The sequence below is a fragment of the Streptomyces sp. Act143 genome, from assembly GCF_003143935.1.
Taxonomy (GTDB): Bacteria; Actinomycetota; Actinomycetes; order Streptomycetales; family Streptomycetaceae; genus Streptomyces.
Genome location: NZ_QFRX01000001.1, coordinates 2479623 through 2537293 on the forward strand (window position 1 = coordinate 2479623; position 57671 = coordinate 2537293).

The following is a 57671-nucleotide window of genomic DNA, read 5'->3' on the forward strand; positions in this document are numbered from 1 at the left end:
ACTGACGGTGATCCTCATCGACGCCCGCAACGGTGTCGTCGAACAGACCCGTCGGCACGCGGCGCTCGCGGCCCTGCTGCGCGTCCCGCACGTCGTCCTCGCCGTCAACAAGATGGACCTCGTCGGCTACCAGGAGTCCGTGTTCGCCGCGATCGCCGAGGAGTTCACGGCGTACGCGACCGAGCTGGGCGTCCCCGAGGTCACCGCGATCCCGATCTCGGCGCTCGCCGGTGACAACGTGGTGGAGCCGTCCGCGAACATGGACTGGTACGGCGGCCCGACCGTCCTGGAGCACCTGGAGACGGTCCCGGTCATCCACGACCTGAGCCACTGCCACGCGCGCCTGCCCGTGCAGTACGTGATCCGTCCGCAGACCGCCGAGCACCCGGACTACCGCGGGTACGCCGGTCAGATCGCCGCCGGTTCCTTCCGCGTCGGCGAGCAGATCACCGTGCTGCCGTCGGGCCGCTCCACGAAGATCGCCGCCATCGACCTGCTCGGCGAGCCGGTCGACGTCGCCTGGACGACCCAGTCGGTGACCCTCCTGCTGGAGGACGACATCGACATCTCGCGCGGCGACCTGATCGTGCCCAGCAAGGACGCGCCGCCGACCACGCAGGACATCGAGGCGACCGTGTGCCATGTCGCCGACGCCCCGCTGACCGTCGGCCACCGCGTGCTGCTCAAGCACGGCACCCGCACGGTGAAGGCGATCGTCAAGGACATCCCGTCCCGTCTCACGCTCGACGACCTGTCCCTGCACCCGCACCCGGGACAGCTCGTCGCCAACGACATCGGCCGCGTGAAGATCCGCACCGCGGAGCCGCTGCCGGTGGACTCCTACGCCGACTCCCGGCGCACGGGCTCGTTCATCCTGATCGACCCCAGCGACGGCACCACGCTCACCGCGGGCATGGTCGGCGAGTCCTTCGCGTCCCCCGAGCCCGTCAAGGACGAGGCCGAGGACGACGGGTGGGACTTCTGACATGAATGCCTCCGACTACTTCTCCACGTTCGCGAAGGAGGGCGGCCGCGTGGGCAGCGGTGCGCTCGGCAGCGGGCAGGGCGGAGTCGCGCGATGTGTGCGCTGACGTACGCGCACCGCATGCGCGCCCGCACCCCCCACCGCCGTAGACGCAGACCTGCCGACCTCCCGGCCACGACCTGAGACCGTGACCGCCGGGCCTCCGAGAGGAACACCTCCCGTGCCTGCTCCAGCTGCACTTCGCCGCACCTTCGCGGTTTTGGCCGCGCTCCCGTTGCTGACCCTCGCCGCGTGCGGCTACGGCTCCCAGGCCAAGGACGACGACACCGTCAAGGTCGCCGCCGGGGCGAAGAAGGTCGACGGACTCGACTCCGTCCGGATCGGCTACTTCGGCAACCTCACGCACGGCACCGCGCTCGTCGCGCGTGAGCAGGGCCTCTTCCAGAAGGAACTCGGCGCGACCGAGGCGAAGTACGCGACCTTCAACGCCGGACCCTCCGAGATCGAGGCGCTCAACTCCGGCTCGATCGACATCGGCTGGATCGGCCCGTCCCCGGCGATCAACGGCTACACCAAGTCCGGCGGCAAGAACCTGAAGATCATCGGGGGTTCGGCGTCCGGCGGCGTGAAGCTCGTCGTCGACCCGGACAAGATCAAGTCCTTGAAGGACGTCAAGGGCAAGAAGATCGCCACCCCGCAGCTCGGCAACACCCAGGACGTGGCGTTCCTCAACTGGATCGCGGAGCAGGGCTGGAAGGTCGACGCGCAGAGCGGCAAGGGCGACGTCACCGTCGTCCGCACCGACAACAAGATCACCCCGGACGCCTACAAGTCCGGTTCCGTCGACGGCGCGTGGGTGCCGGAGCCGACCGCGTCGAAGCTGGTCGCCGAGGGCGGCAAGGTGCTCCTCGACGAGGCGTCCCTGTGGCCCGACAAGAAGTTCGTGATCACGAACATCATCGTCCGGCAGGGCTTCCTCAAGGACCACCCGAAGGCCGTCGAGGCGGTCCTGAGGGCCTCCGTCGAGGCCAACAAGTGGATCAACGCCAACCCGGACGAGGCGAAGGCCGCGGCGAACAAGCAGCTCGGCATCGACTCCGGCAAGGAGCTCCCGGCCGAGGTCCTGGACCCGGCGTGGAAGTCGATCCAGTTCACCGACGACCCGCTGGCCGCCACCCTCGGCACCGAGGCGGAGCACGCGGTCAAGGCCGGGCTGCTGGAACAGCCGGACCTGAAGGGGATCTACGACCTCACGCTCCTCAACAAGGTCCTCGAAGCCGACGGTGAGAGCACGGTCGACGCCGCCGGCCTCGGCACCAGCTGACCCCTATCCCGACGAGTCCCAGGAGGTGACGACCATGGCCACGACCACGACGCTCGCCAAGGCCGACGAGGCGGTCGACCACGCGGCACGGATCGAGCACGTCTCGAAGTCCTTCGCGACGCCCGCCGGGCAGCAGCTCGTCCTGGACGACATCAGCCTCGATGTCGCTCCGGGCGAGTTCGTCACCCTCCTGGGGGCCTCGGGCTGCGGCAAGTCCACGCTGCTGAACCTGGTGGCGGGGCTGGACAGGCCGAGCGCGGGCTCCATCACCACCGACGGCCGGCCGGCGCTGATGTTCCAGGAGCACGCCCTCTTCCCGTGGCTGACCGCGGGCAAGAACATCGAACTCGCCCTGAAGCTGAGGGGAGTTCCCAAGCCGGAGCGGCGCGACCGGGCCGAGGAGCTGCTCGAACTGGTCCGGCTGAAGGGCGCGCACGGCAAGCGCGTCCACGAACTGTCGGGCGGCATGCGGCAACGCGCGGCACTGGCCCGGGCGCTCGCCCAGGAGAGCAACCTGCTGCTGATGGACGAGCCGTTCTCGGCCCTCGACGCCATCACCCGCGATGTGCTGCACGACGAGCTCACCCGCATCTGGCAGGAGACCGGGCTGTCCGTCCTGTTCGTCACGCACAACGTGCGCGAGGCGGTACGGCTCGCGCAGCGGGTGATCCTGCTGTCCTCCCGTCCGGGCCGGATCGCGCGCGAGTGGACGGTCGACATCCCGCAGCCGCGCCGCATCGAGGACGCGCCGGTCGCCGAACTGTCCCTTGAGATCACCGATGTACTGCGTGGGGAGATCCGCCGCCATGGCCAGCACTGACACGACACCGGTCCAGGACGCCGGGAGCGTCGAGGCCGGCCTCGACGCGCTGGAGACCACGGCCACCGGCCGCCCGACCCTGCGGCAGACCTTCGTCAACAAGATCTTCCCGCCGATCGTCGCGATCGCCGTGGTGCTGGCGGCCTGGGCGCTGCTCTACCCGATCGTCGACAACCCCGCCAAGCTGCCCTCCCCGTCGGCCGTGGGCAGCGCGTTCAAGGACGCCTGGCTCCAGGGCGAGCTGCTCGGTTACATCTGGACCTCCGTCTCGCGCGGTCTGCTCGGCTTCCTGATGGCGCTGGCCATCGGCACCCCGCTGGGGCTGCTGGTGGCGCGGGTGAAGTTCGTGCGCGCGGCGATCGGTCCGATCCTGTCCGGCCTGCAGTCGCTGCCGTCGGTGGCGTGGGTGCCGCCGGCCGTGATCTGGCTGGGCCTGAACAACTCGATGATGTACGCGGTGATCCTGCTCGGCGCGGTCCCCTCCATCGCCAACGGCCTGGTGTCCGGCGTCGACCAGATCCCGCCGCTGTTCCTGCGGGCGGGCCGCACGATGGGCGCGACCGGCCTGAAGGGCACCTGGCACGTCACCCTGCCCGCCGCCCTGCCCGGCTATGTGGCGGGCATGAAGCAGGGCTGGGCGTTCTCCTGGCGTTCGCTGATGGCCGCGGAGATCATCGCCCAGTTCCCCGACCTCGGTGTGGGCCTCGGCCAGTTGCTGGAGAACGCCCGCACCGCGAGCGACATGGCGCTGGTGTTCGAGGCGATCCTGCTCATCCTGTTCGTCGGCATCGCGATCGACCTGCTGATCTTCAGTCCGCTGGAGCGGTGGGTGCTGCGCAGCCGCGGCCTGCTGGTGAAAGGGTAGGTAAGTCCTGTGCTGGGAAAGCCCGTTCTTCTCGTCATCGCCCACGGCAGCCGCGACCCGCGGCACGCCGCGACGGTGCACGCCCTTGTCCGCCGGGTGCGCTCGCTGCGCCCGGACGTGCGGGTGGAGACGGGTTTCCTGGACTTCAACATCCCGTCCGTGCAAGGGGTGTTGGAGTCGCTGGCGGCGGAGGGCGTCCGTGAGGTCGTGGCCCTGCCCCTTCTCCTGACCCGCGCGTTCCACGCGAAGGCGGACATCCCGGCGGTGCTCAGGGACGCGCCGTCGCGGTTGCGCATCCGCCAGGCCGAGGTGCTCGGCCCGTCGCCGCTGCTGCTGTCCGCGCTGGAACGCCGGTTGTACGAGGCCGGGTTGACGCCCGCCGACAAGTCCTCGACCGGGGTCGTGCTGGCCTCGGCGGGGTCCACCGACCCGGAGGCGATCGCAGTGATCGCAGAAATCGCGCGGGAGTGGCGGCACACCGGTTGGTGCGCCGTGCGGCCTGCGTTCGCCTCCGCCGCCTTGCCCCGTACCGAGGACGCGGTACGGGAGCTGCGGGCGCTGGGCTGCTCCCGGGTGGCCGTGGCGCCGTACGTCCTGGCCCCCGGCTTCCTGCCGGACCGCATCGCGCGGGGCGCGGCGGACGCGGACGTCCTGGCGGACGTGCTGGGGGCGGCGCCGGAGGTGGCGCGGCTGCTGGTGGACCGGTACGAGGCGGCGCGCAGGCCGGTGCCGGCCGCGCTGGGTGCCTAGGGCCCGTGTTTGGCGGTCGCGTCGTCGCCCGAAGGGCGGGGCGGGCGGGACTTTCACCGCAGGTCCTAGCGGCAGAGCTCGTCTCCGAGGGTTGTGCGCGCGTACCGTACGACCCTGCCGTTCCGTGTCCGGCTGAGCAGCCCCGCGTCGTAGAGCACCGTCAGGTGCTGGCTGACCGCGCCCGGGGTGACGTCGAGGCGGTGGGCCAGTTCGGTGGTCGAGGCCGGCTCCGCGAGGAGCAGCAGCAGGCGGGCGCGGGGACGGCCGAGGAGGCGGACCAGGGCGGCGTCGGTGACCGGGGGCGGTTCCGCGGAGAGGGTGGCGCTGCCGCGGGCCGGATAGATGATCGTGGGCGGCCGGGTGGGGTCGATGAGCGGCTGGGCGCCGCGGGCGAACAACGACGGCAGCAGCACCAGCCCCCGGCCGGCGATGCTCATGTCCGTCCAGGGCGCCTGGATCATGAAGTCGTCGGTGGACAGCCGGAGTTGGCCGTCGACCCAGCTGAGCCGCCGGTCGAGTCCCGCGAACAGCGCCCCGGCGCCCTGCTCGGCGAGGACCCGGGCCTGGTGGGCGAGGTCGGCCTCCATGATGCTCTGCACGCGGGGCCACCAGTCGGGGGCCAGACAGGCGTGCCAGTAGGCGTCGAGGGCGGCCGTGATCCGGTCGAGGAAGCGGCCCGGCTCGGCCAGTCCGCGGGCGACGACCGGCGGCAGCGCGCTCTCGGTGCGGTAGGCGGCGCGGAAGTCGGCGTCGAGGAGGTCCGGCGGGGTGGCGCGGAGCCGGTCGAGTTCGTCGGCGAAGACCGGGCGGGCGCGCTCGGGGCGCGGGGTGAGACAGTCCGGCACCCACAGCCAGGGGGTGGTGAGCGCGCTGAGCAGCTCATGGTCGAGGGCGGCCAGGCGCGGGCGGATGCGGCGCAGCCACGGCCGGTGGTGGGGGTAGCGGGCCGGGTCGTGCAGACAGCGCAGCGAGAACACCGCCTCCTGGAGCGGGGAGTAGGCGAAGGAGGTGGTGGCGAGGTCGTCGACGGCGAAGCGGAACTCAATCATTGAGCCTCACGCTAAATCATTGTCGGCGCGCTGCCGCCGCCGGGTGAGATGTCCGCATGACCACGACACCCGTCTCCGCGCCCGCCGACCCCGAGCTACGCCCCTCCCGGCTCCCCACCGACCCCACCCTGCGCCGCGCCGCCCTTCTGACCGCCGCGAACTCCCTCGGCAACGGCCTCTACTTCCCGCTCGGCGTCCTGTACTTCACCCGCATCGTCGGCCTCGACGCGACCTCGGTGGGCCTCGGCATGACGGGCGCGGGGCTGGTCGGTGTGGCGGCCGGGGTGCCGGCCGGGCGGGCCGCGGACCGGTGGGGCGCCCGGCGGGTCGGTGCGCTGCTGTGGGCCGGGACGGGCGTGGCGACGGCCGCGTACGTCTTCGTGCACTCCTACGCCGGCTTCCTCGTCGCGGTGGTCTGTGCCACCGGTCTGCAGATGGCGAGCCGGGGCGTGCAGGGCGCGATCTACGCCGATGTGCTGCCGGCCGCGACCCGGGTGGAGGCGCGGGCGTATCTGCGGATGGTGACGAACGTGTTCATGGGCGTGGGCGGGGCGTTCGGGGCGATCGCCCTCCAACTCGACACGCGAGGCGCCTATGTGACGGTCATTCTGATCAACGCGGTGTCCTTCGCGGGGCCCGCGCTGCTGCTCCCCCGGCTGCCGCTGGCCCCGCACGCCCTGGAGCGGACGGCTCCGGCGGCCGACGCCCCGGCGGCCGACCGCTGGCGTGCGGTGCGCGACCTGCCGTTCCTCGCGGTCACCGTGCTGAACGCGGTCCTCGTCGTGCAGTACACGCTGGCGGAGGTCGGGCTGCCGCTGTGGATCGTGGAGCGGACCGAGGCGCCGCGCTGGACGGCGGCCCTGCTGATGATCCTCAACTGTGTGCTGGTGGCGCTGCTCCAGGTGCGGGTGGCCCGCAGCGCCTCCCAAGTCCCCAGCGCGGTGCAGGCGATGGGCTGGTCGGGGCTGCTGCTCGCGGCGGCGTGCGCGGTGTACGCGGTGTCGGCGGGCCTGTCGCCGGTGTGGGCGGTGCTGGCGCTGACGGTCGGCGCGGTCGTGCAGGTCCTCGCCGAGGTGCTGTCGGCGGCGGGCGGCTGGACCCTCGGCTACGAGCTGGCCGACGCCCGCGCCCACGGTGTCTACCAGGGCGTGTTCGGCGCGGGCATGTCGGCGGGCATGATGGCGGGCCCCGCCCTGGTCACGGTCACCGCGGTCCAGCACGGCACGGCGGGCTGGGCGGCACTCGGCGTCCTGTTCGCACTGGCGGGCCTCGCGGTCGGCCCGGCGGTGCGGTGGGCGCTGCGGAACGGGGAGTGGCGGGGCGACCAGGGCTAGTCGAAGGCGAGGCCGCCGGTGCGGGTGCGCTTGAGTTCGAAGAAGTCCGGCTCCGTTGCCAGTACCCGGAAACTGTCGAAGAGTTGGGCGGCCCGCGCACCCCGCGGAATCGCCCGCAGTACCGGCCCGAACCACACCGTTCCGTCGACGTGGACGGTGGGCGTGCCCACATAGCCGCCGGAGTCGGGCTCGATGCCGGTCTCGTGGCTGCGGCGGACGGCCTCGTCGTACGCGGGGTCGTGCGCGGCGGCGGCGAGGTCCGCCGCGAGCCCGAGCTCGGCGAGGGACTCGGCGACGACGGCGTCGAAGTCCTCCTGCTTCTGTTCGTGGATACGGGTGCCGAAGGCCGTGTAGAGGTCGCGGAGCACCTTCTCCCCGTGCCGCTCCGCGGCGGCCACGGCGACACGCACCGGGCCGATCGACTTGTCGACCAGCTCCCGGTACCAGTCGGGGAGTTCGTTGCCGATGTTGTGCAGGTAGAGGCTCATCGCGTGGAAGCGGAGGTCGAGGGGGCGCTCCCGCTCGACCTCCAGCAGCCAGCGGGAGGTGATCCAGGCGAAGGGGCAGGCGGGGTCGAACCAGAAGTCGACGCGGGTGGGTTCCGTGTTGGTCATGCGTCGACCGTAGTGGCTGATTGGCCCAGTGCATTGGGCCAATCAAGCACTGTTTGAGTGGTCCATTTCTTCTTCCGCCAGCCGTACCAGCTCCCCCACCGGCATCGACCCCGGCGCCCGGCGCTCCCGTGCGAAGGCGTTGGCGAGCCGCTGGAGCAGGTCGTTGAGCGGGGTCGGGACGCCGTGCAGACGCCCCAGCAGCGCGATCTCGCCGTTGAGGTAGTCGGCCTCGATGGTGCCGGTGCCGCGGTGCAGGGACTGCCAGGAGGAGCCGCCGCCGCGCGGGACGCCGTCGAGCGGGACGAGGGTGACCTTGTCACCGCGGGCCGCCCGTTGCTCCTCGGCGCCGACGTAGGCGATACCGGCGGCGTCCAGCACGGCCACGCCCTCGGCACGGACGCGCGCGGCGAGGCGTTCCGCGTCCGCCCCGGAGACGGGGCCGCTCACGGCCTCCAGCGCGTTGCCGAGGTTGGCGAGCAGCTTGGCGTACTGCCAGCGCGTCACATCGGGGACGACCGGCGCCTCGAAGTGGGACTTCTCCAGGTCGGCGGCGATGCGACGGACGGTCTCGTCGGTGCCGTGGGGACAGCGGCCGAGGTGGAGGACGCCGGTGAGCGGGGTGCCGGCCGCGCTGACGACTCCGGGTTCGACGAGCGTGCAGGGCAGCCACACGCACACGCCGTACACCGTCCGGAACGTCCGCAGGGCCAGCCGCCGGCTCTCCACGCCGTTCTGTGCGCAGACCAGCGGCAGCCGCTCGGCCGCCGTGCCCCCGCCGGCCACCGGGGCCGGGCCCCAGGCGTGCAACGCGGCCACGCTGTCCTGGGTCTTCACGGCGAGGACGAGCACGTCGTCGGCGCGCAGTGCGCCGAGTTCGGCCGGTCCGTCGACGACGGGCAGCCGGTGGACGAAGTCACCGTCGGGCACCCGGAGCCGCAGCCCGTTCTCCCGCAGCGACGTGCCGTGCGCGCCCCGCGCCACGAGCACGACCTCGCGCCCGGACTCCGCGAGCCGCCCGCCGATGACGCCGCCTACCGCCCCTGCCCCGATGATGATGTAGCGCATGGAGCGAGCCTCGCACAGTTGACCTTGCCCCTGGGTGAAGGATCAGGGTTGCCCGCATGGACGACCACAGGCTTCCCCGCACGGACGACTACCTGAAACAGACGGTCTTCAGTGACCCGGGCGACCTCGACGTCAGCATGCTTCCCACGGACGTCGGCCAACTGGCTTCCCTGGTACGCGGGTTGATCATCCACCGGCTGGAAGGCCCCCGTTTCGATCACGCCATCCCGCGCGAACGGCTGCACGAGGACGCCGAGTCGCGGTACGCCACCGAGATCCTGCGCCTGCTGCGTGAGCGCCGGGACGCGCCGCTCACTGAGGAACGGGCCCCTCATGAACGGTTCGTCGGCACGTGCCGCGACTTCTCCCTGCTGCTCTGCTCACTGCTGCGCGCCACAGGGACGCCCGCCCGCATCCGCGGCGGCTTCGCGGCCTACTTCGTCGAAGGCTTCCTCGAGGACCACTGGGTCACCGAGTACCGCCTGCCGGACGGGAGTTGGCGCCTGGTGGACCCGCAGGTGCTGCACCCGTCGTACGACGTGCCGTTCGACCCGCTGGACGTGCCGCGGGACCGCTTCCTGGTGGCGGCGGAGGTCTGGCGGGGCTGCCGGGAGGGGCGGATCGACCCCGCGCGGTGCGGTTTCCACTCGGTCGACGGGCTCCGGGGGCTGTGGCTGGTCCGCGCGCGGCTCCTCCAGGACCTGGCCTCGCTCTCCGGGGTCGAACCGCTCCCCTGGGACGGCTGGGGTCCCCGCCAGATCCTGGAGGACGCGCAACTCACCGCCGAGGACCTCGCGTTCACGGACGCGGCGGCACGCGACGGCGGGCCGGTGGCGGTGCCGGACGCGATCACCTCGTACACCACCTGCACCGGGGTACGGCAGGTCACTCTGCGGCGGTCATCTCCACCAGCTTGACCACGGTGTTCCAGTTGCGGCTCGTGGCGATCAGGCCCTTGTTCACGCGTGGCCTGGCGAGCTGTTCGGCCAGCTTGGAGCGGCCCAGACCGTCCGGGGCGTACAGGTACAGGGCGCGGTCGCCGAGGCGGAACTCCTCGGGGAGGAAGGCCTGTCCGTCGATGGTGGCGAAGCGATCCGCGTCGACGGGGGCGGAGAAGTAGGTGACGTGGAGCTGCTTGGCCTCCAGTTCGGCCGCCGGGAACGGGCAGCCGTCGGCGATCGCGGCGAGGTAGGCGTGGTCACGGACGATGACGTCGACGGAGAAGCCGAAGTGCTTCTCGACGGCGGCGGTGAGTTCGGCCGCGAGGGATTCCTCGTCGCCGTGGGCGGCGGTGAAGACGGCCTGGCCGCTCTGGAGGTAGGTGCGCACCCCTGAGTGTCCGAGGCCCTCCATCAGGGTGCGCAGTTCGGCCATCGGGACCTTCTTGGCGCCGCCCACATTGATCCCGCGCAGCAGCGCCGCATACGTCGTCGTCATCCGCTCACCCTAGAGCGGGGGTCTGACATCGCCGCCGTGCCGCGTCGCACCGCGTCGCACCGCCGTTAGATGTAAGGGTCACCCTCCTCCCCAGTGGGGAGACGGCGACCAGCCGAGGGGAGGAGTCGCGTCCTCGCACTTCACCGGGCAGCACGACGTGATGGCCTTATCCGGCCCATACCTTCGAAGCGAAAGGTGGCGGCAGGGGGCCGCGACCGCGGTCGAGGGGGCAAGCCCGTCATGGGGAACGGAGAAACAAGGGTGCGGGGCCTGGCGGCCCGGGCCGGCGGCTGGAGCGCCCGGCACCGCTGGGCCGCGGTCGGCATCTGGGTGCTGTTCGTGGTCCTGGCCATGGGACTCGGTTCGGCGGCGGGCCGGGTCGACGTCGACGAGAGCGAGGGTCTGAAGGGCGAGACGCACACCGCCGCGCGGATCGTCAAGGACGCCGGCATCGAGGAGCCCGCCGGTGAGACGGTCCTGGTACAGGCGAAGGACGGCGGGCTGAAGGCGACGGACGCCGAGTTCCGCGCCGCGGTCGCCGCGGTCGTGCAGGCGGTCGACGCGACCGGCAAGGTCACCGACGTCACCTCGCCCTACGACACGAACACCGTCTCCAAGGACGGCCGCAGCGCGCTCGTGCAGTTCGACATGAAGGGCGACGCGGAGACGGCCGGCGAGCGGGTGGAGCCGGTGCTGGACGCGGTGGCGAAGGTCCAGAAGGACCATGGCGACGTGCGGATCGAGGAGATCGGCAGCGCCAGCATGCAGAAGACGTTCGACGACGCGTTCGGCGACGACTTCCAGAAGGCCGAGTACTCCGCCGTGCCCGTCGCCCTCGGCATCCTGCTGATCGCGTTCGGCGCGCTGGTCGCGGCGCTGCTGCCGGTGGCGCTGGCGCTCACCGCGATCATGGCGACGATGGGCCTGATGGGCGTCATCAGCCATGTCATGCCGATGGGTGACGTCGCCAACTCCGTGATGCTGCTGGTCGGTCTGGCCGTCGGCGTCGACTACTGCCTGTTCTATCTGCGCCGGGAACGCGAGGAGCGCGCCGCCGGCCGGGACGCCCAGACCGCGCTGCGGATCGCCGCCGCCACCAGTGGCCGCGCGATCATCGTCTCCGGTGTCACGGTCTGCGTGGCGATGGCGGGCATGCTCTTCACCGGCATCGCGGACTTCGAGGCGATGGGTCTGGCCTCGCTGATCGTCGTGGCGGTCGCCATGGTCGGCTCCATCACCGTGCTGCCCGCGCTGCTGTCCCTGCTGGGCGAGCGGGTCGAGAAGGGCCGTATCCCGTTCCTGCGGCGCCGCAAGCGCAACGGCAACGGCGAGAGCCGGCTGTGGACAGCCGTCCTGCGCGGGGTGCTGAGGCGGCCGATGGTCTCCGTCGTCGTGGCGGCCGGCGCGCTGCTCGCGATCGCGGCGCCCGCGCTCGGCATGAAGACCCAGAACCTCACGCTGGACCAGGAGTTCGGCGACTCGCTGCCCATCGTGCAGACCTACGACCGGGTCAACGCGGCCTTCCCGGGCGGCTCCGAGCCGGCCGAGGTCATCGTCAAGGCGGACAACATCAACTCCGCGGACGTGCAGAACGCGCTGGCCGACTTCAAGGAGCAGGCGGTCGCCTCGGGTGCCTCGCGCGGCCCGGTGGAGATCAAGCTGCACCAGAAGCAGAACCTCGCCTTCGTGTACGTCCCGCTGGTCGGTGGCTCCGACCTCGACAAGGCGGGCGCGAGCCTGGAGAAGCTGCGGGACGAGGTACGGCCCGCCACGCTCGGCAAGGTGGACGGCCTCCAGGCACCGATCAGCGGTCAGGTCGCCGGTTCGAAGGACTTCAACGACCAGCTGACCGGAGCGGTCGTCCCGGTCTTCGCCTTCGTCGTGGTCTTCGCCTTCCTGCTGATGCTGCTGTCCTTCCGCTCCCTGACGATCGCGATCACCTCGATCGTGCTGAACCTGCTGTCGGTGGGTGCGGCGTACGGCATCCTCGTCGCGGTCTTCCAGCACGGCTGGGGCGCGTCCCTGGTGGGCGCGGAGGGCGTCGGCGCGATCATCTCCTGGCTGCCGCTGTTCCTCTTCGTGATCCTGTTCGGCCTGTCGATGGACTACCACGTGTTCGTGGTCTCGCGCATCCGTGAGGCCCGCCTGAAGGGCCGTACGACGAAGGACGCGATCCAGCACGGTGTGGTCACCACGGCCGGGGTCGTCACCAGCGCCGCGGTCATCATGGTCGCCGTCTTCGCGATCTTCGGGACGCTGTCGATGCAGTCCATGAAGCAGATGGGCGTGGGCCTGGCGACGGCGGTGCTGGTCGACGCGACGATCATCCGGGGCGTGCTGCTCCCGGCGGTCATGGCGCTGCTCGGCGAGCGCAACTGGTACCTGCCGAAGTGGCTGGACCGGCTGCCGGACCTCACGCACGACGAGGCGGCGGAGGTCGTCGCCCACGAGGTGGAGGAGCCGGTCCGGGTGTGACACCCGCAGGGACTGCCCGAGTGTGACACCCGCAGCGACTGTCCGGGGGTGACACCCGAGGCACGACGCAGGGCCCGTTGGTCACCGGGGAGCCAACGGGCCCTGTGCGTTGCGCGGTCACCGGGGCCGGTAGGCGGTGGCCAGCACGGAGACGGTGACCCGGTCGGGCAGGGAGCCGGCGGCGTCCAGGTCCGCACGGTCCAGGTGGCGCGCGCTCGGCGTCATCGCCACCAGGTCCAGGACCTCCGGCCCGGTCAAGGGCGCGGCGTATTCCACCGTTTCGGTGACGGCGGCCTCGAAGAACGGGGACAGCGCCCGGTGCAGGCGCTGTTCCTTGGCCGGGTCGACCGTGACCGTCGAAGGCCACCGGCCGCGCAGCTCGGCCAGGTGCCGCCCGGTGGGCCGGACCACGATCAGGCGGCCGGTCGGGCGCAGCACCCGGTGGAACTCCGCCGGATTGCGCGGGGCGAACACGTCCAGCACGACATCGGCCACCCCGTCGGCCAGCGGGAGGGGACGGAAGACGTCCCAGGCCGCCGCGGCGGCCCGGTCGTGGGCGCGGGCCGCCGAGCGCAGCGCACGCACCGAGGTGTCCAGGCCCAGACCGCGGGCGCCGGGCAGCCGGTCGAGGACGCCGGCCAGGTGGTACCCCGTGCCGCATCCCACGTCCACCACCGTGGCCGGCCCGGACACGGCGTCGGCCGCCAGCCGGGCCCCGGCGCGGCGGACGGGCGCGTAGGCGCCGGTGGCCAGGAACCGGGCCCGGGCCCGGACCATGGCCGCGTCGTCGCCGCTGGTGGCGCGGGTGCCGGTCAGCAGGGCGGCGTAGCCGTGGCGGGCGATGTCGAAGCTGTGGCCCGTCGGGCAGCGCAGTGCACTGCGGTCGGGGTGCAGACGGCCGGTGCGGCACCTCGGACAGCGCAGGAGGTCGAGGGCGGTGGCGAGGGCGGCGGGGAGCGGCACGGTCCTGGCGGGCACGCTACGGCCGCGTCGCCGGGCGAGCGGGCAGTTCGGCCTCGATGAGGTCGGCCGCCCGCTGCGTGCCGCCTTCCCGGGCCATCTCGGCCTGGATGTCCTTCAGCCGCGCGGCGACTTCCGGATCGTCCACGAGGGCCGTGGCCGTGGCGCGCAGCGCCGCCGCGGTGGCGTCCGCCGTGTCGAGGCGGCGGGCCACGCCCAGCGCCTGGAGCATGTCCGCGTTGCCGAACTGGTCCACGGCCTGCGGCACGGCGATCATCGGCGTGCCGGTCGCGAGGCCCTCCTGGCTGCCGCCCGCGCCGGCGTGGGTGACGAACAGGTCGGCCTGCCGCAGCACCGCCAACTGCGGGACCCACGAGGACACTTCGACGTTCGCGGGAATGTCCCCCAGCTCGGCCGGGTCCACGCTCGCGCCGATCTGGAGCACCAGATGCCAGCCGGGCAGATCACCGAAGGCCTGCACGCACTCCCGGTAGAAGCCGGGCTGCTTGGTGAAGGCCGACCCGAGCGACACGAGCACGACCTTGTCCGCGCCGGCGGGCCGCCGCCACTCCCCCTCGGCGCCGCGGTCGCCCTGGCAGGCGCCCACGAAGGAGTACACGCGCTCGTCGACGCGGTCGGCGTGGGGTTGCAGGGCCCTGGGGATCAGGACGATGGACCGGTCGGGCCGGCCGGCGAACGGGTCGGGGTGCAGGGTGATCCCGTTCTCCTCCAGCCAGCCCTGGAAGCGGGCGTAGTACGCCTGCCCCCGCGCGGTCTTCTTCGGCTCGGCCCACATCGGCTCGGCGACCTCCTCCTCGTAGCCCTCCCAGGCGACGAGGTTCGGCGAGAGCGAGATCGCGGGCACGCCCCAGCGGTGGGCGAGCACGCGGGCGGGGTAGGAGGTGATGTCGTGCAGGACGAGGTCCGGCTCGTCCCCGTCGTACGCCTCGATCAGCTGCGGCAGTGCCTGGATCGCGTCGGCGAGGAAGGGTTCGACGTTGTCGAGCAGGGTGCTCCCCCATGCCTCCGGGTCGGCGCCGGGTCCGGGCAGGGTGGAGTGCCACGGTTTGGGCTCGGCGCCGGTGGCGGCGACCTTGTCCGCGAACACCGGCGGGATCGCGTACGTCACCCGGTGGCCGCGTGCGACGAGCTCGCGGATGACTTCCAGGCTCGGGTTCACGTGGCCGTGGGCGGCGACGGAGAACATGGCGATGTGTGCGGGAGTGGTCATACCATCGAGGCTAGACGAGACGATTCGTCTCGTACAACTCATTAAGATCGGCGTGCCTCGAGCAACGAGGCGTACAGGCTCCCGCCGCCCCCGGAGAAGCCCTGCTGTGAGAGGTGGGGGCGGGCAGCCGAAGGCTGGTGATCGACAGCCGAATTGCGTCAGCGCTGGTAGCGGGCGAGGACCAGATTGCCGTCCTTCTCCAGGCGTTCGCGCAGTTCTCCGAGGCCGATCGCGCCGCTGTAGTACTCCTGGAACGCCGGGGTCGCGACCTTGTCCTTCCACTCCGGGTAGCCCCGTACGGACTGGGCGGGTGCCGAGCGCAGGTGGGCGGCGAGGGCCGTGCCGGTGGCCCAGCCGTTCTCCGCGGTGTGCAGGGCCGGGTCCTTCAGGGCCGCCGTGCCGGTGGGCAGCATCCAGTCGCCGAGCGCGAGGCGCACCATGTTCTTCGGCCGGAGCAGGAAGTCGACGAACTCGACGGCCTCCTTCTTGTGCGGGCTGTCCTCGGCGACGGACAGCGTCTGCGGGCTGACGCCCTGACTGAGCCCGTCGGCGCCGGCCGGGGCGGGCAGCACCTGCCACTCGAAGCCCTTCGGTGCCTGCTGCGCGATCTGCTGACGGTAGGAGAAGCCGAGCGGGACCATCGCGTACTTGCCGCCGAAGAAGCCGGGCAGGATGTCGGAGCCGCCGCTGCCGAGGGTGGTGGGCGAGGCGCTGCGGTCGGTGTTCGCCTGGTCGTGGATCGTGCGCGGCACGATCGCGTCGCCGTTCTCGAAGCGGATGGTCACCTTGCCGTCGGCGCCGCGGTGGAAGAGCTGTCCGCCCGCCGACAGGGACAGGTTGAGCGTGGCCGAGACGGGTTCCTTGAGCGGCCAGGCCACGCCGTACTTCCCGGCACCGCTCAGCTCCTTGGTGATCTGCCGGAACTCGGTCCAGCTCCAGGGCCTGTCGGGCGTCGGGACACGCACCCCGGACTCCTTCAGCCACTTCGCGTTGGCGACGAGCACCCGCGGCTCCTGGAGGAACGGCACGCCGTAGATCCCGTCCCCGAAGGTCGCCGTCCGCCAACTGCGCCGCGGGATGTCCGACGTGAGCCGGGCGGGCAGCAGATCGGTCAGGTCGGCGAGATAGCCGCCGTAGGCGAAGTCCGCGAGGTCGTCGGAGGCGTCGTGAATGATGTCGGGCGCCTCGCCGCCCTCGAAGGAGGTGAGCAGCTGGTCGTGGACACTGTCCCAACTGCCCTGGACATACTCGACCTTGACGTCAGGATGGGTGGCGTTCCACTCCTTCACCAGCTCCTTGTTCGCCGCGACGGACTCCCCCTGCCAGGCCAGGGACTGGAAGCGGAGGGTGACGGTGCCGTCGCTCTTCCCGCTGTCGCCGCCGGTGCAGCCCGTGAGCAGCAGGGCCAGCACCAGCCCGATGAGCCATTTCGTCCGCATCAGCTCTTCACCGCCCCGGCGAGCATCCCGCTCGTGATCCGCCGCTGGATGAGGGCGAACACGACGAGGGAGGGCAGTGTCGCGAGTAACGCGGCGGCGGCCAGCGGGCCCAGGTCGGCGACGCCCTCCGCGCCGATGAAGTGGGTGAGGACGACCGGCAGGGTCTGCTTCTCCGGCGTCTTCAGCAGGACCAGCGCGAAGAAGAACTCGTTCCACGCGGTGATGAACGCGAACAGTGCCGTCGCCACGATCCCCGGCGCCAGCAGCGGTGCGGTGACCGAGGTGAGGGTGCGCAGCCGCCCCGCCCCGTCGACGGCCGCCGCCTCCTCCAGTTCCTCCGGCACCGCCCGCACATAGCCGACCAGCATCCACAGCGCGAACGGCAGCGCCCACACCACGTACACCAGCACCAGCCCGAACAGCGAGTTGATCAGCCGCAGGTTCTTCAGCACCAGGAACAGCGGAATGATCACCAGCACCAGCGGGAACGCCTGACTGACCACCACCCACCCGGTCGCCGCCCGGGCGAGCAGGGTGCGGCGCCGCGCCATCACATAGGCCAGCGGCGTGGCGATCAGTACGGCGATCAGCGCCGCGCCGAGCGCGGCGAGCAGGGAGTTGCCCGCGGCGCGCAGCAGGGGCTGTTCGTCGAAGGCCTGCCGGAAGTTGTCGAGGGTGGGGTCCCGCGGAATCCAGGTGGGATGCAGACTGCCCAGTTCCCGCGGCGACTTGAAGGCGATGGAGATCAGCCAGAGGAACGGGAAGGCGAGGAAGACGAGATACGCGAGCAGCGCGGCGTACTGCCCGACGCGGCCCGTGACGCTGGTCCTCATGCCCCCTCACCTCCCCTCAGCCGGCCCGCCAGGAAGACGGCGAGCAGCACCGAGACCACGGCGACCATCACGCATCCCATGGCCGCCGCGTAGCCGAACTGGCCGTAGCGGAAAGCCTCTTCGTAGGCGAAGAGCATCGGCAGGCGGGTGCGTCCGCCGGGTCCGCCGCTGGTCAGGACGTAGACCAAGGCGAACGAGTTGAAGTTCCAGATGAAGTTGAGCGCGGTGATCGCGAGGGCGACCGGCCGGAGGGCGGGCCAGGTGACCGTGCGGAACCGGCGCCAGGCGCCCGCTCCGTCCATCGCCGCCGCCTCGTGCAGTTCGCGCGGGGTGTTCTGGAGCCCGGCGAGCAGGGCGACCGTCGTCTGCGGCAGGCCGGCCCAGACGCCGACGACGATGACGGCGGGCAGGGCGGTGGACAGGCCCGCGAGCCAGTCCCGGCCGTCGCCGAGGCCGAGGTCGCGCAGCGTCTCGTTGAGGACGCCGGCGTCCGGGTTGTAGACGAGCCGCCACATCACGCCGACGACCACCTCGGGCATGGCCCACGGGACGATGGCCAGCGCGCGGGCCAGCCAGCGCAGCCGCAGCTCCTCGTTGAGCAGCAGCGCGAGGCCCAGCGCCAGCAGGAACTGCGGCACGGTCACCCCGACGGCCCACACCAGACCGATGCGGAACGACTCCCAGAACAGCGTGTCGTGCAGCAGGTCCTGGAAGTTGAGGCCGCCGATCCACTGCGTGGACCGGGTACGCCCTGACTGGGAGTCGGTGAACGCCAGCAGGATGCCGTAGAGCAGCGGTCCGACGCTCAGCACGAGGATCGGGATCAGCGCGGGCAGCACCAGGAACCAGGCGCCGCGGTCCACCGGTCGCCGTCCTCCGTCGGCAGGTCTCGCGCCCTGCGTCGACCGCTCCGTCGCGGTCAGCGATGTCACGTGATCGGCTCCTTAGCGCGGCTAGGGACTCCGGGGCCAGCAGGCCTCCGTCATGGTCGTGAAGGGGGCATGCGCCGTCAAGGCACCGCGCACACCGTCCGACCTGTACGAATGCGAGACTGGGCGCCGGATGGCGGGAACTCGACGCCCTGGTGCGCCCTGTGCGCACGCGCATCGGCAGGAACGGGACACGGAGGCGGACGATGGACGAGGCACGCGCGCGCGAGGTGCTGGCCGAGGCGGGGGTGCTCCGCGGGGCCGGGGAGGCGCGGCTGCTCGCGCTCGGCGAGAACGCCGTGTTCGCCGCCGGTGACCTGGTCGTCAAGGTGGGCCGGGACGCCGAACTCCTGGACCGGGCGCGCCGGGAGCTGGACATCGCGCTCTGGCTGGCCGAGGCGGAGGTGCCCGCGGTGCGGGCGGCCGAGCCGAAGCCGCTGCTCGTCGCGGGGCATCCGGTGACGGTGTGGCACCGGATGCCCGACGCCGTACGGCCCGCCGAGCCCCGTGATGTGGCCGAACTGCTACGGGTCGTCCACGCTCTGCCCGCCCCCTCCTTCGAGCTGCCGCCCCGCGAGCTGCTGGGCGGTGTGGAGCGCTGGCTGCGGCTCGCGGGCGATGCGATCGACCCCGCGGACGCGGCGTATCTGCGTGAGCGCCGGGACGGCTTCGCGTCCGCCGCCGCGGCGCTCACCCCGCACCTTCCGCGCGGCCCGATCCACGGCGACGCGCTCCCCCGCAATGTGCACGTCGGCCCCGACGGCCCGGTCCTGGTCGACCTGGAGACCTTCTCGGCGGACCTGCGGGAGCACGACCTGGTGGTGATGGCGCTGTCCCGGGACCGGTACGGGCTGCCCGCGGCGGCCTATGACGCTTTCACGGACGCCTACGGCTGGGATGTGCGGGAGTGGTCGGGCTGCTCGGTGCTGCGGGGCGCGCGGGAGACGGCGAGCTGCGCGTGGGTGGCCCAGCACGCGCCGAGCAACCCGCGGGCGTCGGCGGAGTTCGAGCGTCGGGTGGCGTCGCTCAGGGACGGGGACGAGTCGGTGCGCTGGTACCCGTTCTGAGGCGGCGGGGCCGGCCGATCACACCGTCTCGTCGGCCGTCAGCTCCCGCAGCGGCCAGGTCCCGTCCACCACCGCGTCCTTCTCGCCCTTGCGGCGCAGGAAGTTCTGGAAGTCCGCCGCCCATTCCGCGTACCACTCGATCTGGCTGCGGTGCAGGTCCGCCGGGCCGAGGGCCGCGATCTTGGGGTGGCGGTCGGCTATCGCGCAGGCGAGGCGGGCCGCGGCGAGCGCGTCCGCGGAGGCGTCGTGGGCGGAGTCCAGCGGGACTCCGTACTCCCCGCAGACCGCTTCGAGGTTGCGCTTGCCGCGACGGTAGCGGTCGACGGCGCGGTCGATCGTGTACGGATCGACGACCGGGGCCGGGTCCAGGCCGCCGAGGCGGTCCCGCAGAGACGGCAGGCCGTGGCGGTGGAGCTCCGCGGAGAGCAGGGTCAGGTCGAAGGCCGCGTTGTAGGCGACCACCGGGACGCCCGTCTTCCAGTACGTCACCAGTACGTCCGCGATGGCGCCGGCGACCTGGTCGGCGGGGCGGCCCTCGGCGGTCGCGCGTTCGTTGCTGATCCCGTGGACCGCGACCGCGTCCGCCGGGATCTCCACGCCCGGATCGGCCAGCCACTCGCGGTGCCCCAGGACCTGCCCGGCCCTCACCTCGATCACGGCTCCCGTGACGATGCGCGCCTCGCGCGGATCGGTGCCGGTCGTCTCCAGGTCGAAGCCGATCAGCAGCTCCCGGTGCCAGCCCATGGGCGGTCCCCCTTCTTGGTGGTGCTTTCCCCCAGTGGTCTCCACGATCCCATGCGCCACTGACAATCAGAGGACCGAGTTCCGCTTACCGGGCCGCCGGGGACTTTCACGACACCGGACGCGAATCCACCCAAGCCGTCTCGAACTCCTCGCGATACGTCGGGAAGAGACCGCTCTCGTCGATTTCGCCCGGCTTGACGACCTTGCTCCCGTTGCGCAGCACCAGCACCGGCGCCTCCATGCCCCGAGAGCGCCGCAGATAGGACTGCACGACGGCGACCCCGTCCGTGCCGTCGCCGTCGACCAGATAGGCGGTGAAGCGCGGCGTCTCGTCGTAGACCTGGATCTCGAAGGCGCCAGGGTCGCGCAGCCGGGACCGCACCCGGCGCATGTGCAGGATGTTCATCTCGACGGACCGGCTCAACTCGCCGCGCTTCATGCCGAGTTCCCGCTCGCGCCGCTTGACCGCGCTGGAGGCGGGGTTCAGGAACAGCAGCCGCACCCGGCAGCCCGCCTCGGCCAGGCGCACCAGGCGCCGGCCGGAGAAGTTCTGGACGAGGAGGTTCAGGCCGATGCCGACCGCGTCGAGGCGGCGGGCGCCGCCGAAGATGTCCTCGGCCGGGAACTGGCGCAGCAGCCGCACCCGGTCGGGGTGCACGGCGACCACGTCCGCGTACCGGTCGCCGACGAGGTCCTCGACCGCGTCCACGGGCAGCCGGCGCGCGGAGGGCACGTCTCCGCCCGCGCCGAGTATCTCCAGCAGCCGCGCCGAGGCCCGCTCCGCCTGGCCGAGGACGGCCTCGGACAGGGCCCGGTTGCGGGAGACGACGTTGCGGGTCACCTCCAGCTCGTCCAGGGCGAGTTCGACGTCCCGGCGCTCGTCGAAGTAGGGCTCGAAGCACGGCCAGTGCTGCACCATCAGCTCGCGCAGCTGGGGCAGGGTGAGGAAGCTGAGGACGTTGTCGTCGGCCGGGTCGAGCAGGTAGCCCTTGCGGCGGCTGACTTCGCGGACGGCGACCGCGCGCTGCACCCACTCCTGCCCGGCCGGCCCGGCCGCGGCCACCACCCAGTCGTCGCCGTGGACGGGTTCGTAGATGGGACGCAGGACAGCGGCCACGACCGCGCGCAGCCGCTGTTCCACGAGGTTCAGCCAGATGTAGGCCCGCCCGGCTCGCTGGGCACGCGTACGCACCTCACGCCAGGCGTCGGCATCCCAGTCCAGCTCCGGCCCGATGGAACCGGCGGCGTCCATGGGCCGGGCCAGCGACACCGTGCCGGGCGGGACGTCTGCGGAGTTCCCCTCGTGACCCTCGTCACCAGGGGGCAACTCCAGCCCTCCCGAGCCCACCCGCGCACCGCCTTCCGCTCCCCCGAGCACTCCCCGTCCCAACGATCAAGGAAGGGTACTCCGGGAGCGGTGGGCGGTGCAGCCGGATGGACAGGGTCGTTTCTCAACTACCGCCTGTGTAGTTGCCGTTCTGCCCGACGAGGTCCGCCGGAGTGAGCGGATTCATAGCGGTGACGTCGCGCGGGACGATCGAGAAGCCCTGCCAGTGCACCGGCATCGGCTGCTGGTCCTCGTCCCGGGCGATGTGGTGGAAGCCCACGTTCACCCAGGCGACCGGGTGAGTGAGCGTCTGTCCGTTGACCCACTTGTCGACGGACTTGGGGTGGGTGCGGTCGCAGCGCGGGTTGTTGCTGGAGAACAGCTCGCACTTGTTGTACTGCGTGAAGTAGATGTCGTGCTTGGTGAAACTGCGGCCCGGGTAGCGGGTGGTGGGGCCGGGGACGAACTCGTACGACCGCGCGTGGTTGTCCTTGTTCTTGCCGGTCGCGCTGACCATCCGCCACCAGCGGTAGGTCTTCGCGTCGCCCGCGAGTTCCTTGCCGACCTTGGTGCGGGTGGTCTTGACGGTCGGGGTGTCCGCGCCGCGCGGGGTGACCGTGGAGTCGTACTGCTCGACGCGGTTCTTGGTGGAGCCGTCGAGGGCGAAGTCCAGCCGCCAGAAGACGTTGTGGGTGTGGCTGGTGGCCTTGTCCTTGGCGGCGCCCTTGCCGATGGGCCAGCCGCGGCCGTCGCCCGCGTCGTAGTCGAAGGGCGAGAGGCTGCCGGTGGCGCCGACGTTCATGTTGACGGTGCCGTCGTCCTGGAAGCGCCACTCGGTCATGTACTCGTACCAGCCGACCTGGTTGACCGTGTAGACGAGGAGGTCCTTGCCCTGGGCCTGGTAGACCTTGGTGGCGCTGTCACCCTGCATGCGGTAGGCGTGGCCGCGGGAGCGGGTGGTGGTGCACAGGCCCTTGACGTTGGGGTCCTGGCCCTCCCAGGTCTCCGGGAGCTTGACGGTCTTGATGGTGCCGCCCGGGCACTCGGCGGGGGCCAGGTTCATCAGGTCCTGGGCGAAGCTCTGGCCCGTCAGGTCGTCGTACTCGGCCCGGCCGTCGTCGTAGGGGACGTGGATCTGGCCGAGGCGGGCGCTGTTGAGGACCTTGATCGGGGCGGTCTCGCCCTTGGGCTGGTAGGAGATGTCCTCCAGGACGAGGCCGGCCTTGCTGTCGTAGTGCCAGCACATCCGCCAGGTGGTGCCGCTGGAGAGCTTCTGCTCGATGCGGAAGGCGGCGCTGCAGTCGGGCGCGGCCGCGGCGGCGCTCTGCGGCTGGGCGGTGGCCGGTCCGGCTCCGGTCGTCAGACCGGCGGCCAGCGCGGCGACGGCGAGGCCGAGGGCCGCCGTCCGGCCGCGGGCGTGGCTGATTCTGGTGACGCGCATGAAGAAGTGACTCCCTTGCAGGAGGTGCGAGTTCGGAAAGTGGACGGAGGTCGGCCCGGCAAAGGAGCGCGTTCGGCGGCCGAGTGGTCGGTTCGGCTGCCGTGGCTCAATGGCCGGGCGGTGGAGCGGGCGGTCGGGCTCAGTGCTTGAGCTCGGCGCTTGAGCTCAGTGCTTGAGCTCGGCGACCTTGTGGGCGCTCAGGTCGATCACCAGGGCCGTGGTGTCGATCCACGGCCCGTTCTTGACCTTCGTGAACAGCCGCACGCAGCGGTGCTCACCGCACTTGTCCAGCGCGGCGGGCTGGGCGCCCGGCGTGGCCCGGTAGATGCCGCCGCTCAGCCGGAGCTGGTCCGGCGAGGTGAGTTCCTTGCCCATCGCGTCCTTGTAGTCGGCCTTGAGGCCGGCTCCGAGCGGGTCGGCGATCAGCAGGGCCGCCGCGGCACTGCTCTCGGCGATGCTCGGCGGCGGCTGGACTCCGCGCTGGTCGGTGGAGTCCACGACCTTCCCGGTGTCCAGGTCGACGGTCTTGGTGACGAGCGTGTCGTCCCGGTAGTCGTAGTACGACACGTCGGCACGCCGACCGGTGTCCGTGCCGTCGTTCTCCGGCTCGGCCAGGTCGACGCTCAGCTGTTGCGGACCGCGCTTGCCGTCCACGTTCTCACTCGCGGTGAACGTCTGGCGGTTCACGGCGATCTTCTGGGCCCGTGCGATCTCGTCGTCGGTCAGCGGATCGCCGCCCTTGCCCTTCTCCCCTTCGTCCGGGGCCTCTTGGACGACGCCCGGCGCGACGGGCGCGCCCTGCTCGTCCTGCCCCAGCTGCTGGGCCGCGGCGGCCTTGCCGTCGCCCTTGGTCCCGCCCGTTTCGTCGGCGCCCGCCGTTCCCGGCAGCGTGATCCCGACCATCACGGCGGTCGAAACCACCGCGATGGCCGCACCGGCCACCATCTTGCCAAGATGGCGGTGCACTATCTCGCGCACATCTTCCCCCTACTCCCCCTTCGGTCCCGGGAGTACGTGTCTGCCCCACAGATTCGGCATACCGCGTATGCACTGGTCGATCGGTAAGAGGGACGTAAGTCATAGGAGGTTCCATCACTTTCGGGGAGACTCGTGGTCAAGGGGCCCCGGCGGCGGCGACGAGCTGAAAGAGTCGTATTCATGCAGGTCTGGCCTGGAGAGGCATATCCACTCGGTGCCACGTACGACGGCGCCGGCACGAACTTCGCGGTCTTCACCGAGGCCGCGGACCGAGTAGAGCTGTGTCTGCTGCACGACGACGGCTCGGAGACGGCGGTGGAACTGCGGGAGTCCGACGCATTCGTCCGGCACGCGTACGTGCCCGGCGTGATGCCCGGTCAGCGCTACGGATTCCGTGTGCACGGCCCGTACGCCCCGGACCGCGGACTGCGCTGCAACTCCGCGAAGCTGCTCCTCGATCCGTACGCGCGCGCGATCAGCGGATCGATCCAATGGGGCGAGGAGGTGTACGGCTACCACTTCGACGCGCCGGAGAAGCGCAACGACCTGGACTCCGCCCCGCACACCATGACGTCGGTCGTGGTCAACCCGTACTTCGACTGGGGCGACGACCGCCGCCCGCGCACCGACTACCACCACACGGTCATCTACGAGGCCCATGTGAAGGGCCTCACCATGCGCCACCCCGGTCTGCCCGAGGAACTGCGCGGCACCTACGCCGCCCTCGCGCACCCGGCGATCATCGAGCACCTCACCGAGCTGGGCGTCACCGCGCTGGAGCTGATGCCGGTCCATCAGTTCGTCAACGACCACCGGCTGGTCGACATGGGCCTCAACAACTACTGGGGCTACAACACGATCGGCTTCTTCGCCCCGCACAACGCGTACGCCTCCTGGGGCGACCGCGGCCAGCAGGTCCTGGAGTTCAAGTCGGCGGTACGGGCGCTGCACGAAGCCGGTATCGAGGTCATCCTGGACGTGGTCTACAACCACACCGCCGAGGGCAACCACCTGGGTCCGACGCTGTCCTTCCGGGGCCTCGACAATCCGTCCTACTACCGCCTGACGGACGATCCCCGCTACTACATGGACACCACGGGCACCGGCAACTCCCTGCTGATGCGCTCGCCGCACGTCCTGCAACTGATCATGGACTCGCTGCGGTACTGGGTCACCGAGATGCATGTCGACGGCTTCCGCTTCGACCTCGCGGCGACCCTGGCCCGGCAGTTCCACGAGGTGGACCGGCTGTCGTCGTTCTTCGACCTGGTGCAGCAGGACCCGGTGGTCTCCCAGGTGAAGCTGATCGCCGAACCGTGGGACGTCGGCGAGGGCGGCTACCAGGTGGGCAACTTCCCCCCGCTGTGGACCGAGTGGAACGGCAAGTACCGGGACACCGTGCGGGACCTGTGGCGCGGCGAGCGGCGGGCGATCGCGGAGTTCGCGTCCCGGCTGACCGGCTCCTCGGACCTCTACCAGGACGACGGACGCCGCCCGCTGGCCTCCATCAACTTCGTCACCTGCCACGACGGCTTCACGCTGCACGACCTCGTCTCGTACAACGACAAGCACAACATGGCCAACGGCGAGGAGAACCGGGACGGCGAGAGCCACAACCGGTCCTGGAACTGCGGGGCCGAGGGCGACACCGACGATCCGCACGTGCTGGATCTGCGGGCCCGGCAGATGCGCAACTTCATCGCGACGCTGATGCTGTCCCAGGGCGTGCCGATGCTCAGCCACGGCGACGAGTTCGCCCGCACCCAGCGCGGCAACAACAACGCCTACTGCCAGGACAGCGAGCTGGCGTGGGTGCAGTGGCCGGAGGAGGACGACGAGGTCTTCGGCGATCTGCTGGCCTTCACGCGCGCGATGGTGTGGCTGCGCCGGGACCATCCGGTCTTCCGTCGCCGGCGCTTCTTCCACGGGCGACCGGTGGAGGGCACCCACGACGAGCTGTCCGACATCGCCTGGTTCACCCCGGAGGGCGAGGAGATGACCCAGCGGGACTGGGACCGGGCGAAGGCGTCGGCGCTGTCGGTGTTCCTCAACGGCAACGCGATCTCCGAGCCCGGCTCGCGCGGGGAGCGCATCACCGACGACTCGTTCCTGCTGATGTTCAACGCCTCGCACAAGACGCTGGACTTCGTGGTGCCGGTCAACCACGGCCGCCAGTGGGAGGTGGTCGTCGACACCGCGCGCGCGGCGGGCCGGCCGCAGGGCAGCGGCCCGAAGGTGCAGGCCGGGGACCGGCTGACGCTGGTGGACCGGAGCATGACGGTGCTGCAGCGGCCGGTCTAGGGGCTGCGGAGCGGCCCGGCCGGAGCCGCTGCCGGTACGCGCGCGTGGCGGCCGGTCCTGGACGGGCCGCCACGCGTGCGTGGGGACATCCGGGGGGGGTGATGACACGAAAGACGGCGGGGCGGGTACGTAGGGTTGCATGACACCTGAGCGACCCGACCCGGCGGTGCCGACGGCCACCTACCGGCTACAGCTTCAGCCCGACTTCCCCTTCGACGCCGCGGCGGCGGCCGTGCCGTACCTCGCCTCGCTCGGCGTCTCGCACCTGCACCTGTCCCCCGTCCTGGAGGCCGTCCCCGGCTCCCGGCACGGCTACGACGTCGTGGACCACGCGCGCGTACGGGGCGAACTGGGCGGTGAGGAGGGGCTGCGGGCGCTCGCGCGGACGGCGCGGGAGCACGGTCTCGGTCTGGTGGTGGACATCGTGCCGAACCACATGGCCATGGCACCGCGGCACAACCGGGCCCTGTGGGAGGTGCTGAGGGAGGGCCCGAAGTCCCCGTACGCGCGCTGGTTCGACATCGACTGGGAGGCGCAGGGCGGGCAGGTCCTGCTGCCGGTGCTCGGCGGACCGCTCGGCGGCGAGCTGGAGCGCTTGGCGGTCGACGGGAACGTCCTGCGCTACTACGACCACGCCTTCCCGCTCCGCGAGGGCACCCAGGACCTGCCGCTGCCCCAGCTCCTGGACGCCCAGTGGTACCGCCTGGGGTGGTGGCGACTGGCCCGTACCGAGCTCAACTACCGGCGCTTCTTCAGCATCTCGGAGCTGATCGGGGTGCGGGTGGAGGACCCGGAGGTGTTCGAGGCCACCCATGCCAAGATCCTCCAGCTGCTGCACGAGGGAGTGGTCGACGGGCTGCGGATCGACCATCCCGACGGGCTCGCCGACCCGGACGCGTATCTGCTGCGGCTGCACGAGGCGACGGGCGGGCGCTGGACGGTGGTGGAGAAGATCCTCGCGGACGGCGAGCCGCTGCCCGCCTCCTGGCCGGTCGCGGGAACCACGGGCTACGACGCGCTGCGGCATGTGGACGGGGTGTTCACCGACCCGGCCGGGTTCGGGGAACTGCTCGGCCAGTACCGGCGGTTCGCGGCTCCGCAGACCGACCGGGGCGGGCACTGGGAGGCGACGGTGCGGCGGGCGGCGTACCGGGTGCTCACGCACGAGCTGGCCGCCGAGACCGAGCGGCTGACCCGGGTGGCGGTCCGGCTGTGCGCCGGCTCGCCGGAGCCCGCGCTGCGCGACCGCGCGCCGTGGGCGCTGCGCACCGCCCTCCAGGAGCTGCTGGTGCGGATGGAGGTCTACCGGCCGTACACCTCGGTCGACGCCGCGTCCGTCGTGACCGAGGAGGCCGCCGAGGAGGCGCGGCAGGCGTTCGTCGTCCCGGAGGAGGCGGGTGCGGTCGACGTCGTCCGCGATCTGGTGCTCGGGCGGGCGGGCGACGGGCCGGAGCACGCGGAGTTCCGGGCCCGGTTCGCGCAGACCTCGTCGGCACTGCGCGCCAAGTCGGTGGAGGACACGGCGTTCTACCGGTACGTGCCGCTGCTGTCGGCGACCGAGGTGGGCGGGAACCCCGGCAGCCCGGCCGTGTCGCCGGACGACTTCCACGCCTACTGCGCACGCGTGCAGCGCGACTGGCCGGCGACCGGGACCGTGGTGTCGACCCATGACACCAAGCGCAGCGCGGACGTGCGGGCCGCGCTGGCCGTGCTCACCGAGTGCCCGGAGCGCTGGGCCGACGTGCTGGCCGAGGTGACGCGCACCGGTGACGGCGTGCCGGACGCACAGGTGGCGTGGGCGGCCTGGCAGACCGTGTTCGGGCTCGGCCCGGCGAGCGTGGAGCGGGTGCGGGGGGCGCTGCTGAAGCATGTGCGCGAGGCCGGGCTCTACACCAGCTGGACGGAGCAGGAACCGCCGTACGAGGAGGCGGTGGCGGCGTTCGTCGCGGCGGGGCCGTGCGGGGTGCCGGGCGAGCGCGTGGCGGCCTTCCGCGGCGCCCTGGAGCCGTCGGTGCGGGCGAACGTGCTCGGCACGGCGCTGCTCCATCTGACGATGCCGGGGGTGCCGGACGTCTATCAGGGCACGGAGGCCGAGTACCGGGCGCTGGTGGACCCGGACAACCGGCGGCCGGTGTCGTTCCCGCCCGCGGAGCCCGGCGAGAAGGGCGCGCTGACGACGGCGGCCCTGCGGCTGCGGGCCCGGCGGCCCGCCGCGTTCGGCGACTCGGCCACGTACACGCCGCTCTCGGCGGAGGGCCCGGCGGCCGCGCACTGCCTGGCGTTCGCCCGCTCCGGGGACGTCGTCACCGCCGTCACCCGGCTGTCGCTGCGGCTGGCGGAGGCGGGCGGCTGGGGGGAGACACGGCTGGCGCTGCCGCCGGGGCGCTGGGTCGACGTGCTGGCTGCGGAGCGCGAGTTCACCGGGCACGTGCGCGTGGCGGAGCTGTTCGGGGTGCTGCCGGTGGCGTTGCTGGAACGGGTCGGCTAGGAGGGACAGGAGGCGGACGCCCTCACGCGCGCGTGTGTAGTTGCCGTTCTGCCCGACGAGGTCCGCCGGAGCCGTCGACTGGCCCGCCCTCGTGGCGCTGCGGGACGGCATCGTGGCGCGCAACCACAAGGGCGTGGAGGCGCATCTCGCGCACGCGGGCGTGCGGGTGGTGCGAGGGAGCGCGCGCCTGACCGGGCCGCGCTCGGTGCGCGTGGAGCGCGCGCGCATTGATCACGCGCCCGGCGCGCCGAGTGATCACGAGACCGGCGCGCCGAGTGACCTCGCGCCCGGCGTGCACGACTTCGTCGCGCGCCGTGGTCTGGTCCTGGCGACCGGCTCACGGCCGCGTGTGCTCCCGGGGCTCGTGCCGGACGGCCGGCGTGTGGTGACGAGCGACGACGCGCTGTTCGCGCCCGGGCTGCCGGCGTCCGTGCTCGTGCTCGGCGGCGGGGCGATCGGCGTGCAGTACGCCTCCTTCCACCGTTCGATGGGCGCGGAGGTGACTCTCGTGGAGGCCGCCGACCGGATCGTGCCGCTGGAGGACGCCGATGTGAGCCGGCACTTGGCGCGCGGGCTGAAGAAGCGCGGCATCGACGTCCAGGCGGGCGCCCGGCTGCTGGACGCGGCGGTGCGCGACGACGCCGTACGCGCGCGCGTGCGGTCGGCGCGCGGCGAGATCCGCACGCTCACGGTCGAGCGGCTGCTGGTCGCCGTCGGCCGGGAGCCGGTCACCGACGGCCTCGACCTGGCCGCCGCGGGCCTCGCGGCGGACGCGCGGGGGTTCGTCGCACCGGCCGACTGGTCGCGCCTGGAGACGGCCGTGGACGGCGTCCACGTCGTGGGTGATCTGCTGCCGCCGCCGTCCCTCGGCCTGGCCCACGCCTCGTTCGCGGAGGGCCTGTCGGTGGCGGAGGTGCCGGCGGGGGCGGCGTCCGCACCCGTCGACTGCGCGGCCGTGCCCCGCGTCACCTACTCGGCGCCGCAGACCCGCGGCCGTCGGCCCGAGCGAGACGGAGGCATGCGCGCGTGGGCACGAGGTGCGCGTGGGCACGAGGTGCGCGTGGGCACGAGGTGGTCGTCGACTCCATGCCGCTGACCGCCGTGGCGAAGGGGATGGTGCACGGTCGCGGCGGCATGGTGAAGGTCGTCGCGGAGGCCGGTGACGGCCGGGTGCTCGGCGTGCACCTGGTCGGTCCGCAGGTGCCCGAGATGATCGCGGAGAGCCAGCTGGTCGTCGGCTGGGACGCGACGCCGTCCGACCTGGCCCGGCACGTGCTCGCGCATCCGACCCTGTCGGAGGCCGTCGGCGAGGTCTTCCTGACGCTCGCCGGGCGCGGTCTGCACCGGAGTTGAGCACTGGGGCCCGCGCCCCGGCCCGGCGGGACCGGCGCCCCTTCGGTACCGGCATCCCTTCCCTCCGGAGGTGAATGCCTCTGGGCGCCCCCTGGAGCCTCCCCCGGTGCGTCCTTGACAGTCCACCGCGACCGTGGGGTACTGCGGATTGCGAAGCCGGGCGGATGTGTCGGGGGTGAGTCTCCTGCCGGAGCTGCGCTACCCCACAGTGACCGAAGTCGTCACATCGGCAAGAGCGTTGGCCGCTCATCGGCCGGCTCTGTGCACCCTGCGGGAGGTGGGCCGTTCACGGGCGGGCAGACCCCTGCTGCTGCTGTCCGTGGGCCACGCGGAGCGCGCCGTACTCGTCGTCGCCGGCGCCCACTCCAACGAGCCGACCGGCGGCGCCACCCTCCTCTCCGTCGCCGAACGGGTGGTACGCGAAGGGGAGTTGCGGGCGGACACCTCCTGGCACTTCCTGCTGTGCGCGGACCCCGACGGGGCGTCCCTGCATGTGACACCGGCGCCACGCAACCTGTTCGAGTACCACCGGGGATTCTTCCGGCCCGCGGGCCACGAACAGCCGGAATGGTCACCGGCGGTGCTCCCGCCCGACCGGCTGCCGCCCGAGACCCGTGCCCTGACCGGTGTCATCGACGAGCTGCGCCCCTACCTCCAGGTGACGCTGCACGGCACCGAACTGGGGGGCAGCTGGGTGCAGTTGACGAAGGACATCCCGGGACTCGCCGAGCCGTTCGCCAAGTCCGCCGCGGAACACAACATCCCGGTGGAGACCGGGGCCTCGGACGCCGCGGGCTGGCCGGCGTCCGGGCCGGGGGTGCATGTGATGCCCGCGCCGGGCGCCGGGGCGGCGTACCCGAGCATGCCGGACGACGCGCGCAACAGCACCTGGTACCACGCGCACCGGTACGGCGGGCTGACCGCGATCGTCGAGGTGCCGATGTGGGCGAGCGACCTGGTCGACGACCCGGTGCCGCACCCCGATCCGGCGGTGGCGCTGCGCCGGCTGGCGAGGCGGCTGCTGCTGGACACCCATGAGGTGGAGCGAGTGCTGACCGACGCGCTGCCCCGCCTGCCCGGCGTCGGGGGTCCGCTGCTGCGGGCCGCCCGATGGGGGCTCGAACTGGTGCCGGGACTGGCCGCGGACTGGATGCACATGGTGCCCGTCGACAACACGCGCGCGTACGTGGGCAGTGTGGACGCGTTCGCGCGGCGGCTGCCGCTGCGGGCGGCGGCGATGCTGCTGCGGGTCCTGACGGAGCACGACGACCGCGCGGCACCGCGCCTGGAGCAACTCGTCGCGACCTGGAGCGAGGCGTTCGCGGAACGATTCCGGGCCCGCTGGGTGCCGTTGGAGCACCAGGTGGAGCACCAGGCCCGCACGGTGGTGGAAGCGGCGCGACACGCGCGCGACCGGTCCACGTGAGGACCGCCCCGGCCGCACGGCACAGGGCAGGAGGCGCTCCCCCGACCGCACGGGCACAAGGCCTGAGTCGCATCCCCGACCCCACGGGCCCAGGGCCGGTGTCACATCCCCGGCCGGTCGCCCGTCGTCCGGCACGGACGCTGAACCGGCCGGGTGCATGACACGGCCGCTCAGCCGTCGAGCGCGAACACCGATCCCGTGCGGCCGGCCATCGCGCACCCGTTGGAGAAGGTCTCCGCGTACTCGACGGCCCGGCCGTTCCACTGCCCCCGCGCGTGTGCGGTCACCGGGGCGTAGATCATCGGGCAGTAGCCGTCCCTCGGCGGGAGCGCGGCGATGTCGCCGTCGACCGCCTCCAGTTCCGCGCAGGCCTCGGCGGCGCGCGTGTGTCCCTGGGGCGGGTCGCACAGCAGGAGGGTGCCGCGCGTGTCGCTGGACCGGGCGTCGCCCTTGGTGACCGTGAGGTAGAGCCAGTTGCCGGTACGGGAGTCGTCCTGGGCCGCCGCGGTGGGGGCCGTACCGGCGACGAGGAGGGCGGCCGCGGCGAGCAGGATACCCCGGGCCGCCTTCGATGCAGTGCGGTTCTTCATTCCCGTTGCATCGGCACGGCCGCCTGCGAACCCCACCCCGACTCACCCGAACGAGAGCCCACGCGCGCGTGCCGCCCGGCCGCCAGTTCGAACGCGGCCCGCACCACGTGCGACTGGTACTCCACCTGGCGGGCGACGGGAATCCAGTAGGCCCCGCAGCCGTCGAGGTAGTCGGCGCACCAGACGTCGATGAGCCGGTCGAGTTCGGGCAGTACACCGGCCGGGTCGGCGCCGGCGGCCGTGACGAGCTGGTGCAGCAGTCCGGCCGTGCGCAGCGCCAGGCGTCGGCCGCAGATGCGCAGGGTGGCCAGGTGGGCGGTGCTGAGGGGCGGCAGCGGGTGGCCGCCGTCGATGCCGGGGACGTCGGGGTCCCAGGCGTCGGCGAGGCCCGGGCAGACCAGTAAATAGTCGTCCACCGGGGCCAGCAGCCGTTCCGCGTCCGGTACGGCGGCGAGATGCGGGCGGATCCGGGCGAGCAGCGGCTCCAGGAGCCCGGTGTCGTGCCGGAGCGTACGGCTGACGAGGCGCAGGACGGTGTCCGCGTCGACGGGCTCGGAGCCGTCCTCGACGGTGGCCACGCCCCACATGGGGGCCTCGACGACCGCGGTCACGGTGCCGTGCCGGTGGGGGTGGAACCAGGTGGACTCGACGGCGGCCTCGGTGATGGCCGCGGCCAGGTCGCCGCGGCGCGGCGGCGGGATGCGGTAGACGGCGGGGCCGAGGCCGGGCCAGTACAGGGTGTCGTACGCGCCGAGTTCGCGCGGGATGCCGAGCCGGCCGGCGACACGGGCGACGCGCCCGGCGAGTCCCGGCAGGTCGTGGGTCAGCTCGACGAAGCCGCCGCCGACGTCGACGCCGTGCAGGGAGCACTGCAGGAAGGGCCGCAGCTCGTCCTGGAGGTCGAGCAGGGCGCGGGTCTCCGGCAGGGTGGCCGCGGCGGCGCCGTCGGGCAGCCACTCCGGCTGCTCCAGGAAGCCGGGCCGGAAGAAGTGCCGGAAGTAGCGGCCGAGGGTGTACGGGCCGTGCAGCCAGCCCTCGTTGCGGCGCAGTCCGTCGGGGTCGAGGCTGAGCAGCAGGTTCCAGGTGGCGTCGGCGGCCTCGGTGAGCGTGGGGTCGTCGAGGGCGCGCTCGGCCAGGTGCAGGACGGTGGCGCCGCCCACTGGTTCGTTGGCGTGCGGGCCGGCGACGACGAGGGCCTGCCGGCTGCCGTGGCCGACGGACAGCAGCCACATCGGCGTGCCCGCGCGGGAGGTGCCGACGCGGCGGAGCCGGGCGTCGCGGGGGTGCCGGGCGACGAGTGCGGCGGCACGCGCGGCGAGTTCGTCGACGGACGGGTAGCGGAGGAGGGGCGACAGGGCACACCTCCACAGTGTGGTGCCGTCGGTTCACCTGATGTGCATGGTGACGTACAGTCAGTCACGACTTGCGGGGCGCGTCAACACCGCGGCAGGCAAAGGGAATCAAGCGTTCTACAGCGAGCAAATCCCAGGCCAGAGCTAAGGTTCGGCTGAGTCGGGGGCCGCCGGACTCAGTGCGCGGCGAGCCGGAACCACATCCGCCCGAAGCCGACCTGGTCGCCCTCCCGCACGACAGCCGCGCCGATGACCCGTCGCCCGTTCACCGTCGTGCCGTTGGTGGAGCCGAGGTCGCGCAGCACCCACATACCGCCCTGGCGGCTCAGTTCGGCGTGCACGCGCGAGACCGTCTCATGGCTCAGACGGAGGCCGTTGGCGGGGTCGCGGCCGATGCGCAGCGGGTGGGTGTTGCCGGGGTGGGGCAGCAGCAACTTGGGCAGCCGCTCGGCCTGCCAGGCGCGGCGCAGCCGCTGGGTGAAGCCCGAGACCGCTTCGACGGACCCGAAGACCACGCGGGAGAGGCGGCTCTCCGAGGGCAGGTCCGCGGTGAGCGCCGCGAGTTCGTCGGAGCGGCGGGCGGCGAGCGCCAGTTCCATCCGCCGGATGAACGTGTCGTGCGACAGCCGACCCATGGCGACGCCGTCGCGGAGCACCTTCAGCGCCTTGTCGCGCTCCGCGTCGGAGAGCCGCGCGGGGTACGTGTTGAACTCGAAGGACGACGTCACGCTCGTGATTGTCGGGCAGTGGACGCACGGTGTCCAGAAAACGCGAGAACGGCCGCCACGCGCGCGGACTGATCGCGTTTGAAGCACCATGGACGGGCTACATCACGGTGAGCAGACGAAGGGGAACCGTCCGTGCAGTTCGAGGTGTGGGCACCGCAGGCAGACCGTGTGACGCTCCGGTGCGACGGCGGCACGCGCGCGTTGGAGCGCGATCCGGAGCGCGCCGGATGGTGGCGGGGCGAGGCCGAGGCGGGTGACGGCAGCCGGTACGGCTTCGCGCTCGACGACGGTCCCGTGCTGCCCGACCCGCGTTCGCGCCGCCAGCCGGACGGCCCGGACGGGCTGAGCGCGGTCGTCGAGCAGGGGCGGTACGCGTGGCGCACGGAGTGGGTGGGGCGACCGCTGCCGGGCGCGGTCCTGTACGAGCTGCACGTGGGCACGTACACGCGCGAGGGCACCCTCGACGCGGCCGCGGACCGGCTGGAGCACCTGGCGGAACTGGGCGTCACCCACGTCGAGTTGATGCCGCTGTGCCCTTTCCCCGGGCGGCACGGCTGGGGCTACGAGGGCGTGTCGCTGTGGGCCGTGCACGAGCCGTACGGTGGCCCGGAGGCGCTGAAGCGTTTCGTGGACCGGGCGCACGAGCTCGGTCTCGGCGTGGTCCTGGACGTCGTGCACAACCACCTGGGCCCGTCGGGCAATTACCTGCCCGCGTTCGGCCCGTACTTCACCGACACCCACCACACGCCCTGGGGCTCGGCCGTGAATCTGGACGCGCCCGGCTCCGACGAGGTGCGGGCGTATCTGCTGGGCAGCGCATTGGCGTGGCTGCGGGACTACCGGCTCGACGGGCTGCGTCTGGACGCGGTGCACGCGCTGGCGGACACGCGCGCGTGTCACTTCCTGGAGGAGCTGTCCATGGCGGTGGACGCCCTCGCCGCGGAGGTGGGCCGGCCGCTGTTCCTGATCGCCGAGTCCGACCTGAACGATCCCCGTCTGGTCACCCCGCGCGCGGAGGGCGGCCTGGGACTGCACGCGCAGTGGAACGACGACTTCCACCACTCCCTGCACACCGCGCTGACGGGCGAGGCGCAGGGTTACTACGCCGACTTCGGCAAATCCCCCTTGGCGGCGGTCGCCAAGACGCTCACCGGGGGCTACTTCCACGACGGCACGTACTCGAGCTTCCGCGGCCGGTGCCACGGCCGCCCGCTGGACCGCGCGCGGGTGGCCGGTCACCGGCTGCTCGGCTACAGCCAGACCCATGACCAGGTGGGCAACCGCGCCCAGGGCGACCGGCTTTCGGCGTCCCTCTCCCCCGGGCTGCTGGCCTGCGCGGCGGCCCTGACGCTCACCGCGCCCTTCACCCCGATGCTGTTCATGGGCGAGGAGTGGGCGGCGGGGACGCCCTGGCAGTTCTTCACCGACCACACCGACCCGGAGCTCGCGGAGGCCGTCCGGCGGGGCAGGCGGCGGGAGTTCGCGGCGCACGGCTGGGCCGAGGAGGACGTGCCCGACCCGCAGGACCCGGCGACCCGGGGCCGCTCCTGCCTCGACTGGTCCGAGCCGGAGCGCGAACCCCACGCGCGCGTGCTCGCCTGGTACCGCCGCCTCATCGCCCTGCGCCACGAGCAGCCCGACCTCACCGATCCGGACCTCGCCGACACCAAGGTGGCCTACGACGAGCAGCGGCGCTGGCTGGCCTTCCGGCGCGGGGACGTGCGGGTGGCGGTGAATCTGGACAAGGAGCCCGCCGCGATCCCTCTGGGGCCCCGTCAGGCGCGTGTGCTGGCGGCGTGGGAGCCGGTGGCGGCGCCGGGTGCGGACGGAGTGCTGCACGTGCCCGGGGAGTCGTGCGTGGTGCTGCTCCAGGAGTGAGCCCGCGGGGCGCCTCTACAGGTCCTCCTCCTTGTCGTCCTCCCGCAGCTCCGTCACCCGTTCCAGCAGGATCGCCTCCCAGGCGTGCCGGAGCCGGACGCGCAGCTCCGGCAGCGGTGCGTCGTCGCGGCCCTGGAGGCGGGCGGCGAGGCTGATCACGGAGTCGCAGCGGGCGAGCCACAGGCCGCGCAGGCAGGGGCGGGCACCGTAGCCCGCGAGGGTGGCGGCGCGGACGGCGGCGGGCGAGCCGACGGCGAGGGCGAGGCAGGCGATGTCCTCCGCGGGGTCGCCGAGGACGGCGTCGGCCCAGCCGAGCACGCCGCGCACCCGTCCGTCGGGGCTGACGACGAGGTGGTCGCCGGTGAGGGCGTGGTGGACCAGGACGGCGGTGCCGGGCTGGGCGGCCAGTTGCACGGCGGCGGGCGGGGTGAGCTGGTGCAGCCGTACGGGGTCGAACTCGTCCGATGCGGCGAGGAGTCGGGCGGCACGTTCCGCGGCGCGGCGCAGTGCTTCCAGGGAGCGCGGGGCGGTGCGCGGCACGCCCAGGGTCTCGGCCTGCCGGACCGGCACCTCGCGCAGGCCGGTGAGCAGCGCGGCCAGGTCGGCCTCGCCGACGGCGGACACGTCGTGCTCGCGGGCGGAGCCGCCGGGCAGCTTGCTGTCGAGGGTGTACGTCAGTCCGGGCGCCCACTCGCCGTGGGCGACGCTGGTCGGGACGGCGACCGGGATGTGCGCGCGGACCACGTCGCGCAGGCGCAGTTCGCGGCGCTGGCGCACGCCGGCCTCGCGGTCGGGGGCCAGGCGCAGCACATGGCGGCCGCCGACCCACCAGGTGGCGGGCTCGGCGCTCTCGGCGACCGGCCGGACCTCGGGTCCGGCCGTGTCGGAGGCGTCCTTGAGGAGGGAACGGACCAGCCGCCGGACGGTGTCCGCGGTGGGTGTCGGTGCCTGGGTCATGGTCGCGCCGTTGTCACTCGAGGGGTGAAGGGGGCTCCTGGAACGGCGGGGGGCGTCTTCCGGTGCCCGCCGGGGCCGGTCCGGCCGTCGGGCCGGCTGTACGGCGTCCGGCCGGCAGAGCCGGTTCGGCGCCGCTATTCCACTATGACCATCTCGCGGCTGGTGTCGTTGAGGCGACGGCCGCCGTCCTCGGTGACCGTGACGATGTCCTCGATCCGGACGCCGAAGCGGCCGGGCAGGTAGACGCCGGGCTCCACGGAGAAGCACATGCCGGGAACGAGGGGCTGCTCCTCGCCCTCGATCATGTACGGCGGTTCGTGGGTCGTGACGCCGATGCCGTGCCCGGTGCGGTGGATGAAGTACTCGCCGTAGCCGGCGTCGGTGATGACCTTGCGGGCGGCGCGGTCGACCTCCTGGCAGGCGACACCGGGGCGTACGGCCCGGAAGCCCGCCTCCTGGGCCTCGCGGACCAGGTCGTGCACGCGGCGTTCCTCGTCGGTGGGTTCGCCGACGTGGACGGTGCGGGAGGTGTCGGAGCCGTAGCCGTCCTTGAGGCCGCCGAAGTCGAGGACGACCATGTCGCCGCGTTCGATGACGCGGTCGCCGACCTCGTGGTGCGGGTTGGCGCCGTTGGGGCCCGAGGCGACGATGGTGAAGTCGACCTGGGAGTGCCCGAACCGGCGCAGCAGGTCGGCGAGGTCGGCGCCGACCTCGGACTCCCGTCGGCCGCCGAAGGGAACCTTCCGGATCTCCTCGAACGTCGCGTCGGCAGCCGCGCCCGCGGCTGCCAGGAGCTCCAGTTCCGCCGCGTCCTTGACGGCCCGGAGCATGGGCAGGGCGTCGGTGAGGGCGGCGTACGAGGTGCCGGGCAGCGTCTTCTGGAGGCCCAGCAGGTGCATCGCCCAGGCGTTGTCGCTGATGCCGAACCGGCCTCCGGAGTCGAGGAGTGCGGCGGTGGCGGCGTAGGGGTCCTTGCCGTCGGTCCAGTCGCGCAGGGTCAGCGCGGGCGCGCCCGTCGCGCGGGCAGCGTCGGGGGCCTCCAGGGTGGGGACGACCAGGACGGGGTCCTGGCCGGGGGCGAGGACCAGCAGGGTGAGCCGTTCGGTGATCGCGGTGGGCGAGTAGCCGGTGAGCCAGACCAGGTCGGGGCCGGGTGCCACGAGCAGCCCGGCGAGGCCGGCGTCGGCGGCCGACCGGGCGGCGCGCTCCATGCGGGCCCGGTAGTCGTCGGCGGTGAAGGGCGCGGTCGTACTGCCGGTCATCCGGGCCTCCCTGGGTGGACGAAGGGGCAACAGGTACGTCGGGTGGAACCGCTACGGGCAGCATCCTGCCCGGACAACGGGGGCGGCGCGAGCCGGTTCACGGGTCCCGCCGGGGCGGCGCCGCTCACGGCGTCAGCCCTCCAGGGCGAGCCGGACGCCGAGCACGAGCAGGACGCCGCCGGAGATCTGCTCCAGGCGCCGGCGCACCCCGGCGCGGGACAGGACAGCACGCATCCGGCCGACGAACCACACGTAGAGCCCGTAGTAGCCCACCTCGTAGACGGCCCACAGCGCGGCGAGCCCCGCCATCGTCGGCAGGTGCGGGGCGCCGGCGGGCACGAACTGCGGCAGGAAGGAGAGCGCGAAGACGGCCGCCTTCGGGTTGGCGAGGTTGAGCAGCAGTCCGCCGCGGTAGGCGGCCCAGCCGGCCCTTCCACCGCCGGTCCACCCCTCCCCGGCCGCCCCGCCCTCACCGGCCCCGTCCGCCCGGCTCCGGCGCGCCTGGCGCAGCGCCTGGACGCCGAAGGCCACCAGCACCACCGCGCCGACGACGCGCATCACGCCGTACGCCACCTCGGAGGCCGTGAGGAGCGCGGTCAGGCCGAACGCGGCGACCAGGCCCCAGACGAAGACACCGGTCTCGTTGCCGAGCACGGTCAGGAAGCCGGACCGGCGGCTGTGCAGCGACTGCTTGATGATCAGCACGGTGCTGGGTCCGGGCGAGGCCGCGATCAGGGTGCAGGCCCCGAGGAAGGCGATGAGGGTGCTCGGCATGGGCTCATCGTGGCGCGGGCCGCGGCAGGGGACCAGCCCTTTTCCCGGCTTAACGGTTAAGCGTTGCCCAAGCATTAGATCTAATGCTTGAATCTGCGCACACCATTAGATCCATTCAGGGGAGGCGTACGACCGTGCTCGTGCTCGCGCACATCAGCGATCTGCATCTGGACGGAAGCGAACGGGCCACCACGCGCGCGTGGCGCGTCCGCGACCACCTGTGGGGGCTCCCCGGGACGGTGGACGCGCTGCTGGTGACGGGGGACATCGCGGACCACGGGGCGGAGGCGGAGTACGAGGAGGCCGCGCGCCTCCTGAGCCACGCGCCGTTCCCCGTGCTGACCTGCCCGGGCAATCACGACAGCCGCGGCCCGTACCGCAAGGCCCTGCTCGGGCAGCCCGCGGCCGACGGGCCGGTCAACAGCGTGCGGGTCTTCGACGACGCGGCGGTGCTGATGTGCGACTCCAGCATCCCGGGCGCCGACGAAGGGGCCCTGGACGAGGAGACGTACGACTGGATCGAGGCGACGCTCGACGGTCTCGGCGGGCGGCGGCGCGCGCTGCTCGCCTTCCATCACCCGCCGGTGGCCCTGCACCACCCGCTGCCCGACCGCTATCAGCTGCAGCGCCCCGACCGGCTGGCCGCGCTGCTCGACCGCCGCCCCGAGATCGCGGGCCTGATCACGGGACACGCCCACACCCCGGCGGCGAGCGTCTTCGCCGGGCGGCCGTTGGCCGTCGGGCCGGGCGTGACCTGGACGCTGCGGCTGCCGTGGGAGGGCGAGCAGGTGGCCGACCGGGAGGCCCCCGTCGGGCTGGCCTTCCACGTCCTGACCGACACGGGGCGGCTGACCAGCCACTTCCGGGTGGTCACGTGACGACGCCGGGGACGGCGGTCAACTGCTGATAGCCGCCGCTGTCATGACGCACCGTCAGGGTGACCTCCTTGCCGGGGCGGGCGTCGGCCACGGCACGGGCGAGGTCGGCCGCCGAGTCGACGCGCGTCCTGCCGACCTGGAGGAGGACGTCACCCCGGACGAGGCCCGCCGCGTAGCCGGGTCCCGGCACATGGACGCCGACGAGGAGGGCGCCCGCCTTCTCGGCGTCCACCGCCTCCACGCCCAGGGTCGCGGCGCGCGGCATCGGCGAGGGGGCGGCCGACGCGGTGGGCGCCGGGACCCGGTGGGCCGTCGCGGGCGCGCTCGGCGGCGTGCTGCCCGCCTCGCGCTGCATCTCGGCGAGTCTGCTCATGCCGATCACCGTGGCGCCGACGGTGCCGAGACCGATCCCGGAGAGCACCAGCACCGTCCCCACGGACAGGGCGAACAGCACGGTCCGCAGCCGTCGGCCCCGCCTGCGGGCGGCGTGCGGACGCCGGGCGGGGCCGGGCCTGGTGCCGCCGCCGGGCTCCTGACCGGGCATCGGCTTGGGGCGCAACGCGGTCTGTTCCATGGCTTGCCTCCGGCGGACGCGGGTCGCCTCCGGCGGATACGGGGCGGTCCCGGCTGGTGCTCTACCCGTCGCACCGGCGCCCGACGAGCCACGAACGAGTGAGACTGACCTGCGGTCAAGAGAGGGAATCCATAGGCGTCCGGGGCGGCCGGTTCACCCCGCGACGACGTCCGCGAACCGCGCCGCCGCCCCTCTCGGCGCCCCTGTGTGGACCAGTTCGGTCCGGTGCACGACCCGGGGTTCGGTGACCGGAACCGCGGCCGTGCCCGGCACCCCCGTGGCCAGCGCGCGCGGCAGCAGCGTCAGGCCCCGGCCCGCCGCCGCCAGGGACGTGAGGGTGTGCAGGTCGGTGCCGTCGTAGCGCAGGGCGGTGCGAAAGCCCTGGCCGCCGTTCGCCGCGCGCAGGTGGGCCAGCGGCAGACCGGCGTCGGGGGCGTCCAGCCAGCGTGCGTCGGCCAGGTCGCCGAGGCGCAGACCGGGGCGCCGGGCCAGCGGGTGCCCGGCGGGCAGGAGCACGCACACGGGTTCCTCGCCCGCGCCGCGCGCGGTGAGCGGCGCGACGTCGGGCAGCCGCAGCGGGTCGCTGGGGGCGGCCAGACCGTCGACCAGGCCGAGGTCGGCGCTGCCGGTGGCGACGGCCGCGGGGATCGCGTCCCGGGCCAGCACCCGCAGTGTCACCCCGGCCGCCGGGAGCGCGGCGAGGACACGGGAGGCGAGCGCGGTCGGGGCGGCGGCGAGGGTCAGCCCGTGCTCGGGCGCGGACGCCATCCGCACGACGTCCGCGCGGGCCGCGTCCAGGCGCAGCAGGAGCGGGCCCGCGTGTTCCAGGAGCCGCTCACCGGCCGGTGTGGGCGCCACCGGGCGGCGGGTCAGCAGCGGTGCGCCGAGGTCCAGTTCGAGGGCCTGGATGTGCTGGGACACCGCCGACTGGGTGTAGCCCAGCTCCCGCGCGGCCTCGGAGAAGGAGGCGAGGCGGACGACGGTGACGTAGGTGCGGAGGAGGTGCGGGTCCATGCCGTAAGGGTGCCATCAGCATTGCTTATCGAGCATCCAGAAATCATCGTTGGACGCGATCCCCGGCCTCCGCCCAGGATGGCGGCATGACCAATCCAGCAGCTCGTATCGCCCTGGTCGGCGACCGCTCCCCCACCGTCGTGTCCCACACTCGTGTCCCCCTCCTCCTCGACGCCCTCGCCGAACGCGACCGGCTCGTCCTCGACGCCTACTGGATCCCCTCCGAGGAGGCCGCGGCCGAGGACGCCGTGGCCGGGTTCGACGCGGTGTGGGTGCTGCCGGGCAGCCCCTACCGCAGCGAGGAGGGGGTGCTCGCGGCGATCCGGCACGCGCGCGTGACGGGCGTGCCGTTCCTGGGGACGTGCGGCGGGTTCCAGCACGCGCTCCTGGAGTACGCCCGGAACGTGTGCGGCCTCGCGCGCGTGGCGCACGCCGAGAACGACCCCGACGCCGACGACTTCCTCATCGAACCGCTGGCCTGTTCGCTCGTCGGCCACGAGGGCGTGGTCACGATCGAGCCGGACTCGCTCGCTCAGACGGTCATCGGCTCGGAGCGCACCGTCGAGCGCTACTTCTGCGCCTACGGCCCCACCCGCCACCTGGACACCCTGCGCGCCCACGGGCTGCGCTTCTCCGGGTACGACGAGGACGGCCACGTGCGCATGGCGGAACTGCCGGGCCACCCGTTCTTCATGGCCTCGCTGTTCCAGCCGGAGCTGTCCGGCGACGGCTCGCGCCCGCACCCGATGATCCGGGCGCTGGCGCGAGCCGCCGTGGCCCACGCGGCGCGGCGGGAGCCTCAGCCCGCCGTGTGACCTCCGTGGTGCCCCCCGCCGTGGTCGAACTTCAGCGCCTCGGCGGGCATCACGACGAACGGCCGCATCATGCCCATGTCCTCGTGCTCCAGGAAGTGGCAGTGGTACATGAACCGGCCGTACGCCCCGTCGAACCGGCCCATGATGCGCAGCATCTGACCGCCCGGCACCCGGTAGACGTCCTTGTACCCGAGCTCGTTGGGGGCGAGCGGGACGGTGGCGTCGGGGTCGAAGGCGATCGGTGCGCGGGTGCCGCCGACCGCCGGGTCGAAGCCGCTCACCACGTACGGGTCCCGCCCGAGCGCCTGGAAGTCGGCCAGGTGGATGTGCATCGGGTGCGGGATCGGCGCGAGGTTGAGGAAGCTCCACTGCTCGTGGCTGCCCTCGGCGACGGTGAAGCCCAGGCCGTCGTTGAAGGTCCGCGCCGTGCGCCGGTACGTCCTGGTGGTGCCGTCCGGTCCGGTGACCTGGATGATCCCCTCGGCCGGGAACTCGATGCCGGTCGGGTCCTCGACCTCGGTCATCTCCCAGATCTCGGGGTGTCCCCCGCCGCCCTTGGTGCCGGGCGGGGTGAGCACGATCAGCCGGTGGCCGTGCGCCACGTCGTGGGTGAGCCGGCGGAAGGAGCCCGAGAGCACCTCCGGCAGTTCGAAGGTGTCGGTCTCGCAGCCCTCGCGGACGCGGAACTCCATGACCGCCGGGTAGCGCACGCCGCCCACCGGGTCGGGCACACCTGCGGGCTGCCCCGGCCCCTTGTTGACCAGCCGGAGCCTGCGGCCCGCGAGGCCGCGGAAGTCGACCAGCAGGTCGAAGCGCTCGGCCGGGGCGGCGGTCAGGGTGGGCAGGGCACCGTCGAAGTCGATCGGCACCGGGCGCGGCAGCAGGCCGCCGTCGCTGCCGATCTGGTGCACGATGCCCGGCACCGGGTTGTCGTCCTCGTCCAGGAGGACGAGTTCGTAGATCCGTGCGTTGGACGCGTTGACCAGACGGAAGCGGTACCAGCCGTCGTCCACGTCGGCGTACGGCCAGATGCGGCCGTTGACCGTGGTGTACGGGCCCGCGAAGGGCAGGGTCACCGGCTTGCCCGTCTCCGGGTTCGCCGGGTCCACCACGATGGTCTTGTGCAGCAGGCGGCCGTTGAGCCGGCCGTCCTCGTCGGTGTCGAGGTTGCGGTCGGCCAGCAGCAGCGGGATCTCCCGTTCCCCGTCGGGCAGGTGCAGGGCGTCCTCCTCGTCGTCACGGACGAGGTAGGTGCCGTACAGGCCCGCCATCACGTTCCACCGGGTGATGTTCATGGCGTGGTCGTGGTACCACCACTGGACCGCCTGGTGGTCGTTCGGGTACTCGGAGAGCTGGGCGTCGCCGAAGCCGACCGCGTTGTCCGCCCAGCCGTCGTTGCCGCCGCCGGTCTGCGCGCCGTGGAGATGCGTCACCGACCATGCGGGCAGGGCGGCCACGTCCTCGCTGGGCTTGACGCCCTCGCGGCCCGGTTCGGTGGTGGCGGGCGCGGTGCCCGGCGGGCGCACCGGCACCTCGACGGCGGTGACCGGGTACTCGCTGCCCTTGGGAATGCGGTTGGTCCAAGCGATGCGGACGCGCTGTCCGCGCCGCACCTCGATGGTGGGGCCGGGCACCATGCCCTCGTAGCCCCACATCAGGGTCGGCGGCAGCTGCGGGTGCAGCCGGACCCAGGTCGGGTGCAGGGCGATCTCCGTCTCGCGCAGCACGTCGCCCACCTCGGGCCGCAGGACCGGCGGGACGGGTAACGGCGCCACGTACGGCGTCAGTTCACCCGGTACCGGCGCCTGTTCCCTCGTGTCGCTCTCGGTGATCCTCTCGATGATCTCGGTCAAGATCGAAACCCCCGTGTGTTCCGTTCGTGTATTCCGTGCGTGTGTTCCGTGCGTGTGGTCCCCTCGCCCCGGAAGACCCGGTCGCCTCGCCGCGGGTTGCCTGAATGTCCCGTTCCGCACGAGAAGGTTCCGAAAACCGCAAACGGAATCATCAAGTCCTGTTGTCGGTGGCGGCTGTTACGTTCTGTTGCATGACCGATCGCGCTCTCCGGCTGCTCCTCCAGGACGCCCGCCTCGCCGAACTCGCCGCGTACCCCTTCGACTTCGACGTGGAGCGGGCCGGGCACGGCCACGTGGAACCGGTGCGCCTCGCCTCCGGCGGCTCCCTGCGGGCCGTGGCGGGCGACGCCGGAGGCGGTACGTACTTCGTGTGCGAGGACGGCTCGGTGCTGTACGCCGACTCCGAGGGCTCGGCCGGAATCGTCGGCGCCGGTGTCGACGAGGCACTGGAGATCATGATCGGGCTGGAGGACGAGGAGGACTACGCGGACGACGACGAGGACCCCGAGGGCTTCAGCCTGGAGCGGGCGCGGACCGAGCTGCGCGCCGGTCTGGGATTCCCGGAGCGCCCTCGCGAGGAGCTCGAAGCCCTGCTGGACGCCGCGCTGGCCCGCACCGAGCCCGACTTCCTGCTGCTCAACGCGGTGGAAGGCCGAGCCTACGACCTGATCGGCCCGCCCCCGCCACCGCTCCGGGAGCCCGTCCTGGCGTCCGGCCGCGCCGACCTGGCCGGACTGCGGGCCGGTGACCGCGCGGTGTGGGACGCGGTCGCCGACGACCCGGTACGACGCCGGATCGCGCTGCGGGCCGCCCAGTTCGACCGCGCGGAGGGCGACCTCGGCCTGCTGCGGCATCTGCTGCGCCATGAGGCGCGCTCGTCGATGTCGGACGAACTGCGGCTGGCCGCCGTACTGGTGGGGCTGCACGGCAGGCCCGAGGATCTGCCGCTGCTCCACGAGGTGCGCCGGACGGACTTCGACACGGCGTGCGGACTGAGCGAGCTGCCCGGCCCCGACGCCGACCCGGCCGAGCTGTCGCGATGGGCCCGGGAGCTGGACGACCTGCTGTTCGGCACGGACCCCGCCGACGAGCCGCTGTACACCTGGACGGACCTGGCCCTGGACCAGGGCATGACGAACCTCGCCCGGTGCGCGCTGATCCGGCGGTTCGACGCGATCGAACTGGACCAGAGCCTGCTGCGGCGGACCGACGACCCGGCCCGCCTCGACACCTCCGAACTGTCCTCCCTGGTCGGCGACTTCGAGCGGATCGGCGAGCCGGGTCAGGCGCTGCGCGCCCAGCGACTGCACACCGCGCTGCAGGAGAGGGCGTGCGACCGGGTCCCGGCCCGTCTGACCCAGGCCCGGCTGGAGCGGGAGACGGGACAACTCGCGGCGGCCGAACGCACGTTGGCCGCGCTCAGGGACACCTTGGCCGTGCCCGGCGACGCTTCGCCAGGGCTCTGGCGCGGCACGAGCCTCGGCCGGTACATCGCCGAGGAGCACTACGCGCTCGTCCTCGCCCTGGCCGACGCGGGCTCCGCCCAGGAGGCCCGCGCCCTGCTGGACGCCGCCGACGCCCTGCTCGGCGAGCTCTCGGAGTCCGCCGCGCGCGGCGCCCGGGAACTCGCCGAGAGATCCGCCCGGCGGGTGCGCGGACTCAGCTGACCAGGGGCAGGGAAAGCGGCAGGGGCGCGGACACGGGCAGGAGCGACCGCGGCGCCCGGGAACGGTCCGGGAGGAAGCCATGGGCACGCCGGGCGAGGAAGTCGGGCTTGTAGCGGTCGACCTTCTGGTGCCAGTTCAGGATGCCCGCCATCCAGTTCTGCAGGTCCAGGACGTAGTTCCGCATGACCTCGCGGGCCTCGTCCGACAGGTCGAAGTCGTCGTACACGACCGGCAGTTCGTGTGCGGCGACGTGCTGGAACTGCTGCATGCGCTGGGTCGTCAGGTCGTGCACGACACCAAGGGCGGTCGGGTAGTCGATGCCGAAGAAGTTCTGCACGACGAGGACGGCGTTGTGGATCTCGCCCTCGTACTCGATCTCCTTCTGGTACGAGAAGATGTCGTTCAGCAGGCACGCGTAGTCGATGGCAGCGTTCTCCAGCGAGCGGACGGGGCCGCTGCGGTAGACGTCCGGCGGGATGGCGGGGCCGTGTCCCATCCGGCACAGGCTCAGGGTGAGGTCGGAGCCGAAGGTGGCGCGGCGCATCTCCAGGTAGTCGACGGGGTCGGGGATGCGGTTCTGGATCTGGTTGGTCAGCTCCCAGACCCAGCTCTCCGTCATCACGTTCACGGCGGCCTTGAGCGAGCGCCGCGCGTCGGGGGTCATCCCGGCCGTGGTGCGGGCCCACAGGTCGACGAGGCCGCGCTCCATGGCGTTGAGCGGGACGGGGATCTCCTCGCCGTCGACGGGCATGCAGTCCGCCAGGCGCCGGGTGGTCAGCCGGGCGGCGGCCAGGTCGCGCCGGTGGCCGAAGACGAGCGGGTAGTAGTCGTCGCCGTACGTCCCCCAGGCCAGCCAGTGCGCGCTGAGGTCGAGCGCCTCGGGGGTGGCGTCCGGGTCCAGGCCCGCCGAGCACAGGGCGAGGTCGGCGGCGGCGAGCCGGTCCTCGTCCCAGACGCCCTCCTGGAGCATGCCCATGCCGTGCGTCCACGCGACGAGACGGGTCCGGGCGGCGTCCAGGTGCGGGCTGAGCTGGACCTGGAAGGGCATGTGGAGGTCGGGCAGCAGGGACGGTCCGACCTTCTGGTACGGCACGTGCGTGTGGGCGCGCAGGCGTTCGGCGCCGGCCGAGGCGAGCAGGGCGCCGACGTCGGCGGCGGAGGTGCCGGGGCCGGTCAGGCCGTGCCAGGGCGAGGCGGACTCGGCGCCCTTGTTCATGTAGCGACTGGACCGCAGGTGCCATTCGTGACCGCCGGACTGCCAGTCCTGAAGTCCCTTGGTGTAGGCGGCGACCGCGGCGACCTCGGGCGGGGTGAGCCCGTTCTCCAGGGCGAGTGCCGGCACCTCGGTCAGGGCCGTGTGCTCGAACTGGTGGAGCCGGGAGGTCAGGATGTCGTTGACGATGTCGGCGGCCTCCTGCGTGGTGCAGCCGAAGAACGTCTCCAGGACCAGCACGCCGTTGCTGTTCTCGCCCTCGTCCTCGACCTCGCGCTGGTAGGAGAACAGGTCGTTGCGCAGGTGGACGGCGTCGGAGAAGGTCTCCATGAGGACCCGCAGCGGCCGCGACCCCGCGACGGACACCGGGACCTCGGCCGTCGCGTACTCCACGAGCCCCGCCGACCAGGGGGCGCCGCCCACCTTGCGGCGCATCTCGATGTACTCGACGGGGTTGGCGATCCGGCCCTCGTTGATGTTGGACAGCTCCCACAGGGACTCGTTGAGCAGATGCTCGGTGGCCACGGCGAAGCGGCGCCGCCAGTCGGCCGACATGGCGGGCACGGTCCGCGTCCACAGGTCGGCGAGCCCCGCCTCCACGGGGTTCTGCGGCTCGGGCATCGGGGTCTGCGGGTCCATCGGCATGAACAGCGGCAAGCGGTCCAGATGGGCCTTGCCGGCGGCGCGGTCCTGGGTGCGTTTGAACATGTCCAGGAAGTGGTCGTCGAAGAAGAAGACCCACACGTACCAGTCGGTGATCAGGGAGAGGGCCGGGCCGTCGCAGTCGGGGTGGGTGTAGGCGCAGAGCAGGCCGTAGTCGTGCGCGTCGAGGTCGGACTGCTCCCAGATCCCGGACCCCTCCAGCATGCCCATCTCGCGCGCCCACGCCGTCGAGTGGGCACGGGCCTCGTCGAGATGTGGGTTCAGCCGCGCGGGATACGGCATGTAGAAGTGCGGGAGTTCGAAGGGCTGCTGCGTCATGGGCGGGCCCTACCCAGGCCCTTCCGAGGGCATCCGCCGCACCGCACATGATCACACCATCGCGTGAATCGCGGCTGAACCAAGGCATTGCGGACGGCACTTGTGGCGTGTCTCGAAGAGGTGCCGGGCGGGGTGCGCGGGGCTCAACCGGCCCGCACCGCCCGGCCCACCTCCGCCCGCAGCGCCACGAACTCCGGCAGTCCGCGGGTCCCGATCTGCTCCCGCTCGCCCGGCAGGTCGACCGGCAGGTCGAGGACGACGTGGGAGCCCGGTCCCGGCGACAGGACGACGACGCGGTCGCCGACGTAGACGCTCTCGTCGATGTCGTGGGTGACGAACACGATGGTCGTGCCGTCGGTGCGGTGGACCTCCAGGAGGAGGTCCTCCAGGTCCTCCCGGGTCTGGGCGTCCAGGGAGCCGAAGGGCTCGTCCATGAGCAGCAGGGAGGGGCGGCAGACCAGGGCGCGGGCGATGGCGACGCGCTGCTGCATGCCGCCGGAGAGCTGCCACGGGTGGCGGCGGGCGGTGCCGTCGAGACCGACGCGCTCCAGGATGCGCTCGGCCTCGGCGCGACGCCCGGCGCGGCCGAGGCCCTGGCGGCGCAGCGGGAGGGCGACGTTGTCGCGGACCGTGAGCCAGGGGTAGAGGGAGCGGCCGTAGTCCTGGAAGACGACCGCGAGCCGGTCGGGCACACCGGTGACGGGGACGCCGTCGACGGTGACCTTGCCCTCACGGGCGGGCAGCAGCCCGGCGACGGTGCGCAGCAGGGTGGACTTGCCGCAGCCGGAGGGGCCGACCACGCAGAGGAGCTGGCCGTCGGGGACGGTGAGGGTGAGGTCGTGCAGGACCGGGTGGTCGCCGTAGTACTGGGCGACTGCGTCGAGGCGGAGCATGCGGTCGCGTCACCTGGCCCGGGGGTCGTGGGGTGGCTCTGTACGGATACGGGTCATGCGGTCGCCCTTCCGCTGCCGACGAGGCGCTTCTCGACCGCCAGCAGGCCGGTGTTGAGCACGTGGCCGAGGATGCCGAGCAGGACCAGCGCCGCCCATACGGTGAGCAGGTCGGAGCGGGTCTGGGCGTCGGTGAGCGTGAAGCCGATGCCGTTGGCGGTGCCCGGCAGCAGTTCCGAGAACACCATGAGGATGAGGGAGAGGGAAAGGCTCAGCCGCAGGCCCGCGAAGATGCGGGGCAGGGCGGCGGGGAGGATCAGGAACAGCAGCCTCTCGGCGGGGCCCAGGCGGAGTACGGCGGCGACATCGAGGCGGAGCGGGTCGGTGTTGCGGGCGCCCTCCGCGGTGTTGATCAGCACCGGCCAGACGGCGCTGAAGACGATCGACGCGATCTGCATGGGCGTACCGAAGTCGAAGACCACGACGAACACCGGGACCAGGGCGGGCGGCGGGACGGCCCGCGCGAACTGGAGGACGGGGTTGCAGAGCGCGTACGCGCGCGGAGAGCGGCCGATCGCGACGCCGAGCGCGATCCCGGCGACGGCGGCGAGCGCGAACCCGGCGGCCATCCGCCCGAGGCTGGGGAGGATGTCGGCGACGGCGGCCTCGGTGAAGAAGGCGTGCCGGACAGGGCCCGAGAACCACAGGTCGTACATGTGGCGGGCGATACGTGCGGGTGGCGGAAAGTAGACGCTGCCGTGCGCACGGGCGACCACCTCCCACCCCGCCACGACAAGGACGAGGACGACCCAACGGAGAAGGGCGTGCCGGAGGCCGGTGGGGATGCGGGGGCGGGTGGGGGGTGGGGCGGGGGTGGCCCGGGAGCCGGTGGAGGGCGGGGCGGGGCCACTCCGGGTGCCGGCGAGGGACGTCGCGGGGGCGGTGCCGGGGTGGCCGGGGGAAGCCTTCGGGGGTTGTCCGCGCGAACCCGGCTCAGGCTCGGCCGCCGGCCCGCCCGGACGCGCGCCCTCCTCCGAACCCGCACCCACCTCCCGGTCCGCGCCCACGTCCCCGGCCCCCCGCCCGTCGACCTCCTCGCCCCCGCTCACGTCCCCACCCCGATGCCCCGTTCCCGTTCCCTCTCCCGTTCCCGTTCCCGCTCCCCCGCCGTCCACGGGAACAGCCGGCGTTCGCCCCACACCAGCACCCCGTTGATGACCAGGCCCAGCGCTCCTGCCCACACCACACCCGCCAGGACGTCCCGGGTACCGTCCGTGGCCAGACCCGCCTGGGCGATGAAGATGCCGAGGCCCTCGCCGAAGCCGGAGAGGATCTCGGTGGCGACGGCCAGGATGAGGGCGACGGCCGCCGAGATGCGGATGCCGGCGGCGATGAAGGGGGCGGTGCCGGGGAGTTCGACGCGGAGCAGCACTGCCAGGCGGCCGAAGCCGAAGGCGCGGAGGGTGTCCTTGGCGAGGGGGTCGGTCTCGCCGAGGCCGTAGACGGTGTTGAAGAGGATCGGCCACACGCAGGCGTACGTGACGAGTGCGACCTTCGTCTCCGTGCCCGAGCCGAGCAGCAGGGACACCAGCGGAATCAGCGCCACGGACGGCAGGGGCCGCAGGAACTCCACGATCGCGCGGACGGCCGCGTCGACGACCGGCACGCTGCCCAGCAGCAGGCCCAGCGGGACCGCGAGGGCGACGGCCAGCGCGAGTCCGAGCGCCCAGGCGCGCAGCGTGGCCCCGACGCCTTGCAGGAACTCCTCGTCGCCCGCCAACTCCACGGCTCGTCGCAGGACTTCGGATGCCGGAGGCAGGTAGCTGCGGCGCACGACCCCGGCCCGGCTCACCGCCTCGCACACCCCGAAGGCGAGCAGCACCCCGAGCGCCCCGAGCACCAGCTCCTGCCGCAGCCTCACTTCACGTCCCCGCGTCCCGTTTCTTTCTGGTCCGTCACTTCACCAGCAACACCGCGGGGTCGAGCGGCTTCTTCAGCATCCCCCGCTTCTTCATGAGATCGGTGAGCCGGGCGATCTGCTCGGCGTCCGCCGTCGGCGGGAAGACCGGCAGGTCGATCTTCCTGGCCTGCTCCGACGTCACCTTGGTGTACGTCGGCAGAATGTCCCGTACGGCCTCCGGGTCCTTGGCCGCGATCTGCACGGCGGCCTTGAGGGCGCGCTGAAACGCGGCGAGCGTCCTGACGTTCCCGGACGCGTACCGCTTCGTCGTGAGGTAGCCGCTGAGCGGGATGGACTGCACCGGCGCGGACGCGCCGTCCACCAGCACCCGCGCCCCGAGCTCGTCCTGGATGGCGCTGTCGAAGGGCTCGACCACGTGCACGGCGTCGACCTGCCCCTTGTCGAGCGCGGCGCCCATCTGCGGGAACGGGATCTGCCGGTAGACGGGCTTGCCGGCCCCCTGTTCCGCCATGATCTCGTCGAAGGTCAGCGACTGGACGTTGTTGAGGACGTTGACGGCGAGTTTCCGGCCGGTCAGGTCGGCCACCGACTTGATGTCCGAGTCCTTCGGGACCAGTACCTCCATCATGCGCGGCGCGGCCCGGATCGCCTCGGCGACGATGCGGACGTCGAGGGTGCCCTTCTCCTGGGCCTGGAAGTAGGTGACGTAGTTCGCGCTCGCGACCATGTCGATCTGGCCCTTGGACAGGGCCGGCAGCGCCTGGAGGCTCTGCTGGATCTGCTGGATGCGGACGTCCAGCCCCTCCTTCTCGAACAGGCCGCGGTCCTGCGCGAGGTAGAGCATGGCGCTGTCGACCAGCGGCAGCGCGGCCACGGTGACCTTAGTGCGCCCGCCGTCGGCCACGCCGGAGTCATCGTCGTCGCCGCAGGCCGCCGACGTCAGCGCGAGGGCCGTCGCCAGCACCGCCGCCGCGCCTCTTCTCACTCGCGACGCCTGTCCGGCTCGTCCCGCCCTGTCCGTTCGTCCCGTGCACCCTCGACCCAGCGCCATGGGCGCATGATGACGCCCGACTTGGCATGATCACTACATACAAGCCAGCCGAATCGACGTTCTTGGAAAATCCCGAGGCGTCGGCCACCGTGGTCGCATGACCCCTACGGCGCCCACCGCCCCGCCGGTTCCCGATGTGTTCGACCCCCGCCGGTACGCGGCCGGGGTGCCGTACGACGCCTATCGCGTCCTGCGCGACCACCACCCCGTGGCCTGGCAGGAGGAGCCCGAGGTGCTGGACTGGCCCGCCGGTCCGGGGTTCTGGGCGGTGACCCGGCACGCGGACGTGGTGCGGGTGCTCCGGGACCCGGGGACGTTCTCCTCCTGTCTCGGCGCGACCCAGATCCGCGACCCCGACCCCGCCGACCTGCCGTTCATCCGGCGCATGATGCTCAATCAGGACCCGCCGCGACACGGGAGGTTGCGGCGCCTGGTCAGCCGGGCGTTCACCCCGGCGCGCATCGCCCGCTTCACCGAGGTCGCCGGGGAACGGGCCCGCACCCTGTTCACCCACGCCCTGGAGACGGCCCGGTCCGCGGACGGCACCGTCGACCTCGTCGCCGCGGTCACCGACGACTACGCCCTGCTCAACCTCGCCGACCTGCTCGGCGTCCCGGAGGAGGACCGCGGACTGCTGCTCCACTGGACGCGGCGGGTCATCGGCTACCAGGACCCCGACGAGGCCGGCGCCCCGATGCGGGACGCGGCGGGCAGACCCGTCAACCCGCGCTCCCCCGCGCTGCTCCAGGACATGTTCGCGTACGCCCGCCGACTGGCCGCGCACAAACGCCGTCACCCGGCGGACGACGTCATGACCACCCTCGCCGAGGAGGCCGAACTCGCCGACGGCGAGCTGGAGATGTTCTTCTTCCTCCTCACGGTCGCGGGCAACGACACCGTCCGCAGCGCGGCCCCCGGCGGGCTGCTGGCCCTGGCCGAGCACCCGGCGTCGTACGCCCGACTGCGCGCCGGTGACGTCGAACTCACCACCGCGGTCGACGAGTTGCTGCGCTGGCACCCACCCGTGCTCTCCTTCCGCCGCACCGCCGTACGCGACACCGAACTGGCGGGCCGCCGCATCCCGGCCGGTGACAAAGTCGTCGTCTTCCACGCCTCCGCCAACCGGGACGAGCGGGTCTTCGACGCCCCGGACCGGCTGGAGCTGTCCCGTGCGCCGAACCCGCACGTGTCCTTCGGCGACGGCCCCCACGTCTGCCTCGGCGCGCACTTCGCGCGGCTGCAACTGCGGGTGCTGTACGCGGAGGCGCTGCGCGCGCTGCCGGTCCTGCGGACGGCCGGACCGGCCCGCCGACTGGTGTCCAATTTCATCAACGGGCTCAAGTCCTTGCCGGTACATGTCAGTTGAGGGACGTCACCGCTGCCGCACCTGGATCAGCGCATGCGTCCCCCCGGTCCGCCACGCCTGCCCCTCCGCTGCCACCAGGGCGGCCTCCGTGGCGGGCGTGAGGCCGGTGATCACATCGGACTTCAGGGTGCGCAGGGCCGCGACCGGGCCCGGGAAGTGGGCGGTGACGCCGGCGAACGGCGTGGTCGGGGGCCAGTTCCGATCGCCCACCAGGCGGCGGTAGTTGAGGTCGCCCTTGAGGACGGTCAGCGTGCCGTCGGCGAGTTCGCCGCGCAGGTCGTCGGGCATGGCCTCGTACGGCAGCGGGGCGCAGGAGAAGGCGTGCGCCCGGACCGTGAGCCGGCCGTCGGCCATCGCCGACCACAGCTCGTGGCCGTACGCGGCGGCCGCGCCCCGCGCACGGGTCAGCCGGCGCAGGGCGTCGACCACGTCGGCGGTGGTGGCGTCGGACACGTAGTACGGGTACGGCTTGACGTGCAGGACGGCCCGCCGGGCCCGGCCGTGGGTGAGGAGGTGGGCGATCAGGAGCAGGTCGGGGACGAGTTCGCGGCCCGCGTTGTCGGCGACGAGGCACAGGGTGTCCGCGCCGTCGAGCAGCGACCAGAGGGCAGCGCTGTCGTCGGCGACGAGTCCGGGGACGGCGGCGCGGACCTCGGCGCCCTCGTCGGACAGCCGGAAACCGAGGTCGGCGCGGTTGCCCCACAGGGAGCCGTGCAGCAGGGCCGCGGCCTGTTCGTCGACCGGGCGGTCCGCCAGGTCGTCCAGCGCGGCCAGTTCCTCGTCGGTCTCGGGGGCGTCGAGCTCGGCGAGCTTGAACGGGCGGAAGGGGTCCACGCCTTGCCAGGGCCCCGGGCCGAAGTACCCCACGGCGTCGAGGAGTCGACGGTAGAACCAGCTCTCGGACCACAGCCAGGGGATGTCGAACCAGGACAGCCCGGCGTACTCGTCCATCCCCCAGGCCGCCCAGGACGCGCGGCCCGGCGCGTCGGCGGGGAGCGGCTCGATCACGCCCTTGGTGCAGTTCTCCAGCAGCGCGTCGAGGGCGTGATGCTGCTCCGGGCCGTAGGGGAACGCCTCCCGCACCTGCCGCACGATCGCGGGATGCCGTTCGGCGAGCACGCTGTGCGGGAACGAGCCGGGCTCGTCGGCGAGCAGCACGGGAGCGGCCGGAGCTCCGGGCACGACCGGAGCACCGGGAGCAGCGGAAGCCGGGGACGGGTGGGACGGCTCGGGCGGGGTGTGGGGCATGGGCGTCACCGTACCGCTCCCGTCAGGGGATTCTGATCTCCCGCTCCAGCTGGGTGGTGAGGCTCAGATAGCGGGCGCGGCGGGGTACCGGCACCATGCCGCGGATCAGGAGGTGCCACATCTCGGCCAGCCGGCGCGGATGGCGGGTGACGGGCTCCAGTGAGCGGCCGACGACACGGAGGCCGACGAGGGAACTGACCAGGGAGTGGGCGACGGCATCGACATCGATGTCCGGATGGAGGTCGGCGTCCTTGACCGCGCCGAGGAGTTTGCGGGTGGCGATGTCCAGCCATTCCTCGAAGGGGTGGGTGAGCGGCTGCGGTACTTCCAGTCCGCCGATGGTCAGGCGGAGTCCGGCTCTGGGGACGGGGCCCTCGACGGACAGCCGCGCGTTTCCGAAGGTGATGCGGATCAGGGCTTCGAGGTGGGAGAAGCCCCGGCTGTCCATCTCGACGGCCAGCCGGCGCAGGGTTCTGGACTGAATCTCAAGGATGGCGTGAGCGAGATCCTGCTTCGCCGCGAAGTGGAAGTAGAGGGCGCCCTTGGTGACTTGGGCGTGCTCGACGATGTCGCTCAGGCTGGTCGACTCGTACCCCTGCCGGTCGAACAGATCCGCTGCGGCGGCGATGATCGCCGCTCGGGTCTGTTCGGCGCGTAACTGCCTAGCCATCGATGGGACTCTCCTGGGGGCCGAGAAAGCAGGACCGAAAAGAACAGGCCATGCCGTTTGTTTCTTACTCCCCGTACACGATATCTCACCGTACGACGGTCATCCGAGGGCACCTCAATTCCCTTCAGCCTTCAGACCTCCCACAACTTATTCACTATTTGCGTGCAGGGCGCAATGGGGCCGATAAGAAACCGGTCGCTCAGTACAGAAAAAGGCGGGCCGACCGGTGCCCCATCCGCACCGGTCGGCCCGCCCGTTCGGCGGGGTGGCTCAGAAAGTCAGCTTCCAGCTGTTGAGCGTGCCCGTGTCCTGCGCCGCGGTGTCCTGGACGCGCAGCTTCCAGGTGCCGTTGGCGGTCTCGCTCGAAGCGTCCACGGTGTAGGTGGTGTTGACGTTGTCCGCGGAGTCCGAGGAGCTGGCGGACTTCAGGGTGTACACCGTGCCGTCGGGAGCGACCAGGCTGATCACCAGGTCACCGCGGTAGGTGTGGGTGATGTCCACGGCGACCTTGAGGGCCGCGGGGGCGTTGCCGGTGCGGCCGCTGACGGTGATGGCGGACTCGATCGCCGCGCCGTTGTCCGGGATGGCGACCGCGGAGGTGCTGGAGTACGTCGTCCCCGTGGTCGTACCGCCGCCGCTGACGGCGGCCACGGTCTTCGCGGCGTCCGCGAGGCCGGCGCCGCAGCCGCCCGAGCAGGCGCCGGGCAGCGGGCGGGCGTTGGTCTTGATGGCCGACTCGATCTGGGCCGGGGTCAGCGAGGAGTTGGCCGACTTCAGCAGGGCGACGAGGCCCGCGATGTGCGGGGTGGCCATGCTGGTGCCCTGGTAGTAGGCGTAGCTCTCGGTCGACGCCGTCTTCGTGCCGGAGTTCAGCGTGGACAGGATGCCGTTGGCGGTTCCCGTGCTGGTCTGACCGCCCGGGGCCGAGATGTCCACCAGCGAACCGTAGTTGGAGTACGAGGCCTTGGCGCCCGTGCGGTTGGTCGCGGCGACCGATATGACGTTGTTGCAGTTGCCCGGGGAGTGGTTCGCGACGTTGTCGTTGTCGTTGCCCGCGGCGACGGCGATCGTCGTGCCGCGGTTCACGGCGGCGTTGATGGCGCTCTGGGTCGCGGTGGAGCAGGCCCCGTCGCCGCCCAGGCTCATGTTGATGACCTTGGCGACGTTGGTGTTGGCGGGCACGCCGGAGACGGTGCCGCCGGACGCCCAGGTGATGGCGTCGATGATGTCGGAGTCGTAGCCGCCGCACTTGCCGAGCACACGCAGCGGGGAGATCTTCGCGCCGTGGGCGATGCCCGCGATGCCCTTGCCGTTGTTGGTGACCGCGGCGATGGTGCCGGCCACGTGGGTGCCGTGCCAGGAGGAGTTGGACGCCGGGACACCGGAGCCGCACTCGCCCGCGTTGTACCAGTCGCCCGGGTCGGCCGGGTTGCTGTCGCGGCCGTCGCCGTCCACCGAGACGGCGGTGTCGGAGATGAAGTCGTAGCCGCCGACGATGTTCGCGGCGAGGTCGCTGTGGGCGACGTAGCCGGTGTCGATGACGGCGACGGTGACGCCGGAGCCGGTGGTGGTGTTCCAGGCGCCGGGGACGTTCATGCCGGCCGTGGCCTCGAACAGGTCCCACTGCTTGGCGTACTCGGTGTCGTTCGGGTCGGCCTGCGGCTTGTTCAGGCGGTCCGGCACGACGTACGCGACCTGCGGGTCGGCCCTGTACTCGGCGACGACGTCGGCGACGTCCGCGCGGGTGGCGTCGGCCCCCAGGTCGACCAGGGCGGCACCGGTGCCCAGGCGGCGCCGGAAGTCGACGTCCTCGCCGGCCTCCTTGCCCTTGGCGGCGGCGTCGGCCTCGGCGGCCGAGTTCGACTTGGCCTCGGTGGCACCGGACTTGTAGCCGACGATGAGGCGCTCGGCGGTGACGCCGGGGGCGGCCTCGGTCTGGGCGGTGGGAACGGCGGCTGCCTTCGGGGCGGCGGCCTCCTGGGCCGTGGCCACCGTGGCGCCGGCCGCCGTGAACAGCGCGGCCGAGACCGCGACCACGGAGATCATCTTCCGCCGGGGGGAGGGCGAGGTACGCAAGGGCTTTGCCTTTCGTGGCCGTGCTCCGTGCAGGCCGGAGCAGCGGTGGGGACGCTTCGTCGGTGAAGCGGCGGGGGGTTGGTCGAAAAGCGGCGTGGGGGCCGGCCGAGCGCCCAGCGACCAGGGAGGGGGTTACCTGTGGGTCAGCTGTGGCCTGAACGATAGGCAAAGGGAAGGTCATGTGAATACAGGGGAAACCCTCGATCAGGCCGGAAACCCACCCTCGCCGACCGGAAGTTGAGAGCCGATGCACCCTTTTGCGGTGGATGTCCCGCGGTGAACGCGCCGGGTCCGGTTTCCGTACTGCACGGGAGCAAACCGTTGCCGCGCCGGCCGAGGAGACGTTCCGGATGTCCCGGATGACCGCATACCGCACCGCCGCCCTGGCGGCTGCCGCACCGCTTCTGGTCACCGTCTGGGCCGCCGCCCCGGCGCAGGCGCACGGCGCGCCGACCGATCCGGTGAGCCGGGTGTACGCCTGCTCCCCCGAGGGCGGCGACCGGGCGCGGTCCACGGCCTGCCGGGCCGCCGTCGCCGCGAACGGCGCGCCCTTCACCGCCTGGGACAATCTGCGCATCGCGAACGTGAACGGCCGGGACCGGCAGACCGTCCGCGACGGCGAGCTGTGCAGCGGGGGCCTGCCCGCCTACCAGGGCCTCGACCTGGCCCGCGCCGACT

At 72.4% G+C, this 57671-nt stretch carries 46 protein-coding genes and 3 pseudogenes (1 of these 49 only partly in view); 19 read left to right on the forward strand and 30 right to left on the reverse strand.

Going from position 1 to position 57671, the window contains the following annotated elements:
• The 5 genes from DI272_RS11110 to DI272_RS11135 form a co-directional block, all read left to right on the forward strand.
• Positions 1 to 985, forward strand: a 985-nt coding sequence (locus DI272_RS11110; protein ID WP_109500786.1) for a sulfate adenylyltransferase subunit 1, incomplete at its 5' end; no start/stop codon positions are given.
• A gap of 220 nt (positions 986 to 1205) precedes the next feature.
• On the forward strand, positions 1206 to 2309 hold the full coding sequence (locus DI272_RS11120; RefSeq protein WP_109495200.1) for an aliphatic sulfonate ABC transporter substrate-binding protein: 1104 nt from the start codon (positions 1206 to 1208) through the stop codon (positions 2307 to 2309).
• A 34-nt stretch (positions 2310 to 2343) separates the two neighbouring features.
• Positions 2344 to 3129, forward strand: coding sequence for an ABC transporter ATP-binding protein (locus DI272_RS11125; RefSeq protein ID WP_109495201.1), 786 nt, complete (start codon positions 2344 to 2346; stop codon positions 3127 to 3129).
• On the forward strand, positions 3116 to 3994 hold the full coding sequence (locus DI272_RS11130; protein ID WP_109495202.1) for an ABC transporter permease: 879 nt from the start codon (positions 3116 to 3118) through the stop codon (positions 3992 to 3994). The genes DI272_RS11125 and DI272_RS11130 overlap by 14 nt, the downstream gene beginning before the upstream one ends.
• A gap of 9 nt (positions 3995 to 4003) precedes the next feature.
• The gene (locus DI272_RS11135; protein ID WP_181387157.1) at positions 4004 to 4744 is read left to right on the forward strand and encodes a sirohydrochlorin chelatase; all 741 of its coding nucleotides are present in this window, start codon (positions 4004 to 4006) and stop codon (positions 4742 to 4744) included.
• 65 nt (positions 4745 to 4809) lie between these two features.
• On the opposite strand, the gene DI272_RS11140 is transcribed toward DI272_RS11135, so the two are convergent.
• Positions 4810 to 5793, reverse strand: a complete 984-nt coding sequence (locus tag DI272_RS11140) for a helix-turn-helix domain-containing protein (RefSeq protein ID WP_219933845.1) — start codon at positions 5791 to 5793, stop codon at positions 4810 to 4812.
• Between the two features lie 56 nt (positions 5794 to 5849).
• Here DI272_RS11140 and DI272_RS11145 point away from each other — a divergent pair, with 56 nt between their 5' ends.
• Positions 5850 to 7127 (forward strand): MFS transporter, encoded by a 1278-nt coding sequence (locus DI272_RS11145; RefSeq protein WP_109495203.1) that lies wholly within the window; start codon positions 5850 to 5852, stop codon positions 7125 to 7127.
• On the opposite strand, the gene DI272_RS11150 is transcribed toward DI272_RS11145, so the two are convergent.
• On the reverse strand, positions 7124 to 7741 hold the full coding sequence (locus DI272_RS11150; protein ID WP_109495204.1) for a DsbA family protein: 618 nt from the start codon (positions 7739 to 7741) through the stop codon (positions 7124 to 7126). The two genes, DI272_RS11145 and DI272_RS11150, sit on opposite strands and share 4 nt — an antisense overlap.
• A 42-nt stretch (positions 7742 to 7783) precedes the next feature.
• The gene (locus tag DI272_RS11155) at positions 7784 to 8806 is read right to left on the reverse strand and encodes a ketopantoate reductase family protein (RefSeq protein ID WP_109495205.1); all 1023 of its coding nucleotides are present in this window, start codon (positions 8804 to 8806) and stop codon (positions 7784 to 7786) included.
• Positions 8807 to 8862: 56 nt separating this feature from the next.
• Here DI272_RS11155 and DI272_RS11160 point away from each other — a divergent pair, with 56 nt between their 5' ends.
• Entirely contained in the window at positions 8863 to 9723 is an 861-nt protein-coding gene (locus DI272_RS11160) for a transglutaminase-like domain-containing protein (RefSeq protein WP_109495206.1), read from the forward strand.
• Here DI272_RS11160 and DI272_RS11165 read toward each other — a convergent pair.
• Positions 9692 to 10243: a DUF1697 domain-containing protein gene (locus DI272_RS11165; protein ID WP_109495207.1), complete on the reverse strand. Its 552-nt coding sequence runs from the start codon at positions 10241 to 10243 to the stop codon at positions 9692 to 9694. The two genes, DI272_RS11160 and DI272_RS11165, sit on opposite strands and share 32 nt — an antisense overlap.
• Before the next feature lie 240 nt (positions 10244 to 10483).
• Here DI272_RS11165 and DI272_RS11170 point away from each other — a divergent pair, with 240 nt between their 5' ends.
• The gene (locus tag DI272_RS11170) at positions 10484 to 12718 is read left to right on the forward strand and encodes an MMPL family transporter (RefSeq protein WP_109495208.1); all 2235 of its coding nucleotides are present in this window, start codon (positions 10484 to 10486) and stop codon (positions 12716 to 12718) included.
• A 117-nt stretch (positions 12719 to 12835) separates the two neighbouring features.
• Here DI272_RS11170 and DI272_RS11175 read toward each other — a convergent pair whose 3' ends face one another.
• The 5 genes and pseudogenes from DI272_RS11175 to DI272_RS11195 all read right to left on the reverse strand — a co-directional run bounded on the left by DI272_RS11175 (position 12836) and on the right by DI272_RS11195 (position 18113).
• On the reverse strand, positions 12836 to 13681 hold the full coding sequence (locus DI272_RS11175; protein WP_109495209.1) for a methyltransferase domain-containing protein: 846 nt from the start codon (positions 13679 to 13681) through the stop codon (positions 12836 to 12838).
• 16 nt (positions 13682 to 13697) lie between these two features.
• Positions 13698 to 14946 (reverse strand): annotated as a pseudogene (gene mgt / locus DI272_RS11180) (macrolide-inactivating glycosyltransferase).
• 121 nt (positions 14947 to 15067) lie between these two features.
• Positions 15068 to 16348, reverse strand: a complete 1281-nt coding sequence (locus DI272_RS11185; RefSeq protein ID WP_109495211.1) for an ABC transporter substrate-binding protein — start codon at positions 16346 to 16348, stop codon at positions 15068 to 15070.
• On the reverse strand, positions 16348 to 17181 hold the full coding sequence (locus DI272_RS11190; protein ID WP_109495212.1) for a carbohydrate ABC transporter permease: 834 nt from the start codon (positions 17179 to 17181) through the stop codon (positions 16348 to 16350). Before DI272_RS11190 ends, DI272_RS11185 begins: the two co-directional genes overlap by 1 nt.
• Positions 17178 to 18113, reverse strand: coding sequence for a carbohydrate ABC transporter permease (locus DI272_RS11195; protein ID WP_109495213.1), 936 nt, complete (start codon positions 18111 to 18113; stop codon positions 17178 to 17180). The genes DI272_RS11190 and DI272_RS11195 overlap by 4 nt, the downstream gene beginning before the upstream one ends.
• Before the next feature lie 203 nt (positions 18114 to 18316).
• On the opposite strand from DI272_RS11195, the gene DI272_RS11200 reads away from it, so the two are divergent.
• Positions 18317 to 19177: a phosphotransferase enzyme family protein gene (locus tag DI272_RS11200; protein ID WP_109495214.1), complete on the forward strand. Its 861-nt coding sequence runs from the start codon at positions 18317 to 18319 to the stop codon at positions 19175 to 19177.
• A gap of 18 nt (positions 19178 to 19195) precedes the next feature.
• On the opposite strand, the gene DI272_RS11205 is transcribed toward DI272_RS11200, so the two are convergent.
• From DI272_RS11205 to DI272_RS11220, 4 genes are all read right to left on the reverse strand, one after another.
• Complete coding sequence (locus DI272_RS11205) at positions 19196 to 19921, reverse strand: 3'-5' exonuclease (RefSeq protein ID WP_109495215.1); 726 nt, start codon at positions 19919 to 19921, stop codon at positions 19196 to 19198.
• Positions 19922 to 20027: 106 nt separating this feature from the next.
• On the reverse strand, positions 20028 to 21269 hold the full coding sequence (locus DI272_RS11210; RefSeq protein ID WP_109495216.1) for an SAV2148 family HEPN domain-containing protein: 1242 nt from the start codon (positions 21267 to 21269) through the stop codon (positions 20028 to 20030).
• A gap of 103 nt (positions 21270 to 21372) precedes the next feature.
• On the reverse strand, positions 21373 to 22689 hold the full coding sequence (locus DI272_RS11215; RefSeq protein WP_109495217.1) for a copper amine oxidase: 1317 nt from the start codon (positions 22687 to 22689) through the stop codon (positions 21373 to 21375).
• Between the two features lie 165 nt (positions 22690 to 22854).
• A complete protein-coding gene (locus DI272_RS11220) occupies positions 22855 to 23667 on the reverse strand; it encodes a Tat pathway signal sequence domain protein (RefSeq protein WP_109495218.1) in 813 nt (270 codons plus the stop codon).
• Positions 23668 to 23847: 180 nt separating this feature from the next.
• On the opposite strand from DI272_RS11220, the gene glgX reads away from it, so the two are divergent.
• The 4 genes and pseudogenes from glgX (at position 23848) to DI272_RS11240 (ending at position 31235) form a co-directional block, all read left to right on the forward strand.
• Positions 23848 to 25968, forward strand: a complete 2121-nt coding sequence (gene glgX / locus DI272_RS11225; protein ID WP_109495219.1) for a glycogen debranching protein GlgX — start codon at positions 23848 to 23850, stop codon at positions 25966 to 25968.
• Positions 25969 to 26107: 139 nt separating this feature from the next.
• Positions 26108 to 28456 (forward strand): malto-oligosyltrehalose synthase, encoded by a 2349-nt coding sequence (gene treY / locus DI272_RS11230; RefSeq protein ID WP_109495220.1) that lies wholly within the window; start codon positions 26108 to 26110, stop codon positions 28454 to 28456.
• A gap of 70 nt (positions 28457 to 28526) precedes the next feature.
• A pseudogene (locus DI272_RS11235) lies at positions 28527 to 29809 on the forward strand (FAD-dependent oxidoreductase); the annotation flags it as partial.
• Between the two features lie 175 nt (positions 29810 to 29984).
• Positions 29985 to 31235 carry a M14 family zinc carboxypeptidase gene (locus DI272_RS11240; protein WP_109495221.1) on the forward strand — a complete coding sequence of 417 codons (1251 nt, stop codon included), beginning with the start codon at positions 29985 to 29987 and terminating at the stop codon, positions 31233 to 31235.
• A gap of 170 nt (positions 31236 to 31405) precedes the next feature.
• Here DI272_RS11240 and DI272_RS11245 read toward each other — a convergent pair whose 3' ends face one another.
• From DI272_RS11245 to DI272_RS11255, 3 genes are all read right to left on the reverse strand, one after another.
• The gene (locus tag DI272_RS11245) at positions 31406 to 31825 is read right to left on the reverse strand and encodes an SSI family serine proteinase inhibitor (RefSeq protein ID WP_109495222.1); all 420 of its coding nucleotides are present in this window, start codon (positions 31823 to 31825) and stop codon (positions 31406 to 31408) included.
• A complete protein-coding gene (locus tag DI272_RS11250) occupies positions 31822 to 33195 on the reverse strand; it encodes a M14 family zinc carboxypeptidase (RefSeq protein WP_109495223.1) in 1374 nt (457 codons plus the stop codon). The genes DI272_RS11245 and DI272_RS11250 overlap by 4 nt, the downstream gene beginning before the upstream one ends.
• 158 nt (positions 33196 to 33353) lie before the next feature.
• The gene (locus DI272_RS11255; protein WP_109495224.1) at positions 33354 to 33905 is read right to left on the reverse strand and encodes an FHA domain-containing protein; all 552 of its coding nucleotides are present in this window, start codon (positions 33903 to 33905) and stop codon (positions 33354 to 33356) included.
• A gap of 132 nt (positions 33906 to 34037) precedes the next feature.
• Between DI272_RS11255 and treZ the strand changes: the two genes are divergently transcribed.
• Positions 34038 to 35783: a malto-oligosyltrehalose trehalohydrolase gene (gene treZ, locus DI272_RS11260; protein ID WP_109495225.1), complete on the forward strand. Its 1746-nt coding sequence runs from the start codon at positions 34038 to 34040 to the stop codon at positions 35781 to 35783.
• Positions 35784 to 35798: 15 nt separating this feature from the next.
• Here the strand turns inward: treZ and DI272_RS11265 are convergent, their stop codons facing one another.
• The 3 genes from DI272_RS11265 to DI272_RS11275 all read right to left on the reverse strand — a co-directional run bounded on the left by DI272_RS11265 (position 35799) and on the right by DI272_RS11275 (position 38776).
• Positions 35799 to 36740: an aminoglycoside phosphotransferase family protein gene (locus tag DI272_RS11265; RefSeq protein WP_109495226.1), complete on the reverse strand. Its 942-nt coding sequence runs from the start codon at positions 36738 to 36740 to the stop codon at positions 35799 to 35801.
• 134 nt (positions 36741 to 36874) lie between these two features.
• A complete protein-coding gene (locus tag DI272_RS11270; protein ID WP_109495227.1) occupies positions 36875 to 38002 on the reverse strand; it encodes an aminopeptidase P family protein in 1128 nt (375 codons plus the stop codon).
• Between the two features lie 132 nt (positions 38003 to 38134).
• Positions 38135 to 38776, reverse strand: coding sequence for a LysE family translocator (locus DI272_RS11275; RefSeq protein ID WP_109495228.1), 642 nt, complete (start codon positions 38774 to 38776; stop codon positions 38135 to 38137).
• 134 nt (positions 38777 to 38910) lie between these two features.
• Between DI272_RS11275 and DI272_RS11280 the strand changes: the two genes are divergently transcribed.
• A complete protein-coding gene (locus tag DI272_RS11280) occupies positions 38911 to 39654 on the forward strand; it encodes a metallophosphoesterase (RefSeq protein ID WP_181387158.1) in 744 nt (247 codons plus the stop codon).
• Here the strand turns inward: DI272_RS11280 and DI272_RS11285 are convergent.
• Positions 39647 to 40228, reverse strand: coding sequence for a PDZ domain-containing protein (locus DI272_RS11285; RefSeq protein ID WP_109495230.1), 582 nt, complete (start codon positions 40226 to 40228; stop codon positions 39647 to 39649). The two genes, DI272_RS11280 and DI272_RS11285, sit on opposite strands and share 8 nt — an antisense overlap.
• A gap of 153 nt (positions 40229 to 40381) precedes the next feature.
• Positions 40382 to 41242, reverse strand: coding sequence for a LysR family transcriptional regulator (locus tag DI272_RS11290; RefSeq protein WP_109495231.1), 861 nt, complete (start codon positions 41240 to 41242; stop codon positions 40382 to 40384).
• Positions 41243 to 41328: 86 nt separating this feature from the next.
• Between DI272_RS11290 and DI272_RS11295 the strand changes: the two genes are divergently transcribed.
• The gene (locus DI272_RS11295) at positions 41329 to 42057 is read left to right on the forward strand and encodes a hypothetical protein (RefSeq protein ID WP_109495232.1); all 729 of its coding nucleotides are present in this window, start codon (positions 41329 to 41331) and stop codon (positions 42055 to 42057) included.
• Here DI272_RS11295 and phsA read toward each other — a convergent pair.
• Complete coding sequence (gene phsA, locus DI272_RS11300) at positions 42042 to 43910, reverse strand: O-aminophenol oxidase PhsA (protein WP_109495233.1); 1869 nt, start codon at positions 43908 to 43910, stop codon at positions 42042 to 42044. The two genes, DI272_RS11295 and phsA, sit on opposite strands and share 16 nt — an antisense overlap.
• A 191-nt stretch (positions 43911 to 44101) precedes the next feature.
• On the opposite strand from phsA, the gene DI272_RS11305 reads away from it, so the two are divergent.
• Entirely contained in the window at positions 44102 to 45577 is a 1476-nt protein-coding gene (locus DI272_RS11305) for a hypothetical protein (RefSeq protein WP_109495234.1), read from the forward strand.
• Here DI272_RS11305 and cyc2 read toward each other — a convergent pair.
• The 5 genes from cyc2 to DI272_RS11330 all read right to left on the reverse strand — a co-directional run bounded on the left by cyc2 (position 45570) and on the right by DI272_RS11330 (position 51567).
• The gene (gene cyc2 / locus DI272_RS11310) at positions 45570 to 47771 is read right to left on the reverse strand and encodes a germacradienol/geosmin synthase Cyc2 (RefSeq protein WP_109495235.1); all 2202 of its coding nucleotides are present in this window, start codon (positions 47769 to 47771) and stop codon (positions 45570 to 45572) included. The genes DI272_RS11305 and cyc2 overlap by 8 nt on opposite strands.
• 143 nt (positions 47772 to 47914) lie before the next feature.
• Complete coding sequence (locus tag DI272_RS11315) at positions 47915 to 48664, reverse strand: ABC transporter ATP-binding protein (RefSeq protein ID WP_109495236.1); 750 nt, start codon at positions 48662 to 48664, stop codon at positions 47915 to 47917.
• A 53-nt stretch (positions 48665 to 48717) separates the two neighbouring features.
• The gene (locus DI272_RS11320; protein WP_258314521.1) at positions 48718 to 49770 is read right to left on the reverse strand and encodes an ABC transporter permease; all 1053 of its coding nucleotides are present in this window, start codon (positions 49768 to 49770) and stop codon (positions 48718 to 48720) included.
• A complete protein-coding gene (locus DI272_RS11325; protein ID WP_109495237.1) occupies positions 49767 to 50582 on the reverse strand; it encodes an ABC transporter permease in 816 nt (271 codons plus the stop codon). The genes DI272_RS11320 and DI272_RS11325 overlap by 4 nt, the downstream gene beginning before the upstream one ends.
• Positions 50583 to 50616: 34 nt before the next feature.
• Positions 50617 to 51567 carry an ABC transporter substrate-binding protein gene (locus DI272_RS11330; RefSeq protein WP_258314522.1) on the reverse strand — a complete coding sequence of 317 codons (951 nt, stop codon included), beginning with the start codon at positions 51565 to 51567 and terminating at the stop codon, positions 50617 to 50619.
• Between the two features lie 163 nt (positions 51568 to 51730).
• Here DI272_RS11330 and DI272_RS11335 point away from each other — a divergent pair, with 163 nt between their 5' ends.
• Positions 51731 to 52999 (forward strand): cytochrome P450, encoded by a 1269-nt coding sequence (locus tag DI272_RS11335; protein ID WP_109495239.1) that lies wholly within the window; start codon positions 51731 to 51733, stop codon positions 52997 to 52999.
• A gap of 6 nt (positions 53000 to 53005) precedes the next feature.
• Here DI272_RS11335 and DI272_RS11340 read toward each other — a convergent pair whose 3' ends face one another.
• The 3 genes from DI272_RS11340 to DI272_RS11350 all read right to left on the reverse strand — a co-directional run bounded on the left by DI272_RS11340 (position 53006) and on the right by DI272_RS11350 (position 56993).
• On the reverse strand, positions 53006 to 54181 hold the full coding sequence (locus tag DI272_RS11340) for a damage-control phosphatase ARMT1 family protein (protein WP_109495240.1): 1176 nt from the start codon (positions 54179 to 54181) through the stop codon (positions 53006 to 53008).
• An 88-nt stretch (positions 54182 to 54269) separates the two neighbouring features.
• Entirely contained in the window at positions 54270 to 54917 is a 648-nt protein-coding gene (locus tag DI272_RS11345) for a ScbR family autoregulator-binding transcription factor (protein ID WP_109495241.1), read from the reverse strand.
• Positions 54918 to 55187: 270 nt separating this feature from the next.
• Positions 55188 to 56993 carry a S8 family serine peptidase gene (locus DI272_RS11350; protein ID WP_109495242.1) on the reverse strand — a complete coding sequence of 602 codons (1806 nt, stop codon included), beginning with the start codon at positions 56991 to 56993 and terminating at the stop codon, positions 55188 to 55190.
• Positions 56994 to 57343: 350 nt separating this feature from the next.
• Between DI272_RS11350 and DI272_RS11355 the strand changes: the two are divergent.
• Positions 57344 to 57671, forward strand: a pseudogene (locus DI272_RS11355) (lytic polysaccharide monooxygenase); its annotated part runs 239 nt beyond the window's last position; the annotation flags it as partial.

Excerpts from the sequence above, each read along its gene's own strand:
- DI272_RS11265 (WP_109495226.1), bottom strand. The coding sequence starts at position 36,740 with ATGACCCAGGCACCGACACCCACCGCGGACACCGTCCGGCGGCTGGTC.
- DI272_RS11295 (WP_109495232.1), top strand. The coding sequence starts at position 41,329 with ATGACCAATCCAGCAGCTCGTATCGCCCTGGTCGGCGACCGCTCCCCC.
- DI272_RS11150 (WP_109495204.1), bottom strand. The coding sequence starts at position 7,741 with ATGACCAACACGGAACCCACCCGCGTCGACTTCTGGTTCGACCCCGCC.
- DI272_RS11160 (WP_109495206.1), top strand. The coding sequence starts at position 8,863 with ATGGACGACCACAGGCTTCCCCGCACGGACGACTACCTGAAACAGACG.
- glgX (WP_109495219.1), top strand. The coding sequence starts at position 23,848 with ATGCAGGTCTGGCCTGGAGAGGCATATCCACTCGGTGCCACGTACGAC.
- DI272_RS11200 (WP_109495214.1), top strand. The coding sequence starts at position 18,317 with ATGGACGAGGCACGCGCGCGCGAGGTGCTGGCCGAGGCGGGGGTGCTC.
- DI272_RS11285 (WP_109495230.1), bottom strand. The coding sequence starts at position 40,228 with ATGGAACAGACCGCGTTGCGCCCCAAGCCGATGCCCGGTCAGGAGCCC.
- DI272_RS11345 (WP_109495241.1), bottom strand. The coding sequence starts at position 54,917 with ATGGCTAGGCAGTTACGCGCCGAACAGACCCGAGCGGCGATCATCGCC.
- DI272_RS11305 (WP_109495234.1), top strand. The coding sequence starts at position 44,102 with ATGACCGATCGCGCTCTCCGGCTGCTCCTCCAGGACGCCCGCCTCGCC.
- DI272_RS11335 (WP_109495239.1), top strand. The coding sequence starts at position 51,731 with ATGACCCCTACGGCGCCCACCGCCCCGCCGGTTCCCGATGTGTTCGAC.
- DI272_RS11215 (WP_109495217.1), bottom strand. The coding sequence starts at position 22,689 with ATGCGCGTCACCAGAATCAGCCACGCCCGCGGCCGGACGGCGGCCCTC.
- DI272_RS11190 (WP_109495212.1), bottom strand. The coding sequence starts at position 17,181 with ATGAGGACCAGCGTCACGGGCCGCGTCGGGCAGTACGCCGCGCTGCTC.
- DI272_RS11315 (WP_109495236.1), bottom strand. The coding sequence starts at position 48,664 with ATGCTCCGCCTCGACGCAGTCGCCCAGTACTACGGCGACCACCCGGTC.
- cyc2 (WP_109495235.1), bottom strand. The coding sequence starts at position 47,771 with ATGACGCAGCAGCCCTTCGAACTCCCGCACTTCTACATGCCGTATCCC.
- DI272_RS11290 (WP_109495231.1), bottom strand. The coding sequence starts at position 41,242 with ATGGACCCGCACCTCCTCCGCACCTACGTCACCGTCGTCCGCCTCGCC.
- DI272_RS11130 (WP_109495202.1), top strand. The coding sequence starts at position 3,116 with ATGGCCAGCACTGACACGACACCGGTCCAGGACGCCGGGAGCGTCGAG.
- DI272_RS11245 (WP_109495222.1), bottom strand. The coding sequence starts at position 31,825 with ATGAAGAACCGCACTGCATCGAAGGCGGCCCGGGGTATCCTGCTCGCC.
- DI272_RS11145 (WP_109495203.1), top strand. The coding sequence starts at position 5,850 with ATGACCACGACACCCGTCTCCGCGCCCGCCGACCCCGAGCTACGCCCC.
- DI272_RS11125 (WP_109495201.1), top strand. The coding sequence starts at position 2,344 with ATGGCCACGACCACGACGCTCGCCAAGGCCGACGAGGCGGTCGACCAC.
- DI272_RS11275 (WP_109495228.1), bottom strand. The coding sequence starts at position 38,776 with ATGCCGAGCACCCTCATCGCCTTCCTCGGGGCCTGCACCCTGATCGCG.
- DI272_RS11205 (WP_109495215.1), bottom strand. The coding sequence starts at position 19,921 with ATGGGCTGGCACCGGGAGCTGCTGATCGGCTTCGACCTGGAGACGACC.
- DI272_RS11155 (WP_109495205.1), bottom strand. The coding sequence starts at position 8,806 with ATGCGCTACATCATCATCGGGGCAGGGGCGGTAGGCGGCGTCATCGGC.
- DI272_RS11165 (WP_109495207.1), bottom strand. The coding sequence starts at position 10,243 with ATGACGACGACGTATGCGGCGCTGCTGCGCGGGATCAATGTGGGCGGC.
- DI272_RS11140 (WP_219933845.1), bottom strand. The coding sequence starts at position 5,793 with ATGATTGAGTTCCGCTTCGCCGTCGACGACCTCGCCACCACCTCCTTC.
- DI272_RS11270 (WP_109495227.1), bottom strand. The coding sequence starts at position 38,002 with ATGACCGGCAGTACGACCGCGCCCTTCACCGCCGACGACTACCGGGCC.
- DI272_RS11170 (WP_109495208.1), top strand. The coding sequence starts at position 10,484 with ATGGGGAACGGAGAAACAAGGGTGCGGGGCCTGGCGGCCCGGGCCGGC.
- DI272_RS11185 (WP_109495211.1), bottom strand. The coding sequence starts at position 16,348 with ATGCGGACGAAATGGCTCATCGGGCTGGTGCTGGCCCTGCTGCTCACG.
- treY (WP_109495220.1), top strand. The coding sequence starts at position 26,108 with ATGACACCTGAGCGACCCGACCCGGCGGTGCCGACGGCCACCTACCGG.